Annotated in this window: 69 protein-coding genes and 1 tRNA gene (2 of these 70 running past the window's edge); 39 read left to right on the forward strand and 31 right to left on the reverse strand. The window is 43.0% G+C overall.

Annotation, left to right across the window (positions count from 1 at the left end):
* From FLL45_RS01255 to FLL45_RS01265, 3 genes are all read left to right on the forward strand, one after another.
* Positions 1-628, forward strand: partial view of an enoyl-CoA hydratase-related protein gene (locus FLL45_RS01255; protein ID WP_142887974.1) — the 3' portion only. Its footprint begins 116 nt before the window's first position; 628 of the gene's 744 nt are visible here — the last part of the coding sequence; its start codon lies off the left edge, out of view; it ends in the stop codon at positions 626-628.
* A gap of 188 nt (positions 629-816) precedes the next feature.
* Positions 817-2,583: a M64 family metallopeptidase gene (locus FLL45_RS01260; protein ID WP_142887975.1), complete on the forward strand. Its 1,767-nt coding sequence runs from the start codon at positions 817-819 to the stop codon at positions 2,581-2,583.
* Between the two features lie 2 nt (positions 2,584-2,585).
* Entirely contained in the window at positions 2,586-3,005 is a 420-nt protein-coding gene (locus FLL45_RS01265) for a hypothetical protein (protein WP_142887976.1), read from the forward strand.
* A gap of 77 nt (positions 3,006-3,082) precedes the next feature.
* On the opposite strand, the gene FLL45_RS01270 is transcribed toward FLL45_RS01265, so the two are convergent.
* Positions 3,083-4,456 (reverse strand): SLC13 family permease, encoded by a 1,374-nt coding sequence (locus FLL45_RS01270; protein WP_142887977.1) that lies wholly within the window; start codon positions 4,454-4,456, stop codon positions 3,083-3,085.
* Positions 4,457-4,537: 81 nt separating this feature from the next.
* Between FLL45_RS01270 and FLL45_RS01275 the strand changes: the two genes are divergently transcribed.
* The gene (locus FLL45_RS01275; protein ID WP_142887978.1) at positions 4,538-5,191 is read left to right on the forward strand and encodes a flagellar brake protein; all 654 of its coding nucleotides are present in this window, start codon (positions 4,538-4,540) and stop codon (positions 5,189-5,191) included.
* A 157-nt stretch (positions 5,192-5,348) separates the two neighbouring features.
* On the opposite strand, the gene trxB is transcribed toward FLL45_RS01275, so the two are convergent.
* The 4 genes from trxB to ald all read right to left on the reverse strand — a co-directional run bounded on the left by trxB (position 5,349) and on the right by ald (position 10,237).
* On the reverse strand, positions 5,349-6,302 hold the full coding sequence (gene trxB / locus FLL45_RS01280) for a thioredoxin-disulfide reductase (protein WP_142887979.1): 954 nt from the start codon (positions 6,300-6,302) through the stop codon (positions 5,349-5,351).
* Between the two features lie 153 nt (positions 6,303-6,455).
* Positions 6,456-6,992 (reverse strand): DUF2058 domain-containing protein, encoded by a 537-nt coding sequence (locus tag FLL45_RS01285; protein WP_185964282.1) that lies wholly within the window; start codon positions 6,990-6,992, stop codon positions 6,456-6,458.
* Between the two features lie 189 nt (positions 6,993-7,181).
* Positions 7,182-8,567, reverse strand: a complete 1,386-nt coding sequence (locus FLL45_RS01290; RefSeq protein ID WP_142887981.1) for a Type 1 glutamine amidotransferase-like domain-containing protein — start codon at positions 8,565-8,567, stop codon at positions 7,182-7,184.
* 551 nt (positions 8,568-9,118) lie between these two features.
* Entirely contained in the window at positions 9,119-10,237 is a 1,119-nt protein-coding gene (gene ald / locus FLL45_RS01295; RefSeq protein ID WP_142887982.1) for an alanine dehydrogenase, read from the reverse strand.
* A gap of 181 nt (positions 10,238-10,418) precedes the next feature.
* Between ald and lrp the strand changes: the two genes are divergently transcribed.
* The 6 genes from lrp (at position 10,419) to serS (ending at position 17,361) form a co-directional block, all read left to right on the forward strand.
* The gene (gene lrp / locus FLL45_RS01300; protein WP_142887983.1) at positions 10,419-10,901 is read left to right on the forward strand and encodes a leucine-responsive transcriptional regulator Lrp; all 483 of its coding nucleotides are present in this window, start codon (positions 10,419-10,421) and stop codon (positions 10,899-10,901) included.
* Between the two features lie 48 nt (positions 10,902-10,949).
* Positions 10,950-13,256, forward strand: a complete 2,307-nt coding sequence (locus FLL45_RS01305; protein WP_142887984.1) for a DNA translocase FtsK — start codon at positions 10,950-10,952, stop codon at positions 13,254-13,256.
* 175 nt (positions 13,257-13,431) lie between these two features.
* Positions 13,432-14,091, forward strand: coding sequence for an outer membrane lipoprotein periplasmic chaperone LolA (gene lolA, locus FLL45_RS01310; protein ID WP_142887985.1), 660 nt, complete (start codon positions 13,432-13,434; stop codon positions 14,089-14,091).
* Between the two features lie 42 nt (positions 14,092-14,133).
* A complete protein-coding gene (locus FLL45_RS01315) occupies positions 14,134-15,474 on the forward strand; it encodes a replication-associated recombination protein A (protein WP_142887986.1) in 1,341 nt (446 codons plus the stop codon).
* Between the two features lie 126 nt (positions 15,475-15,600).
* The gene (gene crcB, locus FLL45_RS01320; RefSeq protein ID WP_142887987.1) at positions 15,601-16,008 is read left to right on the forward strand and encodes a fluoride efflux transporter CrcB; all 408 of its coding nucleotides are present in this window, start codon (positions 15,601-15,603) and stop codon (positions 16,006-16,008) included.
* 69 nt (positions 16,009-16,077) lie between these two features.
* Positions 16,078-17,361 (forward strand): serine--tRNA ligase, encoded by a 1,284-nt coding sequence (gene serS / locus FLL45_RS01325; RefSeq protein WP_142887988.1) that lies wholly within the window; start codon positions 16,078-16,080, stop codon positions 17,359-17,361.
* 60 nt (positions 17,362-17,421) lie between these two features.
* On the opposite strand, the gene FLL45_RS01330 is transcribed toward serS, so the two are convergent.
* The 5 genes from FLL45_RS01330 to tusD form a co-directional block, all read right to left on the reverse strand.
* A complete protein-coding gene (locus tag FLL45_RS01330; protein ID WP_185964283.1) occupies positions 17,422-18,027 on the reverse strand; it encodes an MlaC/ttg2D family ABC transporter substrate-binding protein in 606 nt (201 codons plus the stop codon).
* Positions 18,028-18,271: 244 nt separating this feature from the next.
* Entirely contained in the window at positions 18,272-18,601 is a 330-nt protein-coding gene (locus tag FLL45_RS01335) for a TusE/DsrC/DsvC family sulfur relay protein (protein ID WP_142887990.1), read from the reverse strand.
* Positions 18,602-18,606: 5 nt separating this feature from the next.
* The gene (gene tusB, locus FLL45_RS01340) at positions 18,607-18,900 is read right to left on the reverse strand and encodes a sulfurtransferase complex subunit TusB (RefSeq protein ID WP_142887991.1); all 294 of its coding nucleotides are present in this window, start codon (positions 18,898-18,900) and stop codon (positions 18,607-18,609) included.
* Positions 18,900-19,262: a sulfurtransferase complex subunit TusC gene (tusC, locus tag FLL45_RS01345; RefSeq protein ID WP_142887992.1), complete on the reverse strand. Its 363-nt coding sequence runs from the start codon at positions 19,260-19,262 to the stop codon at positions 18,900-18,902. Before tusC ends, tusB begins: the two co-directional genes overlap by 1 nt.
* A gap of 14 nt (positions 19,263-19,276) precedes the next feature.
* Positions 19,277-19,672 carry a sulfurtransferase complex subunit TusD gene (tusD, locus tag FLL45_RS01350; protein ID WP_142887993.1) on the reverse strand — a complete coding sequence of 132 codons (396 nt, stop codon included), beginning with the start codon at positions 19,670-19,672 and terminating at the stop codon, positions 19,277-19,279.
* Between the two features lie 257 nt (positions 19,673-19,929).
* On the opposite strand from tusD, the gene gdhA reads away from it, so the two are divergent.
* Positions 19,930-21,276 carry an NADP-specific glutamate dehydrogenase gene (gene gdhA / locus FLL45_RS01355; RefSeq protein ID WP_142887994.1) on the forward strand — a complete coding sequence of 449 codons (1,347 nt, stop codon included), beginning with the start codon at positions 19,930-19,932 and terminating at the stop codon, positions 21,274-21,276.
* 73 nt (positions 21,277-21,349) lie between these two features.
* On the opposite strand, the gene FLL45_RS01360 is transcribed toward gdhA, so the two are convergent.
* Positions 21,350-21,529 carry a hypothetical protein gene (locus FLL45_RS01360; protein ID WP_142887995.1) on the reverse strand — a complete coding sequence of 60 codons (180 nt, stop codon included), beginning with the start codon at positions 21,527-21,529 and terminating at the stop codon, positions 21,350-21,352.
* 70 nt (positions 21,530-21,599) lie between these two features.
* On the reverse strand, positions 21,600-22,271 hold the full coding sequence (locus tag FLL45_RS01365; RefSeq protein WP_142887996.1) for a Bax inhibitor-1/YccA family protein: 672 nt from the start codon (positions 22,269-22,271) through the stop codon (positions 21,600-21,602).
* A gap of 222 nt (positions 22,272-22,493) precedes the next feature.
* On the opposite strand from FLL45_RS01365, the gene FLL45_RS01370 reads away from it, so the two are divergent.
* Positions 22,494-22,584, forward strand: a tRNA-Ser gene (locus FLL45_RS01370).
* Positions 22,585-22,694: 110 nt separating this feature from the next.
* Here the strand turns inward: FLL45_RS01370 and FLL45_RS01375 are convergent.
* From FLL45_RS01375 to FLL45_RS01450, 16 genes are all read right to left on the reverse strand, one after another.
* Positions 22,695-22,904, reverse strand: a complete 210-nt coding sequence (locus FLL45_RS01375) for a hypothetical protein (RefSeq protein ID WP_142887997.1) — start codon at positions 22,902-22,904, stop codon at positions 22,695-22,697.
* Positions 22,874-24,121 carry a tyrosine-type recombinase/integrase gene (locus tag FLL45_RS01380; protein ID WP_142887998.1) on the reverse strand — a complete coding sequence of 416 codons (1,248 nt, stop codon included), beginning with the start codon at positions 24,119-24,121 and terminating at the stop codon, positions 22,874-22,876. Before FLL45_RS01380 ends, FLL45_RS01375 begins: the two co-directional genes overlap by 31 nt.
* A complete protein-coding gene (locus tag FLL45_RS01385; protein WP_142887999.1) occupies positions 24,118-24,309 on the reverse strand; it encodes a hypothetical protein in 192 nt (63 codons plus the stop codon). Before FLL45_RS01385 ends, FLL45_RS01380 begins: the two co-directional genes overlap by 4 nt.
* Before the next feature lie 249 nt (positions 24,310-24,558).
* Complete coding sequence (xisR, locus tag FLL45_RS01395; protein WP_142888001.1) at positions 24,559-24,762, reverse strand: excisionase family protein; 204 nt, start codon at positions 24,760-24,762, stop codon at positions 24,559-24,561.
* Positions 24,763-24,764: 2 nt separating this feature from the next.
* Entirely contained in the window at positions 24,765-25,355 is a 591-nt protein-coding gene (locus FLL45_RS01400; RefSeq protein ID WP_142888002.1) for a hypothetical protein, read from the reverse strand.
* A gap of 12 nt (positions 25,356-25,367) precedes the next feature.
* Complete coding sequence (locus FLL45_RS22690) at positions 25,368-25,532, reverse strand: hypothetical protein (RefSeq protein ID WP_185964284.1); 165 nt, start codon at positions 25,530-25,532, stop codon at positions 25,368-25,370.
* 36 nt (positions 25,533-25,568) lie between these two features.
* Positions 25,569-26,144 (reverse strand): DNA N-6-adenine-methyltransferase, encoded by a 576-nt coding sequence (locus FLL45_RS01405; protein WP_142888003.1) that lies wholly within the window; start codon positions 26,142-26,144, stop codon positions 25,569-25,571.
* A gap of 223 nt (positions 26,145-26,367) precedes the next feature.
* Positions 26,368-26,607, reverse strand: coding sequence for a hypothetical protein (locus tag FLL45_RS01410; protein ID WP_142888004.1), 240 nt, complete (start codon positions 26,605-26,607; stop codon positions 26,368-26,370).
* The gene (locus tag FLL45_RS01415) at positions 26,604-26,894 is read right to left on the reverse strand and encodes a hypothetical protein (RefSeq protein ID WP_142888005.1); all 291 of its coding nucleotides are present in this window, start codon (positions 26,892-26,894) and stop codon (positions 26,604-26,606) included. The genes FLL45_RS01410 and FLL45_RS01415 overlap by 4 nt, the downstream gene beginning before the upstream one ends.
* A 3-nt stretch (positions 26,895-26,897) precedes the next feature.
* Positions 26,898-28,151 (reverse strand): PDDEXK family nuclease, encoded by a 1,254-nt coding sequence (locus tag FLL45_RS01420; protein WP_142888006.1) that lies wholly within the window; start codon positions 28,149-28,151, stop codon positions 26,898-26,900.
* A gap of 3 nt (positions 28,152-28,154) precedes the next feature.
* Positions 28,155-29,864 (reverse strand): DEAD/DEAH box helicase, encoded by a 1,710-nt coding sequence (locus FLL45_RS01425; RefSeq protein WP_142888007.1) that lies wholly within the window; start codon positions 29,862-29,864, stop codon positions 28,155-28,157.
* A gap of 36 nt (positions 29,865-29,900) precedes the next feature.
* Positions 29,901-30,431: a DUF669 domain-containing protein gene (locus FLL45_RS01430; protein WP_142888008.1), complete on the reverse strand. Its 531-nt coding sequence runs from the start codon at positions 30,429-30,431 to the stop codon at positions 29,901-29,903.
* Between the two features lie 11 nt (positions 30,432-30,442).
* On the reverse strand, positions 30,443-30,664 hold the full coding sequence (locus FLL45_RS01435; RefSeq protein WP_142888009.1) for a hypothetical protein: 222 nt from the start codon (positions 30,662-30,664) through the stop codon (positions 30,443-30,445).
* A 3-nt stretch (positions 30,665-30,667) separates the two neighbouring features.
* On the reverse strand, positions 30,668-31,435 hold the full coding sequence (locus tag FLL45_RS01440) for an ATP-binding protein (protein WP_142888010.1): 768 nt from the start codon (positions 31,433-31,435) through the stop codon (positions 30,668-30,670).
* Positions 31,432-31,830, reverse strand: a complete 399-nt coding sequence (locus FLL45_RS01445; protein WP_142888011.1) for a hypothetical protein — start codon at positions 31,828-31,830, stop codon at positions 31,432-31,434. Before FLL45_RS01445 ends, FLL45_RS01440 begins: the two co-directional genes overlap by 4 nt.
* A 233-nt stretch (positions 31,831-32,063) precedes the next feature.
* Positions 32,064-32,300, reverse strand: coding sequence for a helix-turn-helix domain-containing protein (locus FLL45_RS01450; RefSeq protein ID WP_142888012.1), 237 nt, complete (start codon positions 32,298-32,300; stop codon positions 32,064-32,066).
* Positions 32,301-32,483: 183 nt separating this feature from the next.
* Between FLL45_RS01450 and FLL45_RS23190 the strand changes: the two genes are divergently transcribed.
* From FLL45_RS23190 to FLL45_RS01485, 7 genes are all read left to right on the forward strand, one after another.
* A complete protein-coding gene (locus FLL45_RS23190) occupies positions 32,484-32,690 on the forward strand; it encodes a TraR/DksA C4-type zinc finger protein (protein ID WP_142888013.1) in 207 nt (68 codons plus the stop codon).
* 112 nt (positions 32,691-32,802) lie between these two features.
* Positions 32,803-33,153: a hypothetical protein gene (locus tag FLL45_RS01460; protein WP_142888014.1), complete on the forward strand. Its 351-nt coding sequence runs from the start codon at positions 32,803-32,805 to the stop codon at positions 33,151-33,153.
* Positions 33,154-33,156: 3 nt separating this feature from the next.
* Entirely contained in the window at positions 33,157-33,399 is a 243-nt protein-coding gene (locus FLL45_RS01465) for a hypothetical protein (protein ID WP_142888015.1), read from the forward strand.
* A gap of 209 nt (positions 33,400-33,608) precedes the next feature.
* Positions 33,609-33,893 carry a hypothetical protein gene (locus tag FLL45_RS01470; protein ID WP_142888016.1) on the forward strand — a complete coding sequence of 95 codons (285 nt, stop codon included), beginning with the start codon at positions 33,609-33,611 and terminating at the stop codon, positions 33,891-33,893.
* Positions 33,894-33,910: 17 nt separating this feature from the next.
* On the forward strand, positions 33,911-34,210 hold the full coding sequence (locus FLL45_RS01475; protein ID WP_142888017.1) for a hypothetical protein: 300 nt from the start codon (positions 33,911-33,913) through the stop codon (positions 34,208-34,210).
* Between the two features lie 143 nt (positions 34,211-34,353).
* Positions 34,354-36,456, forward strand: a complete 2,103-nt coding sequence (locus FLL45_RS01480) for a bifunctional DNA primase/polymerase (protein ID WP_142888018.1) — start codon at positions 34,354-34,356, stop codon at positions 36,454-36,456.
* A gap of 226 nt (positions 36,457-36,682) precedes the next feature.
* Complete coding sequence (locus FLL45_RS01485; protein WP_142888019.1) at positions 36,683-37,057, forward strand: RusA family crossover junction endodeoxyribonuclease; 375 nt, start codon at positions 36,683-36,685, stop codon at positions 37,055-37,057.
* On the opposite strand, the gene FLL45_RS01490 is transcribed toward FLL45_RS01485, so the two are convergent.
* Positions 37,002-37,580, reverse strand: coding sequence for a hypothetical protein (locus tag FLL45_RS01490; RefSeq protein WP_142888020.1), 579 nt, complete (start codon positions 37,578-37,580; stop codon positions 37,002-37,004). The two genes, FLL45_RS01485 and FLL45_RS01490, sit on opposite strands and share 56 nt — an antisense overlap.
* 181 nt (positions 37,581-37,761) lie before the next feature.
* Here FLL45_RS01490 and FLL45_RS01495 point away from each other — a divergent pair, with 181 nt between their 5' ends.
* The 19 genes from FLL45_RS01495 to FLL45_RS01580 all read left to right on the forward strand — a co-directional run bounded on the left by FLL45_RS01495 (position 37,762) and on the right by FLL45_RS01580 (position 53,481).
* Positions 37,762-37,986, forward strand: coding sequence for a hypothetical protein (locus tag FLL45_RS01495; protein ID WP_142888021.1), 225 nt, complete (start codon positions 37,762-37,764; stop codon positions 37,984-37,986).
* A 9-nt stretch (positions 37,987-37,995) separates the two neighbouring features.
* Positions 37,996-38,370 (forward strand): HNH endonuclease, encoded by a 375-nt coding sequence (locus FLL45_RS01500; RefSeq protein WP_142888022.1) that lies wholly within the window; start codon positions 37,996-37,998, stop codon positions 38,368-38,370.
* 132 nt (positions 38,371-38,502) lie between these two features.
* Positions 38,503-39,027 (forward strand): phage terminase small subunit P27 family, encoded by a 525-nt coding sequence (locus FLL45_RS01505; RefSeq protein ID WP_142888023.1) that lies wholly within the window; start codon positions 38,503-38,505, stop codon positions 39,025-39,027.
* On the forward strand, positions 39,020-40,753 hold the full coding sequence (locus FLL45_RS01510; RefSeq protein WP_142888024.1) for a terminase large subunit: 1,734 nt from the start codon (positions 39,020-39,022) through the stop codon (positions 40,751-40,753). Before FLL45_RS01505 ends, FLL45_RS01510 begins: the two co-directional genes overlap by 8 nt.
* Positions 40,754-40,823: 70 nt before the next feature.
* Entirely contained in the window at positions 40,824-42,152 is a 1,329-nt protein-coding gene (locus tag FLL45_RS01515; protein WP_142888025.1) for a phage portal protein, read from the forward strand.
* On the forward strand, positions 42,082-42,975 hold the full coding sequence (locus FLL45_RS01520; protein WP_142888026.1) for a head maturation protease, ClpP-related: 894 nt from the start codon (positions 42,082-42,084) through the stop codon (positions 42,973-42,975). The genes FLL45_RS01515 and FLL45_RS01520 overlap by 71 nt, the downstream gene beginning before the upstream one ends.
* 57 nt (positions 42,976-43,032) lie before the next feature.
* Positions 43,033-44,280: a phage major capsid protein gene (locus tag FLL45_RS01525; protein WP_142888027.1), complete on the forward strand. Its 1,248-nt coding sequence runs from the start codon at positions 43,033-43,035 to the stop codon at positions 44,278-44,280.
* A gap of 65 nt (positions 44,281-44,345) precedes the next feature.
* Positions 44,346-44,555 carry a hypothetical protein gene (locus tag FLL45_RS01530; RefSeq protein WP_142888028.1) on the forward strand — a complete coding sequence of 70 codons (210 nt, stop codon included), beginning with the start codon at positions 44,346-44,348 and terminating at the stop codon, positions 44,553-44,555.
* Positions 44,556-44,582: 27 nt separating this feature from the next.
* Positions 44,583-45,155: a head-tail connector protein gene (locus tag FLL45_RS01535; protein WP_142888029.1), complete on the forward strand. Its 573-nt coding sequence runs from the start codon at positions 44,583-44,585 to the stop codon at positions 45,153-45,155.
* A complete protein-coding gene (locus tag FLL45_RS01540; protein ID WP_142888030.1) occupies positions 45,152-45,481 on the forward strand; it encodes a phage head closure protein in 330 nt (109 codons plus the stop codon). The genes FLL45_RS01535 and FLL45_RS01540 overlap by 4 nt, the downstream gene beginning before the upstream one ends.
* On the forward strand, positions 45,481-45,915 hold the full coding sequence (locus FLL45_RS01545; protein ID WP_142888031.1) for an HK97-gp10 family putative phage morphogenesis protein: 435 nt from the start codon (positions 45,481-45,483) through the stop codon (positions 45,913-45,915). The genes FLL45_RS01540 and FLL45_RS01545 overlap by 1 nt, the downstream gene beginning before the upstream one ends.
* Positions 45,893-46,282 carry a tail completion protein gp17 gene (gp17, locus tag FLL45_RS01550; RefSeq protein WP_142888032.1) on the forward strand — a complete coding sequence of 130 codons (390 nt, stop codon included), beginning with the start codon at positions 45,893-45,895 and terminating at the stop codon, positions 46,280-46,282. Before FLL45_RS01545 ends, gp17 begins: the two co-directional genes overlap by 23 nt.
* Before the next feature lie 2 nt (positions 46,283-46,284).
* Positions 46,285-46,707 carry a phage tail tube protein gene (locus FLL45_RS01555; protein WP_142888033.1) on the forward strand — a complete coding sequence of 141 codons (423 nt, stop codon included), beginning with the start codon at positions 46,285-46,287 and terminating at the stop codon, positions 46,705-46,707.
* A gap of 6 nt (positions 46,708-46,713) precedes the next feature.
* On the forward strand, positions 46,714-47,061 hold the full coding sequence (locus tag FLL45_RS01560; RefSeq protein WP_142888034.1) for a hypothetical protein: 348 nt from the start codon (positions 46,714-46,716) through the stop codon (positions 47,059-47,061).
* 11 nt (positions 47,062-47,072) lie between these two features.
* A complete protein-coding gene (locus FLL45_RS23195; protein WP_425456668.1) occupies positions 47,073-47,378 on the forward strand; it encodes a phage tail assembly protein T in 306 nt (101 codons plus the stop codon).
* Positions 47,365-49,308, forward strand: a complete 1,944-nt coding sequence (locus FLL45_RS01565) for a hypothetical protein (protein WP_142888035.1) — start codon at positions 47,365-47,367, stop codon at positions 49,306-49,308. Before FLL45_RS23195 ends, FLL45_RS01565 begins: the two co-directional genes overlap by 14 nt.
* Positions 49,308-49,706: a hypothetical protein gene (locus tag FLL45_RS01570; protein WP_142888036.1), complete on the forward strand. Its 399-nt coding sequence runs from the start codon at positions 49,308-49,310 to the stop codon at positions 49,704-49,706. Before FLL45_RS01565 ends, FLL45_RS01570 begins: the two co-directional genes overlap by 1 nt.
* A gap of 2 nt (positions 49,707-49,708) precedes the next feature.
* The gene (locus tag FLL45_RS01575; protein ID WP_142888037.1) at positions 49,709-53,299 is read left to right on the forward strand and encodes a collagen-like protein; all 3,591 of its coding nucleotides are present in this window, start codon (positions 49,709-49,711) and stop codon (positions 53,297-53,299) included.
* 2 nt (positions 53,300-53,301) lie between these two features.
* Positions 53,302-53,481: a hypothetical protein gene (locus FLL45_RS01580; RefSeq protein ID WP_142888038.1), complete on the forward strand. Its 180-nt coding sequence runs from the start codon at positions 53,302-53,304 to the stop codon at positions 53,479-53,481.
* Positions 53,482-53,484: 3 nt separating this feature from the next.
* Here FLL45_RS01580 and FLL45_RS01585 read toward each other — a convergent pair whose 3' ends face one another.
* Both FLL45_RS01585 and FLL45_RS01590 read right to left on the reverse strand, forming a co-directional pair.
* Entirely contained in the window at positions 53,485-53,730 is a 246-nt protein-coding gene (locus tag FLL45_RS01585) for a hypothetical protein (RefSeq protein WP_142888039.1), read from the reverse strand.
* Between the two features lie 12 nt (positions 53,731-53,742).
* Positions 53,743-54,006, reverse strand: coding sequence for a hypothetical protein (locus tag FLL45_RS01590; RefSeq protein ID WP_142888040.1), 264 nt, complete (start codon positions 54,004-54,006; stop codon positions 53,743-53,745).
* A 520-nt stretch (positions 54,007-54,526) separates the two neighbouring features.
* On the opposite strand from FLL45_RS01590, the gene FLL45_RS01595 reads away from it, so the two are divergent.
* Positions 54,527-55,528, forward strand: partial view of a PKD domain-containing protein gene (locus FLL45_RS01595; RefSeq protein WP_142888041.1) — the 5' portion only. Its footprint extends 975 nt past the window's final position; 1,002 of the gene's 1,977 nt are visible here — the first part of the coding sequence; the start codon lies at positions 54,527-54,529; its stop codon lies off the right edge, out of view.

Below are 55,528 nucleotides of genomic sequence, written 5' to 3' on the forward strand. Positions count from 1 at the left end.
CCTCAAGCAAGCGGAACAAGATTCTCAAATTAAAGTTATTTTATTGCGCAGTAGCGGTCCTCACTTTAGCAGTGGTAATGACCTTAAAGATTTTCTGGAAACGGAATTCAATTTGCAAAGTAATGTGATTCAGTTTTTGAAAGTCATGGCAAGTTTAACTAAACCTATCATCGCAGCGGTCAATGGTGCTGCGGTGGGAATAGGGACAACCATGCTATTACATTGCGATCTTGTTTACGCTGCAAAAGATATAAAGAGCTCGGTACCGTTTATCAAATTGAGTTTGACGCCGGAAGGTGCTTCAAGCCAACTGTTGGCAAAACGGTGTGGTGAGCTTAAAGCAAATGAGTGGTTAATGACCGGGCGTAATGTGCTCGCTGATGAAGCACTTGCAAGTGGACTCGTTAATGCGGTTTTTGATGACGCTGAATCCCTTTGGGCCGAGTCCAGAAAGGTTGCAGAAAAACTAGCGAAGTCCTCTGACGCCGTGTTGTTGGAGACTAAACAGCTATTGAAAGGCGCTCAGATTCAAGACGTTTTAGATTTGATTGACAAAGAAGCATTGGTTTTTGCGCAACGTTTATCATCTGAAGAAGCCAAGGCTGCGTTTAAAGCCTTTTTGCAGTAAACTGACACTTAATGGTCAATAAATAGGCAATCTAGCCTTGTTGTGCTCGCTACTTTTATTTAGCTTTTTATATTTAGCTGTTTAGAAAAACAGCAAGTGGGCGAACGAGTGAATGAACGAATGTGCGACATAGCATAATCGGTTTGCCTTTAGCTATCAGTGCTCTCAATTATTTACAAAGTGGAGGTGTGTCTGAACTGAAGTTGATTCATTTCAGATGCGTAGAAGATATCAATCGTCGCAAGCTTTTAGTTCAATCTTCATTCAAGGTTATCCTGCTATTTTTAATGGTAGCTCAATTGATTTTGATGACGGCTTGCGGTGGTTCCAGTAGTAGTGGTGTTGAAAGTCCTCAAATCATCAGCATCTCTGGCACGCCTGTTTCAACAGCGACTGAAGGAGAGCCATACGCCTTTAGCACCCTAACAATTAATCACTCGGGCTCTAAGACTTATAGTATTACCAATGCGCCGAGTTGGCTGCAAGTGTCTTCCACGGGTAACATTTTTGGTACGCCGCAAACCAATGCCGATACCGGTTTTTTCCCGGGGATTACCGTTTCAGTTTCTGATTCGACTGGCGCGACCGCAGCTTTACCCGCATTTGATTTAAATGTCATTGCGGTTAATGACCCGCCGGTTGTTGCCCTGACCAATGACGCTGAGTACCTCGATGCTGGTCAAAGCTTTCAGATCAATTTGTCGGTTTTTGACGAAGAAAATGATTCATTATCTTTCCAACTCGCGGGAGTAACAGATGCGCTTGATTGGACGATTGGGCAAGGCGTCATTAGTGGGAATGCGCCCGATGTACAAGCAGTCGCGTATTTCAATTTAGTAATAACTGTCAGTGATGGGACCGATGTGGCTTCCGTAGAATTACCTGTCTCGATACACCCAATTAACGCGAGTGGTTTAGGCAAGACTTTATTTGGGCGTAAAGAGGGAAAAGGCATTCATATGGTTATCTTGGGGGATGGCTATCAAGAATCTGAATTTACGTTGATGCAAGAAGATGCGATTAGAACAATTGGTCTGATGCAATTGGATGATGGGATCGCAGAACATATGGCTGGGTGGAATATTCATTTGCTTAAGATATTTTCCAACCAATCGGGTGCTGATGATGTCTTTGGTGTCGACCAAGTCGACACGGCTTTTGGTGCCGGTTACAACTGTAGCGGAATCGAAAGATTATTGTGCATTGATCTCACCGCGGTCTATGACGTGCTGTTAGACGAATACCCTAATTACCATCAGGCATTAGTGGTCGTTAATGATGAGCGCAATGGTGGCTCAGGAGGCGATATAGCGGTTTATAATCGAACTAATAGACCAGTAGCGCTTCATGAACTTGGTCATTCATTTGCACATTTAGCCGACGAGTATGTCGATCCAAACGTGTCGACTTCAGGCTATCAAGAAGGGCAATACGCGAACGTGTCTCAATTTGATGATCCGCTGTTAGTCCCGTGGAGTCATTGGATTGAAGATAAGGATAATTTTCCACCTGAATCTGGCTCGCAAGGTGTTGGAATTTTTGAGGGTGCTTTCTACAGAGGCGAGGGCTTTTATCGTCCACTTGCTGATTCAAGAATGAGAATCTCCGGCGTTCGTTTTGGCGTTGTAAACTCAGAGCAATGGTTAATTAGTCTTTATGAAAACTCTGGAGCAGTCGCTGAAGTCGTTCCGGTTTCGTCAAATTTGGAAGTTAATTTGGGTGACCCCTTAGACTTTCAAGTTGAAAAGTTATTTGATGGGCCAGTTCAAAGTATTGAATGGCGTGTAAACGGTGTAATTCAGGAAACCTTAAATGATCAAGAACAAGTTAATTTCGATTTGCAAGCGGGCAGCTATCAAATCGAAGTTAATGTTTCTGATACGACCGGTAAAATTAGAAAACTGAATACGTTCGCTGATTTTAATTTTACTTGGCAAGTCACGGTGAGTGAGTAAAGATGAAGCAATACTGGGTCGCTATTTTCGTGTTAATATTTTCGCCTCAGCTTCTTGCTGACGCTAAGGTCTTGGTGAAGTTTGTTGGCGATGATCATCAAATTATAAGAGTCGTTGAGTACCCAGGACCAAAGTTTGATAAGCAGAAAGCTAATCAGGCGTTAGTTCCTGCAAGTAACCGTGTGCAACTGAATTATAAAAGCGCTCAAAAACCCTCCAGCTTGACCATTGCTGATCCGAGAATAATTCGATTGCCGCTACTCGACAATCAAAGTGCCCATAGTCGGCCAATTATTCGAGATGAAGGGGTTTATGTGCTTACTTTGAAAGGTGACAACATCGACCTTAAATCATTATCGCTTAATCTTTCTGGACAACAAGTTCAGGTCAAATATTCGAAAAAAAATATCATACTAAAATAGTTGCGCAAAGTTTTTACGCAACGTAATTAGCGGATTATAACGGTTATATGTTCACTTAAATTAAGTTATATGTTCACTTAAATTAATAAGTAGCACACTAAAGTAATTAGTATGGTGCCCAACAAGTTGAGTGCAAAACCATTTCGAACCATTTCCTTAATCGGCACTTGGTCGCTTCCATAAACAATAGCGTTGGGTGCTGTTGCAACCGGTAACATAAAGGCGCAGCTTGCACTCATCGCCGCAGGCAACATGAGCAGTGCAGGATCTATTTTTGCGCTCAGCGCTGCAGAAGCAAGAATCGGCATAAGCAACGCGGTGGTTGCGGTGTTGCTGGTCATTTCGGTCATAAATGTCACCGTAAACGCAATCGCCATGATAACCAATATTATTGGTAAGCCAGTGATCCCGGCTAACTGATTACCGATAATTTCACTGAGACCACTCGCCCCAAAAGCTTTAGCGATACAAATCCCGCCAGCAAATAATAAAAGGACACCCCAGGGAATTTGGTTAGCGGTTTTCCAATCAAGCAGACGGCCTTTGTTACCGTCAGGAATAATAAACATCGCGATACAGGCAAGCATGGCCACCGACGCATCGTTTGCGGTGGTAAAGCCAGTTAACTCACGCCAGCCGCCAAATGGTTCTGACCGAGTAATCCAAAGTAGCGCGGTGATAGCAAATACCCACATGACTCGTTTTTCAATCGTCGACCATTTTCCGGTGTCGGGTACTTCTATTTTTTCCTCAGATTTAATATGCCGAGTAATCCACAACATCATCAGCGGAATAAATAGAATGATCAGAGGTAGCGACCACATCATCCAGCTTAAGAACCCGAGAGACTTACCGGTCGCTTCTTCATAGGTTGAGAGGAAAAGTGCGTTGGGTGGCGTGCCAATTGGCGTACCGATTCCACCGACACTTGCGGCATAGGCAATCCCTAATAGCAAAACAACGGTCAACTGTTTATCTTTCGAGTTTTCCAGCGTTGCCAATGCGACCGGCAATAACATCAAAGTGGTGGCGGTATTCGATATCCACATACTCAGCACCGCCGCTGCTGCCATAAACCCCATCACGAGCCGTCTTGGAGAAGAGCCCCCAAACAAGTTGACCATAATTAATGCGATTCGCCGATGAGCGCCAGAATAAGCCATCGATTGAGACAAAATAAAGCCACCCATTAATAGCAGAATCAGCGGGTGACCATAAGCCGAACCAACCTCCGTTGGCGTGAGTACCCCTGTCAAAGGAAACGCTGCGAGTGGAATCAACGACGTCACTGGGATAGGAATCGGTTCAAAAATCCACCAAATAGCACACAGAAAAGTAATGCTCGCAACAATGACGACCGGTAGCGTAAATTCGAGCGAGTAAAGCAGGATCCCAAGGCCTAAACTCAAAAGCGGCGTCAGCCAAAGTAGGGTGTTTTTTATATTATCCATTGATTAAGAAATTTAGTTTTTATATAAAATAAGTCTACACTTAAAAGAATTCTAAACAAACAGGAATATTGGCTTCTATTTATGCGAGTAGAAGAATTGGGGCTAGCGCCTGGGGATGCGCTACAGTTACAAATTGGTGATAATGCTGATGCGCGCTATCCGGTTAAGTTTATCGGTATTAATCCGCGTGGCAGCGTCATTGTATCTGCGCCTCAAAGCGGTAAAGATAAGATGATTTTTGTCAGGGAGTCTCAGCTGGTCACCTTACGATTTGTCGCCAAAAATACAGCATCTGGATTTACCACCCGGGTTCTCGCGACTCGTGGTCAGCCATACCCTTATCTTCACCTAGAAATTCCTAAAGATATCCAATCTGTTGAGGTGCGTAAGGAGGTGCGCGTAGCGACTGATATTGGGGTTACGATAATTAATAAGACGCACAAATCGCCTGCGCTGACCGGTCGACTGCTTAACATGAGCTGCTCTGGTGTAAGGATTGAAACCAATATGCGAATTGCACTGGAAGGCGACCTTCTCAATGTGACCATGAAATTATTGCTTGAAGATATCGAGCGAATTGTCACTGTCGATTGCTTAGTAACCTATGTTAAAGAGGATGATGATGCTGGAGAATATGCCTACGGCATGAACTTTGACAATATTGATGACGAAGAAATGGTGTCCTTAAGAGGGTATGTCTATCAAGAAATACTGCGCGGGTTACATATGATTTAAGCGCCAAGAGCGAATGGCTAAAACAGCAGCGCGAAAACAGTAGGGCTGAAACAGTAGGACTAAAATAGTCGTGCTAAAACCGAGAGAGATGATAAAGAGACGATAAAAAGGGCGCTAGATAGCGCCCTTTTTAATGCTAGATTTTAATGGGACGGGGCTAACCTTGCGCGTCTAAAAATTTCTCTGCGTCTAGAGCCGCCATACAGCCTGCAGCGGCTGATGTCACTGCTTGTTTATAGACTTGGTCTGCCACGTCTCCTGCAGCATAAACCCCTTCGACGCTAGTTGCGGTGGCATTACCTTGGAGACCACTATTGACGACAATGTAGCCGTTTTTCATTTCCAATTGGCCTTCAAAAATTCCGGTGTTTGGCTTATGGCCGATCGCAATAAATACCCCTTCTAAATCAAGCTCCGTGATTGATTCATCTTGCGTACTCTTAATTTTGATTCCGGTGACCCCCATGTTGTCACCGACGACTTCTTCCAGGGTATTATTCCAATGGATTGTGATATTGCCGTTTTCGGCTTTCTCAAACAAATGGTCCTGCAATATCTTTTCCGAGCGCAAGGCATCACGGCGGTGAACCAGGTGAACTTCTGAAGCGATATTTGAAAGATACAAGGCTTCTTCCACCGCAGTGTTGCCACCACCAATAACAGCGACCTTTTTGTTGCGGTAAAAGAATCCATCACAAGTCGCACAAGCGGAAACGCCTTTTCCTTTAAAAGCCTCTTCCGACTCTAAGCCTAAATACATTGCAGAGGCGCCGGTCGCAATAACTAAAGCATCAGCGGTGTAGGTGCCTTGGTCACCCGTAAGAGTGAACGGGCGTTTGCTCAAGTCTGTGGTGTGAATATGGTCAAAAATAATTTCTGTACCAAAGCGTACCGCATGCTTTTCCATGCGATCCATTAACTCGGGACCTTGCACGCCGTCATTGTCACCGGGCCAATTGTCAACATCAGTAGTGGTTGTTAATTGACCACCTTTCTCCATACCCGTGATGATGACTGGCTCTAAGTTAGCTCTTGCACCATAAACTGCTGCAGAATAACCTGCAGGGCCAGAGCCAAGGATAAGTAATTTACAATGACGAGATTGTGGCATGGGGATTACTCCAAAAGTGATTCTTTGCTATTTACATGTAAAAACGATAGCGAATTCTAGAAGGGATTGGCGCTAGACTCAACAACTGATTCTCATATTCAGTCTCAACTATTACATCGATAGTTATTGCCTAGCTAATCTCAGCTAAATTTGCTACCACATTAGGTCATCTGGTATTTGATAATCCGCATAAGGATCATCCTCAGAGACTTCTTCAGTCGGTTCGTTGATAAGGACGATGAAGTCGTCAGAACGTTGCATAATTTTTGCTGCTACCGGGGTCGGGATAAGCTTATAGGCACCATCGAGGCGAGTGATCGCCAAACGTCCATTGGACAAGTGACGGTGCACTTCATTGGATACATCAAGGCTTTTGATAGCACCATTATCTGAAAAGTTGAACGATACTGCGGGTTTACCGGTGTCTTGTTGATTGGAATCGATGATTTGCTTGATTTGCGCTAGGACTGCTTTTTCTTCGGCCTCCGCATTTTTAATCTGATTGAGTTCGCGTGCTTTGTCCGCTTTTTCTGCGATGAGCTGCTCAGCGGCCAGTTTACTTTCGTCAACAATATCTTGTTTTTGCTTACGGGCTATTTTCTTTTTTTTGCGTTGTGCTGACTTGGCTTTGTTCGCTTTGTCTTTGGTCGTTAAGCCAGCCTTAAGTAATTGATCTTGTAGCGAGGACACGCTCAATCCCTGTTTTTATCGATTTTTAACTTAACCATTATTGTGGGGGGCTGAGAGCTGTTTTTCAAGGTCAAAAGATGGTTTGGAGAAATTAATACCGGACGGAGTAAATACGATTGACTGGAGAAACAGCGACTGGTTCAATAAACAAGCGGGCAAACTTGTACCCGCTAGTGCAGTTTTATCAAATTAGTAAGGCGTGGATGGGGTATAAAAATTATTATCACGGCCGTCAATCGAGAGATAGATATAAGGCTGCGATGAATTGCCCGTATTGAAGTTAAAGGTATCCCCAGCGGTCAACTTGAAACGACGAATATTCTCGTAGATTACGGGGGCACTACAACTAAACCGAGTTAATTGGCTGTTGCTATCTTCTTGGAGAACGTAGACGGCATTATCTCCATCGACAACAGAAGTGCCATCAGCGCGAATAAAAATCGAGGTGTCTTCGTCGACGCCAACGCCGGTAATTGGAGAGCCAATATCCGCCATAAAAACCGCGAGTCGTCCCATTCTATCTCTCTCAGCAAAATGAGTATCGGTAACGATGTTTTTCATAAAATGAGTCGACAGAAAAGTGGAAATATTTAAATAGGGATGACAAGCATCAGAAACTGCTTCAGCACTATAAATTCCTGGTACACCATCGGGGTCGTAAACGAACTGACCCTGAATCGCATTTCCAGCGGAAGTTCCGCCTAATATGCCTCCTTTTTGAATTACATGGTTTAATGCACTCTCAACGAGTGTGCCTTTCCACTGGTTGAGATAGTCCGACTGATCGCCGCCTGCAATCCAGATAAACTCGGCACTTTTTATCGCCCACTCAACATAGTCGCTATTCGCTTTGTTACGCGAATCAACAATTAATGTTTCGACTGAGTTTGCATTGGTACGTTCCAGCAAGACATCGTTGTATCCATCAGAACCACTGGTTCTTAATACGACAACATCACCGCCTTCCATTAAGGGTTTAACTCGAAGTGAAAAAGCTTCATCAACGTCAAAGTTACCGCCCATTAAAAGTACTGCTGGCTCATTTAAAGAAATACAAATATCTTGATCGCTTTGACCCGGTGCCACGGATAACCAGTTTTTTAAACTGCCGGGTTTTGCGGGTCTAGGACCATAGCCGCAATCATTTCCGCCACCGGAATCATTCGCATTGTAGTCGACCAAAAGATCGTACCAGCCGCTGCCTCGATATCGGGTTACTTGCAAATAGTATCGGCTGCTATTGGTTATAGTGTAAGAACCGGTTTCAGGAACATTGCTTGAAGTGGCAGCTGTGAGTTGAGTTCCCTGATTGTTGAACAATGCCCAATCAAAGTCATCTCGGCTATGGTGGTTTAAACTAATTGAAATGTTTCCGTCTAAGGCGTCAAAGTAATACCAATCGACGTCACGTCGATTATTGATACTGGCAGATAAGTTTTGGTTATCACACAGTGGCCCCTCGGCCGAAGAGAGCGTATTGTTGTTAGTGGACTCACTGGTTATACATGCTTTTACACTTGATGGTTTTACACAAACCATCAATACCAACAAAAGACTTGAAGAAATTATTTTCATCGTTATATCTCCAAAATATTTTTGGTTTTCTCTGGCGTACAAAGCGCCTCAATTATTTTTATCAAATAAAAAATAATTAATGCATTAAGACGCTGAACGTGAGATTGAATTTATCGGCTAGTTAAAACTAGAAAGGTGATATCTATTCGTCAAACCACTCTGAGAGATAGTGGTCCTCGAAAAAGTAAACGATGAAGTAGTTTGAGTTTTTAATCATATGTTTTCGTTTTTCTTGCCATGAAAACATGGCGTATATTTTTTATACGCCTTGGTCAAAAAAAAGTCAACCAATAATCTGAGATTAGAATGTGATAGCGTTATCATTACGCTTAAAGCCAATAAAAATAATGACTCAATAAAAAGTGATAAGTGAAAAGTGAAAAGTGAAAAGTGAAAAGTGAGAAGGCTTTTAAAACCTATTCAAGTTTACTATTGAGTAATCCATCTTTTTTTTAAATATCACTATTAAATAAAAAAATAGTGGTAGCAACCAACGATCGCGGATAAAAAAGCCCCGATGCCGGGGCTTTGTTAAATTGGCAAAATTTTGTTTAGACGTTTAGCGCATCGGCTGGGTCAACAAACTCAAAACCTAGATTGTCAGCAACACTTTTGTGAGTAACCATGCCTTTATGAACATTGAGTCCATTCAGTAAATGTTTGTCTGCTTCAAGCGCAGCTTTATAACCATTGTTAGCAATGCTGATGATGTATGGCAGTGTTGCATTATTTAATGCAAAAGTTGAAGTTCTTGGCACCGCTCCAGGCATGTTCGCAACGCAGTAGTGAACAACATCGTCAACAATGTAAGTTGGCTCTGCGTGTGTGGTTGGTTTAGAAGTCGCAAAACAACCGCCTTGGTCGATTGCCACATCAACAACTGCCGAACCCGGTTTCATGCGAGAAATCATTTCTTCTGTAACGAGTTTGGGTGCAGCAGCGCCAGGAATCAAAACACCGCCAATGACTAAGTCTGCTGAGAGAACATGTGACTCAAGCGCATCTTTACTCGAAAACACGGTTTCTAATTGTGCGCCGAACTGAGCATCCAAGCGGCGAAGGACATCGATATTGCGGTCAAGAATGACAACTTTTGCGCCCATACCAATAGCCATTTGCGCAGCGTTGGTGCCAACCACGCCACCACCGATGATGACCACTTTTGCGGGAGATACACCTGGCACGCCGCCCAGTAACATGCCGCGGCCCTGTTTAGATTTTTCCAAACACTGAGCGCCTGCTTGGATAGACATTCGACCAGCGACTTCAGACATAGGCGCTAGCAGTGGTAAGCTACCTTGATCACTAGTTACCGTCTCATAGGCAATACAAATTGATTTACTTTTAATCAAATCTTGAGTTTGTGGCAAGTCAGGTGCTAAGTGAAGATAAGTAAAAAGAATCTGATCTTCGCGAAGTCTTGCGCGCTCCTCGGCGAGTGGCTCTTTAACTTTGACGATCATTTCTGCTTCGGCAAAAACTTCTTCTGCAGTCTGGCGAATTTCAGCACCAACAGCGATGTAGTCTTCGTCGCTAAAACCGATTCCGCTACCTGCATTAGTCTCAACAATTACCTGATGACCGTGATGAATAAGTTCACTGGCACTTGCTGGAACCATACCAACACGGTATTCGTGGTTTTTTATTTCTTTAGGTACACCGATTAACATCGCAATCCTCCTGGGTATTTCATATAGGTACTAGATTTGTCGCAAAATTAAGGGCTCGATTTAAAATTGCCCCAAAAAATTTTGCGCTAGTATACGCCGGTTAAAGCAGAATAACTTGCTTAAATACGCCTATAACTAGTAGAATAATCTTCTAAGGGCGTTTTAAAAAGATAAAATCACTATGGCGCGTTTGGTGTCTACCGACCTAGATAGAATCGATAAGGCAATACTCAGAGAGCTGCAAAGAGATGGCAGAATCGCTAATGTTGAGCTTTCTCGGCGGGTTGGTTTAAGTGCAACTCCTTGTTTGGAAAGGGTTAAACGGCTTGAGAAAAATGGTTATATCAAAGGCTATTCAGCAAAAGTAGCGCCAGAAAAGCTTGACGCTGCACTGCTAGTCTTTGTCGAAATTCGATTAACGCGGACATCTCCCGACGTTTTTGATGATTTTAAAAAATCTGTTATCGACCTACCGCAAGTGTTAGAGTGCCACCTAGTGTCCGGTGATTTTGATTATCTGGTTAAAGCACGCGTAGCCGATATGGCGGCTTATCGAAATCTCCTCGGTGAAACCTTGCTGACGCTCCCAGGGGTGAGCGGCTCGAGAACATACGTGGTGATGGAAGAAGTCAAAGAAAGCAGCGAGATTCAGATACTCGGATAGAGGCCGTTCCGGGGCAGACACCGTAAGATTGTGAATAAAAATAAACCTATGAATACGAAAGTTGAAAACCAACAAGTTGCCAATTTAATGATGGTTCGCCTCAAAGAGGGCGGCTTTATCGTTTTGATTGCTGTGGCGATTTTTTTATTTATTTCTCTCTGGAGTTACTCACCCGATGATCCTGGTTGGACTGTCGCTCGAGATGTCTCAGAAATTCAAAATGCAACTGGCCGAGCTGGCGCTTGGTTTTCGAGCTTTTTCTTGCACTTGATTGGTTATCTCGCGTTTTTGTTTCCGTTTATGGTGGTTTACTCCGGCTATTTACTGTTTCGGGAGCGAAAAAATACCCTTCCCAATAGTTGGGTGTTTTGGACATTCCGTCTGTTTGGACTAATTTTTACTTTGATGTTAGGCGCTGCTATTTCGGCCCAACATTTTGCTGATCCGGCAATGGCTAACGCTTATTTTTCAGGTGGGATTTTGGGCAAAATGCTCTCTGATCTATTGGTCAGCTGGTTTAACCCTGTGGGAGCAACGTTACTTCTACTCGCAGCATTTTTCGCTTCAATGACATTGTTTACCGGAATCTCCTGGTTTCAACTAATGGATTGGACGGGAAAAGTGACGTTGGACGGTATTGCCTGGTTACAGACAAAACTTATCGATTTAGTTGATCAGATCAAAGATAAAAAAGCCCAAAAAGAAATTAAACAAGCAAGAGAAGCGGTTTTTAAACAAGAAAAAGTAAAAATAGAAAAACGTGAGCCCGTTAAGATAGCCAAAGAAGTTCGCAAGATAGAACCCAGTGCTCGCCAACAAAAAGAGAAGCAAGTTAGCCTATTTGATGACTCGCCGGTTGAGGGCGAGTTACCGCCGGTACGACTACTTGACGAGCCAGAAGAGCAAACCCAACGAATGTCCGATGAAGCCCTTGAAGCAATGTCCCGGTTAGTTGAGTTGAAGTTAGCTGATTTTAAAGTGGATGCGCAAGTCGTAGCGGTCCATCCAGGACCTGTCATCACCCGTTTTGAGCTATCGCTGGCGGCGGGGGTCAAAGTTGCTCGAATTACCAATTTGGCTAAAGATCTCGCTCGCTCAATGTCGACAACGAGTGTCCGGGTAGTAGAAGTCATTCCTGGTAAACCTTATATCGGCATCGAAGTCCCCAATGAGTCGCGAGAAATGGTTCGCTTAAAAGAAGTCGTCGGCAGTAAAGCGTTTGATGATTCTAAGTCTTCTTTGACCATGGGCCTGGGTAAAGATATATCCGGCGCACCTATTGTGATCGACTTGATGAAGATGCCCCACTTATTGGTCGCGGGTACTACTGGTTCGGGTAAGTCAGTCGGTATCAACGCCATGATTGTTAGTATATTGTACAAATCTTCTCCGGAAGAAGTGCGGATGATAATGATCGATCCAAAGATGCTGGAATTGTCCGTATACGAAGGGATTCCACATTTGTTAACCCCGGTTGTAACCGATATGAAAGAAGCGGCGAACTCGCTGCGATGGGCTGTTGCTGAAATGGAACGCCGCTACCGCCTAATGTCGGCGATGGGGGTTAGAAATCTCGCCGGATTTAACCGTAAAGTGCGTGATGCGATCAAAGCGGGCGAGCCACTCAAAGATCCCTTGTGGCAGCCGACCGATGACATGGAAGACGAGGCGCCAGACCTAGAGACTTTGCCTAAAATTGTCATTGTTATTGACGAGCTGGCCGACATGATGATGATCGTGGGTAAGAAAGTTGAAGAACTTATCGCGCGTATCGCACAAAAGGCTCGTGCCGCGGGAATACACCTGTTACTGGCAACTCAAAGACCGTCGGTGGATGTAATTACGGGGTTGATTAAAGCGAATATTCCATCGCGAATCGCGTTTCAGGTTTCGTCAAAAATTGACTCACGAACCATCCTCGACCAAGTGGGGGCGGAGCAATTACTCGGCCAAGGGGATATGCTTTATTTACCAGGCGGCACCAGCATTCCCACTCGAGTTCATGGCGCGTTTGTCGCTGACGATGAAGTTCATCGTGTTGTAGGAGACTGGAAAAAACGCGGTGAGCCAGTGTATGAAGAATCAATTGTCACCGGCGCCTCTGATGCCGATCTTCCTGGTATTCCCGCAGCTGAAGGGGATGAGAGCGCTGAGAAAGATGAGCTTTACGACCAAGCGGTAGCCATTGTTACCGAAACCCGAAAAGCCTCTATTTCCGGTGTGCAGCGGCGCTTAAAAATTGGCTATAACCGAGCCGCTAGAATGATAGAAGAAATGGAAGCTGCAGGAATTGTCAGTCAAATGCAGTCAAATGGGCAGCGAGAAGTTATCGCGCCACCACCTCCACCGGTATAAACATTGACTTTCTTAAATTGTTTAGATCAAGGCCATTCATCTTTGATTCAGGCCTATTTGATACAGTATGATCGAGGACTAGCGCTTAACTTGCTCAATTTCGTTGACCCTGAGATAGGGTTGATGACGTTTTTAACGTGAGTTAATGCATGTTAAATTATTTTAAGGATTGTCCATGTTGAAAAGATGTTTTAGTGGATTGATGGCGAGCTGTTTACTGATGTTGGCGCCTGTTATAAATTCTCAAGAAATTTCTCCCGCGACTCAATCGATGGCGGCGTTAATCAAAAATCTAAAAACCTATCAAGCCGATTTTGATCAACGTGTTATGAATGAATACGGTAAGGAAATGGATTACAGTACTGGTACTTTTACCATTCAAAAACCAAACCATTTTCGCTGGGAAGTCAAAGAACAATTTCCTCAGTTGATAGTCGCCGACGGCGAACACCTATGGACCCATGATATGGATCTTGAACAGGTGACTATCCAAAACCAGAACGAAGTTGTCGCTGGTTCTCCGTTATTGTTTTTGACGAGTGGAGCAAAACAATTAGCGGCGTCTTTTGATATCACTCAGTTGGAAGTGAAAGAGGCTGTTCATCAGTTATTTTCGTTAAAGCCCAAAAGTGAAGAAAGTGTTTTTGATTCGGTAACCATCTTATTCGAAGAGGGTAAACTCACCGAGTTGTACCTTGCAGATACTTTAGGCCAAAACACCATTGTTAAGTTTTATCATGTAAAACAAAACGAGAAAATTGATCCTGCGCTGTTTAGCTTCCAAATGCCAGAAGGAGTTGATATCGTTGATTCGAGAGCGACAGTGACTGAATAACGCTTTTTACATCAGGTCTCATTTTTACATCAGGTTCTACTTATGGCTGATCTTTTCTCTGAAGAAGACAACCAAGCGAATGATTTTTCTTCTCAGCCGCTAGCAGCGAGAATGCGTCCTGCTTCGCTCTCTGAATATGCCGGTCAAACGCATTTATTTGAGGAGGGTAAACCGCTTTACGAAGCGATAAGCCAAGGCAAATTACATTCAATGCTTTTCTGGGGGCCTCCGGGGACTGGAAAAACAACGCTTGCACGATTAATTGCCGCCCAATGTGATTGCCATTTTATCGCAATATCCGCGGTATTGGGCAGTGTCAAAGATATCAGAAAAGCGGTTGAGCAGGCACAGTTAAAACGTCAGATGGGCCAGCGAACTCTGCTATTTGTTGATGAAGTTCACCGCTTTAATAAGTCTCAGCAAGATGCGTTTTTGCCGTATGTTGAAGATGGCACCTTTGTCTTTATTGGGGCTACAACCGAGAACCCCTCCTTTGAAGTGAATAATGCATTATTGTCTCGCGCTCGTGTCTATGTACTGAAGTCATTAGACGAATCGGCATTGAGCAAAGTCTTGGCGCGGGCTTTATCGGATAACGAAAAAGGTTTGGGAAGCTTGTCTATTTCGGTATCAGAATCGGCAAAGAAGATTCTTATTTCTATTGCAGACGGTGACGCACGGCGACTTTTAAATTTACTTGAAATGGCCAGCGATATTTGCACGGTAGATCAAGATGGTAAGCGGATTCTCAATGAAAAGATAATTTGCGAAATTGTTGGCGAAAATTTGCGGCGATTCGATAAAGGGGGCGAAGCGTTTTACGATCAGATATCGGCTCTTCATAAATCGGTGAGAGGTTCTAATCCAGACGCGGCGCTTTACTGGTTTTGCCGAATGCTAGATGGTGGATGCGATCCGCTTTATATCGCCCGGCGGGTAGTAAGGATGGCGAGTGAAGATATCGGTAATGCCGATCCGCGAGCATTGCAAATTGCAACCAATGCCTGGGATGTCCAGCAGCGACTAGGCAGTCCTGAGGGCGAGCTAGCGGTTGCTCAAGCGGTTGTTTACATGGCGGTAGCCGCCAAAAGTAATGCAGTGTACAAAGCATTTAACGAATGTATGTCTCATGTAAAGCAGTCGGAAAGTTACGAGGTACCTTTACATTTAAGAAACGCGCCTACCAAACTGATGAAAGAATTAGATTATGGTACAGCCTATCGCTATGACCATGATGAGCCCAATGCTTTTTCTGCTGGACAAACTCACTTCCCGGATGAGCTGGGTGAGCTGACTTTTTATCATCCCGTCGATCGAGGAATGGAAAAGCAAATAAGAGACAAGTTACAGTTTTTGAAACAGCTTTCAAATAATTCTAAGTGAGTAGTTCAATAAATGAGTAGTTCAATAAATGAGCAGTTCACTAAATGATAGTCGTTTAATAACAAGAGCACTCATTTCAATTAGCACTGAAAATCAAAAGAACTGGAGTGAATTAAGAGAATAATAATGGAATCGATTTGGGGAAAATTACTGCCAACTCTCATGGTCGCGTTGGGTGGTGCCATCGGAGCCGCTTGCCGGTTTTGGGTAAGAGAGTTTTTACCGCGAATTACGGATACTCAATTTCCGCTACACACCTTAGCGGTAAACTTAGTTGGATGTTTTTTAGCTGGACTGTTTTTCATTTGGATTGAACAAGGGCCCGCAAATTGGACAATGAACCGAGTTCTTTTCTTCTTTGTTGGCTTTCTAGGAGCCTTTACAACTTTTTCGGCATTTGCCTTGGACAGCCTTTTATTATTCAATCACGGCGAAAACTTTAAATTAATCGTTAATATTCTCGCAAATTGCCTTTTATGCTTAGTTTGCGTGTTTGTTGGTGCTTGGGTTGGTGGTAGAATAGCCGCCCAGTAGCATTAAACTCGATTGAACTGAGTTTTTATAACATCAAATTTTTTATTAACCAGTAATTTGGATTAACCAATGATAGACCCAAAGCTTTTTAGAACTGATCTGGATGGCGTGATTGCCAATTTAGCCAGACGTGGAATGGATTTTGATAAATCGGCTTATCTCGATATGGAAGAGAGTCGAAAGTCGCTACAAGTTAAAATGCAAGACTTGCAAAACCAACGCAAAGTCAGTTCTAAATCCATTGGCCAAGCTAAAGCGAAGGGTGAGGATATTCAGCCGTTGCTTGATGAGGTTGCAAATTTAGGTAAAGAGCTTGATGAAACTGAAGCCGCCTTTAAAGACGTGCAAGCGAAGTTAGATGATTTATTTTTAGGTTTGCCCAACTTGTTATCAGAAGCGGTTCCTGAAGGAAAAGGCGAAGAAGACAACGTTGAGGTGAGACGCTGGGGTAATGTTCCTGAGTTTGATTTCGAGCCCAAAGATCACACAGATATTGGTGAAGGTGTGGCAGGGATCGATTTTGCGGCTTCGGCGAAGCTGAGCGGTTCGCGCTTTGTTGTGATGAAAGCAGGAGTTGCTAAATTGCATCGTGCACTGATTCAATTAATGTTGGATACGCATACCCAAGCGCACGGTTATAGTGAGACTTATGTTCCCTACTTAGTCAATCCTGAATGCTTGTATGGTACTTCTCAGTTACCCAAATTTGCAGAGGATCTTTTTACCGTGCAAGGTACTACCCAAGATGGTAAACCGCTTTACATGATTCCTACGGCCGAAGTACCGTTAACGAACTTGGTACGCGATGAAATTGTCAATGAGAGTGAGTTGCCTATGAAGCTCACCGGACACACGCCGTGTTTTCGCAGTGAAGCAGGCTCTTATGGTAAGGATGTGAAAGGTCTGATTCGCCAACATCAATTTGAAAAAGTTGAATTGGTACAGATTGTTAAACCGCAGGACTCAATGCAAGCGCTTGATGAGTTGACTGGGCATGCAGAGAAAATATTACAAATGCTTGAGTTACCTTATCGTACCGTCATTTTGTGTAGTGGCGATATTGGTTTTGGTGCGACTAAAACATTCGATATTGAAGTTTGGTTACCCGCACAAAATACCTATCGAGAAATTTCTTCTTGCAGCAACATGGGAGATTTCCAAGCGCGTCGGATGCAGGCGAGATGGCGTAACCCTGAAACTGGCAAACCCGAATTACTTCATACACTTAATGGTTCTGGTTTAGCAGTAGGACGAACGTTAGTGGCAATACTTGAAAATTATCAAACAGCTGATGGAAAAGTTAGAGTGCCAGAAGCGCTTAAGCCATATATGGGCGTAGATATAATCGGCTAATCATTGAAATAAAAAAACCGCCATAAAGGCGGTTTTTTTATTTTTAAAGCGGGTCTCAGTTTAGTTAGCTGAAAGTTGTGGAGTTTTCAGCTCTGCAATAAATTGTTCGATTCCCACTTCATTGATTCGTGGTCGGAATTGCTGTTGATAACTCTTTCGCATGTCAGTTCCTTCGACAATAATGTTAGTAATTAACCAACTACCACTTTTCTTTGACATGATGTAATTAATGCTAAAAGGCTGCTCACCCGGTTGCTTCATCTCGCTTTTTACGCGCGCGCTGGTGGGGTTCTTTTTACTGAATTCTGGCGCTTCAAATTCAAACGATTGGCCGTCATAAAGCGCTAGTCCCTTGGCGTATTTATCAATGACCTGGCTAATATATCCTTCGGTGAAAGAAGCCTTTTGGTTATCGTCGAGTGTTTTCCAAATCTTTGAGCCAAGTGTTCTTGACGCGAAATATTCGGTGTCGATTTTAGGCAATAGATGTTTACGGACTAATTCGTCTGCCAGTGAATCGTCAGTCTTAAGTGCCTCTTTATTTTTATCGAGGACTGAAATCATATTGTCTGCGATCTCTTTGAGCACAACCGATGGGTCGTCACTCGCTTGAGCGATTCCGCTAAAGCTTAAAATTATCATCATCGCGCCAAGTAATTTTCTCATTTTATTCTCCATTGCTTGAGATTATGGGTCGCTGCTAAAAGCATTATTCTATCAAAAATACGATAAAGGCGATGCTGCCTTTTAGCTATATTATTAACAATTTATGAACTTAAACTGAATTATTGCTAATTAGAATATCGAAACCCTGAAAAGTTACATAAGGGATACGAATAATACGAATAAATGGCTAATCGGTCACAAAATTAAGTTAAACGGGTGGGGGCTGTAGGCGCGATGCTAATAGTTAAGTACACCGGGCGGGTTTAGGTAAACCGGCTATTTTTGTAGCTTGTTTAGCGGGTCCTTCAGGGAATAATATTTGTAAATACAAGCTATTACCTTTCTCTGGCGGGAGTACTTTACCCAAATATTTAACCAGCGGTCGAATTGACGGACTGGTATTAAATTCTTCATAGAATTGACGCACGTAGCGCACGACTTGCCAGTGGTCGTCGCTTAGCGCAATATCTTCCTGCTGGGCAATGATTTCGGCGATGGACTCGTCCCAAAGCGAAGCATCTTTCATATACCCCTCTTTGTCTGTCTCAATGTGTTCAGGAAGGCTGCTCGACATTTTGTTTACCAGCTAATTGTTTTCTGATGACTTAAAGTTAGATCGACCATTTCTAAATCGTTAATGACTCGCGCAAATTGAAAAGACTCCCGGGTTAGTCCGCGTGCTCTGATATCGGCTTCGAGACCCAATATTGGTGAAGAAAGCGCACCCAGATAAGTATTTAACTGGTTATTCACTAAATTAAGAACGCCATCGCCTATAAACAGCAGCGAATCGGAACTGGCCACAAGTCGGTCAAAGTTACTTTGCAACTCTGCTTGACTCATTGAGCGATTTATCAGGTGTAACTGGGACATCAAAACCTCACCGTATGCGTACTCTGCAGCACCATTTTATGAATCTCAGCCCGAGTATTGATGGATGTGTTGTCGATCAATTGCTGTTGAGTTAGGCCAAATTGCGCGAGGCTCTCTTTCTCGACATGCACGCGTTCGATATCGTAAAATTCCAACGCTTTGAGCTGCGCGTCATGGAATTTATCGTCGAAAAACGCTTCTTCTTGGGTTGTCAGCAAGTGAAAAACGCCTTCATCAACAAAAACAAGTTGGACATTTTGTTCAAAAGCCGCACAAACCAGCGCTAGATCTACGCCTTCTTTGCCGTTAATTTTTCCGAATGGTGGACTCGCGATAATGATTGTGGTGTTTGTTGTTTCCATCACAAGACCTTCAATTACTTAAAGTGAATTAGACGACTTGATGAGTTGGACATGGCTGCAGCCAATTGACCGAGCCCAAGAACCGCAAAAGCGCTATCGATGGAATCTCCCACTTTGCCATTCATCTTTGCTTCTTCTTCGTTAATCACACCGCGCCGATTACTGGCTGCGACACACACTTGAAGTTCAAAGTTATGCGCTTCGGCAAGCTTAACCCACTGATCGGTTAGTTGGGTTTCATCCTGGGGGATACAAAGATAGCGATTAGCGATAGTGACAGCTTCTTGATAAAAGAAAACACTCGAAATCTCATTGCCCGATTCGATAACCGCGCGAATAAAACGGATTGCTGAATGATGGGCTTGCGACTGACTGTGACTGCCGGTGACAAGAAGAGTAAATTTGGCCATATTTGCCAAGCATGTGCTACTAACTAACTGAAGTTCAGGTAATTTTCGGGTAAGGGTGAGGCGAAATCAAGTAGTTGAGGTAAATATTGTCACAAAAAGACTGGTCTAATGTCTTTGTCATTAATAGACAGAGATAATCGCAGCCAAACTTAAAACATATCCCCAATTGAAATAATTTTAAGTTTAAGCGACACATTGTCTAAAGACCTGGCTAGTGAGTCTCAGGTTTTTAGGCGCTTAACCCAAGAGAATGACAAATGACGAATAAAAATTTAGACCTTGAGTCTTTCATGGACGATGTCCGCGAGCGTAATCCTGGTGAGACGGAATTTCATCAAGCTGTTCAAGAAGTAGCAGAAGATATCATTCCATTTATCAATGACCACCCACACTATAATCAAGCCGCCATCCTTGAACGGATGATTGAACCCGATCGAATTGTTTCTTTTAGGGTAAGTTGGGAAGATGACCAAGGGCAGATACGCGTCAATCGTGGCTATCGCGTTCAATACAATAGCGCTATCGGCCCTTACAAAGGTGGATTAAGGTTTCATCCTTCAGTGAATCAGAGCATCTTAAAGTTTTTAGGATTTGAGCAAGTCTTTAAGAATAGTTTGACGACTTTGCCGATGGGCGGCGGAAAAGGCGGATCTGATTTTGATCCTAAAGGTAAATCTGACAAAGAGGTTATGCGTTTTTGTCAGTCATTTATGACTGAGCTTCACAAGCACATTGGGCCTAATCGGGATGTACCAGCGGGTGATATTGGTGTTGGCGCGAGAGAAATCGGCTATTTGTTTGGCCAGTATAAGCGTTTGGAGAACGAATTCACCGGAACCTTAACGGGTAAGTCTTTAGAGTTTGGCGGTAGCTTGATTCGCACAGAAGCCACCGGTTACGGTGCGGTTTATTTTATGGACTTGATGCTTAAACACCAAGGCGATTCACTTGACGGTAAGACGGTGGTGATTTCTGGCTCCGGAAATGTTGCCCAATATGCTGCTGAAAAAGTGATTCAGCTGGGCGGGCGAGTGGTCACTATGTCTGATTCTAGCGGTTTTATTCATGATCCTGATGGAATCGATGAAGAAAAGTTAGCTTATATTATCGAGCTTAAAACGGTAAAACGCGGCAGAATCAAAGAGTACGCTGAAAAATACGGCGTGGAATATTACGAGGGACAGAAGCCTTGGGGAATTGCTTGTGATATCGCATTACCTTGTGCAACCCAGAATGAAATTGGAGTTGAAGACGCAAAACAGTTGGTTGCTAATGGCGTTAAAGCGATAGCAGAAGGTGCTAATATGCCAACCTATATCGATGCGATTCATGTTTTTCATGACAATAAAGTGCTCTACGCGCCGGGTAAGGCGTCGAATGCTGGCGGAGTCGCAGTCTCTGGCCTCGAAATGTCGCAAAATAGTTTGCGAATGTCCTGGACACGTCGTGAGTTAGACGTCAAATTACAAGGCATTATGAGCGATATCCATGATCAGTGTCTGAAATATGGAGATGAGGGCGATTACGTGGATTACGTCAAAGGCGCTAATCTAGCCGGGTTTGTTAAGGTTGCTAATGCTATGCTGGCGTATGGGGTAGTGTAATTTCCCGCGTTATTCAGCAAACCACAAAAAAGCCCGCTTAATAGCGGGCTTTTTATTGTGTATTTTTACGGTGTTATACCGATTTCATCAACAACCAGACAAAAAGCGCTACCCCACCAAGTAAGGCGAGTGCACCTAGCCACTCTTGTTGAGTACCTTTTTTACCGTGTTTCAGTTCGTGTTTTACACGCGGAAATATCATGACCAAGAACATGATCATTAGTATTGCCGAGCCTATTTTCATCCAATCCATTTTATCTCCTTAAAAAAATAGGGCTCTAAAAAGAGCCCTGTATCTTTCATCTGACTGGCGATTCGACCAATTAATCGTCGTTCGCAAATCCAAGAAGATGCAACAAGTTGATGAAGATATTGAACATGCTTAAGAACAATGAAACGGTCATCAAAATGTAGTTCGCAGACTCAGGTCGGTGAATCATTTGGCTGGTATCATACAAGATGAAGCCGCTCATGATCAGGATAATTACCGCTGAGATTGCTAGCGACAGACCTGAAATTTGCAAGAAGATGTTGGCCAACGAGGCAACGATTGCGATCATTAAGCCGACTAACAAGAATCCACCCATGAAGCTGAAGTCTTTTTTAGTCATCAACGCATAGCCTGAAAGTGCGAAGAAAATAATACCCGTGCCACCCAAAGCTGTACCAATGATTTGAGAGCCATTAGAGAGCGCTAGGTAAGCGTTTAAAAGCGGCCCAATCGCAAAGCCCATCAAGCCTGTGATGGCAAATACAGTGATAAGCCCGCTACTTGAGTTAGCTGTTTTTGGTAAGACAAACCAGATCATCAAAAATGCGATACCAATACAAATGAGGTAAGTCATTGGTGGCATATACATCAGCGTTGAAATGGTAGCCATTATTGCTGAGAAGATGAAAGTCGCAGAAAGAAGCAAGTAGGTATTCTTGAGAACTTTGTTGATCTCAACGGTACGTCCCGTGGTTCTTTCAATAACCGGTTGGTTAGGTTGCATTTGTAAACTCCTAATTTACGAAGAATATATTCAGTAGACCTTGTATTATAATAAGGGTTCAAAATAAAGAACCCAACCATTTAGGTCAAGTATTTTAGACGTTTTTGTAACAAGATTTGGGCGAGATCTGGGCAAAGATCCACCAACCCAAAAAAAATTGCCTATTTTTGTCATTTTTGGCTTTTCTGCGAGGAAATATTCGGGTAGTATGCGCCCTCAGTTGGAGAGATGGCAGAGCGGTTGAATGCACTGGTCTTGAAAACCAGCAAGGGTTAATAGCCCTTCCAGGGTTCGAATCCCTGTCTCTCCGCCAGATATAAACGAATAAGCCTCTGTTTTCAGAGGCTTTTTTGTTTCTAGTCTAAAATTGGTGGCCATTTGGTGGCCATTTCTCCCGAAACTCAGTCCGAATTAGTCCGTCGTTCAAGTCTTCAAATTTGCGGATTGAAAATATTCATCGACTTTGTTCTTTATTAATTCCCACTCGCCTTGCGCAAATATTTGTGAGCCTCCTTCGCTCGATATTTCTACCGTTTTACACTGGACGTCTAGTTTAATTTTTGTCTCATTGAAATCGTGATCTTGTGGGTATTCACATCTTATTATTGATTCTGTTTCAAAAACTTCAGACATTGCTCATTCTCCTGGGCTTGTTTTAATTGTTCGCTGACGAATGCCGCCATATTTGGCGAATCGTCTTTAATCCACTTCCCATAATGTTTTTTCAGCATCGCAGTGTCTTTGTGTCCCATTTGATGAGCAATCCATTCTTGCGGAATAAAAGCGCTCAGCAGTTGGCTAGCAAAAGTGTGTCGACATTGATTTGGCCCCCTGTGCCTAAGCTTCGCTGCTTTCATTACAAAAGTAAATCTTTTTTGCCAGGTAGGCTTAGTCCAATGACTATTGGTTTGCGGGTTTACGAAAACAAAAGAGACATCCTCTGACTTCTTCGTTAGATTGTCGCGTTGTCTCACTAGTATGTTTTTTGGCTTGAGCATAAAGCTTATTGTTCGCTGAGCCTCTAGCCACGGTTTAGCGTTATCTACTAGGTCTATTGTGCGTTCTCTTGAGCGCTCCTTTGGAACTTTGAATTCAGGACAGACTCGCGCTCGGTTTACTTTAACTTTTCCAGCACCAAGATCGATGTCCTCCCACGCCAAGCCAAAAGCTTCTGAAAGCGATAAGCCAGTCCAGCAACTAAATAAGATCATGTTGATTTCATATGGATACTTTTTGGACAGTTTTTCCAGACGAAGAAGTTCGCTCACTTCAAATGGATCAGCTTCGGTATTTTCAGCAAGTTCAATGTTTTTTATGCGTTCTAACGGGTTGACTCGTATTACTTCATCGATGAAAGCATCGCCCCAAACTCCGCGAATGATGGTAAAGATATCATTGACAGTTTTTGGAGCTAACCTCTTATTGATTAACTCGATCTGAAATCGTTCTAATCGGCTCTTAGAAATGTTAGATATTCTCTCATTTCCAAATTCGTTGATGACGTGCTTGGATTTAGAGACGTAGTTTGAATAAGTCGAAGGCGCTGTTTTTACTTCCTTAATGGCTAGCCAGTTCTTAACACCCTGGGCAACAGTCCGCTTCGAGTCCAAGCTGCTATCTACAAGGGACGCGTTTTTTGAGTTTGGAAAATGCGCCATAAAGTCGAATCGATTTTCCTTTATCTCGACGAGTATCGAGTTTCTTTTGCGCTCAGCGTGGTTAATATTTGCCTGAGTTATCTTGTGGAGATTGTCAGGCTTTTCTCGATACCTTCTACCTTTAAAACGAAATTCAACATATATTTTGTCTCGATGGATGAAAACACCGGCTGGGATCTTTAATTTACTCATAGCGTTTTGTTCATCTTGATTGCGTGAATTTTAGCTTCTTCTTTTCGAAGAGAGTTGAAGACAGTGGTTTTCCAGATTGGTATCCAGAATAGATAGGTGACGCGTCTTACGTGCCAGGTGGGGGTGATTTCTTCTTCATACCAAAAGTCATTGCGACTAAAGGCCTCATACTTTTTTCCTAGTAGCATTGTGAACTTTCCTTTTTCCAATTTTTATCAAAAACAGTTCCCAAGCTGCGCCACTGATTTGACGATCTCCAGACTCCCATCTTTGCCAAGATCGTAAATTCACGTGAACTAATTCAGCGCACTGGGATTGTGAAAAGCCCGCTTTAATACGGGTCTGTTTTATCATTTCGGAATCGGGTATATCTATTGTCATGTCCCGATAAGTCTCACTTTGCTAACGAATAACTATACGACCATTGGTCGTTAGTGTCAATAACCTTGCCGAATCCAGATTTCAATCTCTCTCCAATTATAGAAATAGTTGTTATCTGGTGCTTTTACCCAGTGTACACCTTCAAGCCATTCGCCGCGAGCGCGCTTTTTCCTGGCCGCTTCGGGAGAATAACCGTTTATTGAGGTTAGCAATTTTGCTTTTACCCAATCACCTGGGATTGCGTTGATTTGTTCTGTCATGCTCATGCCTCCAATAGTTTGTTAACGGCCTTAACCTCATCCATGCTAATTAGCGATGTGTTATTAGTCATTTGCTCAGGAAGGTACTGCTTGAATCCAGGGAATTCGGTTAGTAATTTTTTAGTAGTACTTGTTCTGCGAAGAGCCATGAAAATTGTTTGAACTTCATTTTCGATTTTCGAACACTCTCGCTTAAACGCTTTTAAGGCTGCGAGTATTTTTTTGTTCTTGTTGTAGTCCATATAGGTATTCCATTCGTTGATCTCAACACAGAATGGAACAGACGAGACTTTGATACTGTGAACATTCCTAAATACTTTTGAATAGGAGAAAGTCTGGCAAGAAAGGTCGAAGATAGATATATTCTCTGATCTTATGTGAATTATAAATTGATTTCGTTTCCGCAAGTAACCTGTGTTAGCTAGTTCCTTGTTCTCGTTGTAAATATTGATAGACTTTTTAAACTGTTTTTCGAATTCTTGATTTAAGATTGCTTTCAATTTATCTAGGTGCTCTTCGTATTTTGCCTTTCGCTTCTCTTTATACCAGCTTTCTAGAATGTGAAGTTTTAAGTTATTGGTCATTCTACTCATAATTTCATCTCCTTAGATGATTTCATAATCCAAATTGATGGGCAAGTCGCTTTCATCTTCGACAATTAGTACTGGCGTACCCTCGTCTAAAAAAATATCGATGTTTTCCTTGTCGCAATCAAAAGAAACAATCTCGGTTCCAATCCATTTTTGACTCATGTAAGTTAATCTAATCATTTATAAATACCTCGCTTTAGGAATGTTTGATTGATGTTATGAATAAGCTTTAATTAGCTCATTCCGATTTACAGATAGCAAAGTTGCACGGCCTTCTCGCGATAACGGTATCGGTGCAAATTCATAGATAGCTGTGCCGCGGGCACCACCAGATACCGGTGTACCTGCTTTGACTAATCTGTCTGACTTACCTGGTTTGCCTTTGACCCAGTAATCAGCTGGAGCTAGGAAAGCAATTCGACCGATGATAAAAGTGATTGAGGACGCGCGACGCAATATTGGAGAGTTATAAATATCTCCGTTAAGTGTCGGCATAACTAACACCGTCGTAAAGCCGTGGTTTTGCTCTTTGATGATTTGCTTGATCCATGGTGTTGGCGCAGAGTAGGGCGGGTTTAAAAAGCCCACATCCCAGTACTTCGACCACTCAACAGATAATGAATCTTGCTCAGTGCTGAGAAAGTCTTTACAAAAAGAGTTCTCTTCATCCGCGGCTAGATCAACGTCAAAGTCATACATAGAGTTAAGCCAGTTAAACATCCATTTAGGTGTTCGCCAGCAATCTCTTTGCTCTTTTGTTAAGCCGTATCTTCTTATCGTTTTTGTTTGCATTTTTTAGCCTCTTCCAACTGGTCTAACGATGTTGATAAGTTAGCGATTAGAATTAAGATATTGATTAAAGGTATAAAGCTCATAAAGAGAACGAGGAACAGCGCAAGCCATTGGTCAATTGTATAGCCACCGTTTTTTGTGTAGGCGTAAATAGCATTTAGTAGGGTGCTTATTACGCTAAATAAAACTGTGGCTAAATAAAAATCAAACATCTCTATTTCTCCTATTGAATGTTGATCTTCACACCTTGATAGCTATCAAAATTTAATTGATTAATTCGTCTATCAATGGCGATTCTTGAGTAACCTTTGCTTTGCATTTCGCTGACTGCCCGCTTAATTATCGGCTTCATGTAAATGTCAGCTTGCTTCTTGGTTACTGTAATTCTCTCGGCTTTTCTTCCGTTTCTTATCGATGCTTTTATAAACTCATCGAAGTAGTGAATTAATTGCTTTCTGGTCATGAGTCCTCCTCAAAAAATTCAAGTAAGATTTGAATTAGTTCTTCTTCATCCATGTCATAGCGATGTGCAATTTCAAGCCAGTCTTTCCCGTTGGCATGATCTATCCATGCTCGATCTCTTTGTAACCTGGTTAACTTTTTGAGTCGCACATTTGCATAGTTTTTACGGTCTCTTTTGTTTCTACAGTTTCGGCAGACATTACCGCGTCCGCCGTTGCTTATTTCGCTCGGCTTTACTCTTTTTGTACATATCGAGCAACGCGCTCGATTACGAGAGTTCAGCTTCATTGATTAACTTTTACCTCGACTACTGGTTAGTCTTGCCCCCATGTACCCGCGCAAACTCAAAAACTGTTCGTTCTCCAGAAGTTCGTCTGGATCTTTTTCAGATAAGGCGATTAATTCTTCGGAAGTGAATGCTTCGTCGTGCTCAAAGCCCTCGTCATTCGGAACGTTGTAAACTGGTTTGCCTTTAGGGGTTTTATATTCAACAACGTCGATAGAGTGCTCCTGGATAAAAGTGAGAGGTACGAGGTCAAATATCCAGCTATGCTGCTTGCAACCTTTCCATTGATCCGCAGTACTTTTTAAAGCTGACTCATGGCGTTTACAAAACCAGGTGGCGTCTTGACCTTCAAGTATCGGCTGAGAGTGTCGACAGTTTCTGCAGTGAGCGCGCTCGGGCAACATGTCGCCCCAATAGACAGCCTGGTAATCTTCAGATTTGTAGTTTTTGATTTCAAAATAGTTGCGATTAGGGTAACTACTTTCTGGTGGAATAATGGCTTCGAGGATTCTTTCAGCCTTATCTTTCAGTCCAGCCCACGCGAACTTTTCAAACTTAATTACTTCGCAATAAAGTTCAGATGTATCTTTGTTGTAAACAATCTCTAAGGCTCGATCTAAATTCGTCTTAGCCATATAGCATTGAACTTGCCCCCAGTATTCTGGGCTAGTTGCTTTGATGCCATGGTCTTTGAAGTTTTTGAAACGATCGTCTTTAGCTGATTTAAGCTCTAACACAGCCCATTTATCTGTGTTTGGTAGTCCTTGGATAACACCGTCACAGCTACCTGCGAAATGTCCACCAAGCATCTTGAAATTGATTTGATGACCAGTATCCGGGTCTACTTCAATAACATTAAAACGCTTTTCTTTGCGAGCCTCTTCATCTCCCCAAACATCTAGGCCAAGAGTCTTTGCATCTTCTTGTGTTACTTCTTTTAGAAGCCTTATGATTTCATCTTCAAGCAAGTTTCCTAGACTAAAAATCCGAAGTGTGCGAGCAGGGTGATTCCGTGGCAAACACCAATGAAAATCTAACCATAGCGTACGCTCATCCTCTTTACCGATTTGACTCATTCCAAGGTGGCCGCGAGGAACTTCAGAGCGATTGATTCTCTCCATGCTAGCGTCAAGTAAATCGATTACACTGACTGCAGAGATCTCAAAATCCTCGACTGGCATATCGCCAACGGGTGTTGATTCAGTGGTTGGCTTTTCTTGTTTCTCTTTAGCTAATTGCAGAACTGTTTTTGATAGCATTCGCTAAGCTCCTTTATGGAATAAAATTTCAGTCACTTCTTTTTGTTTATCGTTTTCGTTTACCTTCACTTTCCAAATGCGCCGAAAGAAATTACCGCTTCTAAGAATTTGCTCAGCCTCGATCGCATTCCGTGGGATTGGTGCGCCGTTTTTCATAAGTTGTACCCAATCCATTTTTGCAGCTTCACCGGCTATGCCAGGAGCACCGATAAGGAGTGTTTTATAGGCGTAGTTCATTAAGCCGCCAGAGAAGGTGATTCGGATTACTGGTTGACCATTGCTGATATTTTTATGAAGAGAGCCGCTAACTTTCTTAACCCGAATCTCAACAGGTTTGTAGCCAGCTTCACTCGATAGAATTGCGCCGGTTCCTGCTTTCCCTTTATGGCTAACAAACACATGGTCGCAAGCGACACATTTCGCGGCGGTAGGGGCGTTCTCTTGGCCGCATTCAGGGCAAAGCTTAAAAGGTGGAGGTGTAAATTGTTCGCCGCATACGTTGCACTTACGGGCGTAGAAACCGATTATCGCGCTACACTTCGGACAATCCTTCGTGCGTTTATCTTTCGCTTTTTCTGCTGGGGGTTGAGCAATATCAATTGGCCCGAATCGGTCGATACAGCCACCAAAATCGAGCATCAAACAATCTTGCTTGCCTGTCTCTGGAGAAGGGCGAAGACCTCGACCAACCATCTGAACATATAAGCCCAGCGACTTAGTAGGGCGTAGCATAGCAATGCAATCGATTGGTGGGATATCTGTGCCTTCAGTTAAAACCCCTACATTAGCGATACCATGGATCCGCAGGTTTTCTGCGTCTTCAATAATCTTTTCCCGTTTAGTCTTGGGTGTTATCTTTTTATCGCCTGTAAGTACAGGAACTATATAGCCTCGCTCGGCGAGCATATCACTGACCATCATTGCATGATGAACAGATACGCAGAAAAATATAGTTAGCTTACGTCCTACGGAAAGGCGTTCCCATTCATCGAGAGCGGCATTTAGAACGCTTGTCTTTTCCGCCGCAATCTCTAGTTCCTTTTTTACGAAATCATTGTTGACAGTCCTTATCCCTGTGGTATCGATATTCGAAATTTCAGAGGTTCGTGGCGCTACAACTACACAGAGATATCCTCTATCGATTAGCAGCTTAATTTTGACTTCGTAAGCTACGCCATCGAAAAGCTTTGATTTGTCAAAACGCCCTCCTGTTTTATAAATTAATCCGCCAGTAGTCCGATAAGGAGTAGCAGTAAAGCCAACCACCATAAGTCGAGGGTTTTCACCTCGAAGATGGTTAATAATTTTTTGATATCCGGACTCTTCTTTTGGGCTGATATTGTGAGCCTCATCAATAATAATGAGGTCAAAGATCCCACAGTAATCGAGCGCATTCACTAATGAGTCTCGGCTAGCGACTGTTATTGAACGAATTTCTTTGCGACCAATCGAAGCAGCAAATACACCTATAGGTGCCTCGGCCCATATCTTTTTGGTCTTATCTTCAGCTTGAGTGATTAGCTCAGCTCGGTGAGCTAATACAAGAATTCGAATTGATTCAACCTCTCGCTTTAATCGTTTGATCAACGAGCCAAAAATAATTGTTTTACCACCACCGGTAGGGATGACGACTAAGGGAAATTCGCCTGGTCGTTCTTCCCAGAACTTGTAGAGGTTATCAATAGTTTTTTGTTGGTAATCGCGAAGTTGCATTCGAATTCCTGTGCGCCCCGAAGGGCGCTTAATTAATTACTGAGCTTGTTTTTTTAGGAATGCCGGAACCTTATCTGGCTGCGATGTTTGGGCTTGCTGTGGGGTTTTCTGAAGGCCTTGGCTTTGTTGCGGCTCTGAAGGTGCTACATATCCATTAGCCGATTTAAAGGCTTTAATCGTATTTTTGTCGTCGTATCCTTCTTGCTTTTGTATTCCTACTTTGCCAACAAAAACCTGGCCTTCTAAAGCGGTCACGGACGAAAACAAAAGTTGACCACTGGGTTCGTACCCGCAAGCTTTTATCCAGCTTTTCAATTCACCTACACCGATCTGAACGGCTTTAGCAGATTTATTCTTTATGTTGAACATTTGGAATATCTTTCGGCCTGCTTGCTCACCGTCGACGATTTCAAATTGCACGTTGATGTACTTGCCAGTGCCATCGTTAGTCGTTTTCAGGGTGACGTCTACAGCTTGCATTGGGTATTCATTTGGTGGAACTACGTCAAAGTCTGTTTCTGGTATTTCATCCAGGTCATTACAAATTATTAAATCTTCTTGTTGCATGGTTAAATTCCTTATTCAGTTAAAAAATCGATTAATGCTTGCTGTGTGTAAACAACATTTTTTGGTGATACTTGCTTATGCTTTGGTGCTAACTCAGTACCTTGATGCTTTCTCAGGTTTTCAGCGCTGCAGCGAACGAGAACGGCAGCTTCTCTTCGGGTGTATGTTTTGTGTGGTGATGTATTTGGATCTTCGAAAACCTGAAAAAGCAATTTGCGTTCTTGTTCAGTCATGATTTACCCCTTTTTGGTGTCAGCGAAAAAAGCGTCGTAATGCTCAAGGAATGCACTGAACTCAAGCGGAAGTTTTTTCGGTAGGTTGTAACGGTTCTTAGCGTCATGAGCTGCATTGTGTTGCGTATGTAATTCACGACGGCCATAGGACTTGGCGACTGTTCGTTTGTTGAGCCCTTCGCCAACTTCTTTTTTGGATTTATCAAAGTCGGCGAACAGCAGGGCATCAGGCCACTGTTTGAGAAGCGGTGTAACTTGCTTTTCGCTGGTCGCTAATGTGTAGTGGTCGTAGCTTTCACCGGTTGGATCGTTAAAAGCTTTTACAACAGAGTGAGCAATAATGATGACATTCATATCGCGCTCACTTCTTAAAAAAGAGAGACAATCCAAGACTTCTTTGAACTTCTCGCCAACCATCTTGTAGCCTTTGCCGTAGCCTGCATCTTCAATTGAGTCCCAGCCATGCTGTTGGCAAAGAGATTTGCTAATGATTTGTTCAAGCCAATCTGCTGAATCTACAATCACTGTCTCAAAGTGATGCTCTTCTTCGGCGAGAGTGATGATTGCCGCTCGAATGTCTTCTAAGTTCTGAGGAGCAGGGAAGCGGGTTACATCTAAACCGTCTGAGCCGTCTTCAGCACCAATGAAAATTGGATTAGGAGCACCAGCGGCGAAAGTGGTCTTGCCGACGCCTTCTAGGCCGTACAGCGTGATACGAAAGGGCGTTTTTCGTTTACCAACGATTAAATTGTCTAATGACATTTGGTTCATTGCTTTTTCTCCGGAGTGAGTGAAACAGATGGGTTGGCGGGTTTCTTTGTTAAGAACGGGAGTAACCTGGCCCAAACTTCTGGCTTACTCTCGGCGAGTGCCTTTGAGTCTTTGAGCTTTTCCTTAAAAACAATGTCGAATGGAAATTCGTCAATTGGGGGGCGCTCTTCATTAACGAAGTCAAGCAATGCGACTTGGTCCCAAATTCGATTTTCCTTTCGGTCGACCCTAAGGCGATCGAAATTTCGGACGCCAAATGTCTGTCTTTTTAGCGATTCGATTACCTGCAGGTTATCTAAAATCAATTTTTTGCATGCGCTTAACTCGCCATTTGCATCATCAGCAATCTTCTTAAGAGCCTCAAAATCGGCCTGTAATTGGGCTAACGTTTTCATTTCATTTATTACCTTTGTTAATTAAAAAGCATTAATGATAGCGAAACGTAACCAATTTATTTCAGTATGTCAATAAATAAATGATCGCGAAACGCAATCAAAAATGATAGCGTAAAGAGATCAAAATATTGCTTGACAGAAAACTATGGATAGGCGTAGGTTAAAAAAAGGACAACAAAAAAGGCCGCAATTGAGCGGCCCTTTTAAGGTAAGAAAATGATTAGATTATTGATTTACTGCTTTCTGAATCCGCAAAGTATTGCAGGGCTAACCTTTAATATCTCTGCTAGTTGGATGATATCGAATATATCAGGTGTTCTGCGGCCTGCCTCCCAGTATGCAATTCGGGTCCTTGAGCAGTTCATATACTCTGCTAAGTCTGTTTGCGATCTAAACCCAGCTTTCTTTCTGTATTCAGATAAGCGCTTACCAATATCTACTGCGATTTCTTTTCTTTGCATTTCATCCATGAAATTAGCTCCAGATTGACTTTAAATTCACTGAATTACCTCTGAGGAAATTCAAAACTCAAATGACAAACTATCACAAAACGTGACGAAAAGCGACAAAAAGTGACGAAAAGTGATAACAATTTGTTTGCATTAAGGAAAACGAATTGTTGTCAATATCGATAACCATACGGATACAGGACTATGACGGACATATTTGACCATGCCTCTGAATTAGAGGAATTACACCGACAACGGGCGCTAGAGAGCCATAAGAGCAGGGAGTCATCACCTTCTGATGATTGCGTGTCTTGTGGCGCAATTATCCCTCAAGCAAGGAAAAAGGCACTTCCGGAATGCAATCTCTGTATCGGATGCGCAACGATCAAAGAGCTACGGAGAAAGCCATGAAACACCGTTCAAACAAAGGCCAAAGCACTAAGCGCGGCTCATATTCTCGCAAAGTAAAGGCGAGAACCCATCCAAAAATCAAACACTCTGATTATCCACCGAGGACAACACGATGATAACTGTATGCATATTAGGCCCATACGCCTCTGAATCAGTCTATGAGCGAGACCTCAATGTCGAAGCTGTTCGCTATATCGGACTCAAGGTGGCAAGGCTTGGCTTAGTGCCTGTCATGCCTACTGTTGAAACTCATAGGTTTGACCATGCCCAAGATAAAGCTTTTTTCGTTGATGCAGCGAAAGAGAAGATCCGCCGAAGCTCAGCAGTGTATCTGGTTGATGGTTCTGAGTATTCGCTTAATACCATGCGTTTAGCTGAGTACGCCAAGGAAATGAATATCCCGATATTCCACAGTCTTGAGTGCTTGAGGATCAATTACAACCTGGATCCAATAGGAGTCTAAACAATGAAGTCATTTGTAAGCGCGGCAGCACCAGAGAAAGCCATTCCATTGGAAGAAATCGAATATCAAAAGCTCTACGAAGTGATTGGCGAGGGTCACATTGTCCTCAGAGTGAATCTGAAATTTGCGATAGCACTGAATAGTGGAGGTGCAGTAAGCGCCCTCTATAACTTCGAGCTTTGCTCAGGAGTGTTTCTAGCTCGACCACTTCAATCTGGTGAGCATATCACTATTGTTCAAGACTAAAGGGGATCCAAAGTGACTAACGAAAGAAAAGTTAAGTGTTCTGTATCAAACGAAATGATTTCAATTAAAGACATGCAAATTTGTGAGTGCTGCAGCCAACCATATCACAGAGAAAAGTGCGGTCAGAAAATTCCCTTTAAAGATGATTTTCTTGAGATCTGCAATAACTGTAAAGCTAATGGAGCGTTCTTTCAAACGGATGAAAATTCATGATCTACGCGAAAAACAGAACCAACTCATATGAATACCTTGTTCGTTTAGATGGCATCAAGAATAAGTTTCAGGGTTGGCGCAACCAAATCGAAAAGAATCGAAAGCGCTTTAGTCGACCTGAGCGTCGGCGCAAATATGCTGAAGTAATAGAGAAGGAAAAGGCTGAGATAGCTGAGCTTGATGAAAATTTCACATCACTGGTCTGTTACAAGTGCGGCGCTCGAACCAAGATTCTTTTTGATGATCGAGCTTGTAAGACGTGTACAAGTTTGGATGAATAAATTTAAAGGAAAGTTTTATGGGTATCTGTAACCACCAAGATATATCTCATTTATGGGACCATGTAAAATGCAAGCATTGCGGCTCAGTTAGAACCGATAGTGGGTGGGGGTTAGCCAAAAATCAATGGTTTGACTCTCTGGAGCATGCAAAGTTTTATCAGGAGAATGGCAGACTACCGGAAAATCCTAAAAGCGATACTGAAATAATCCGCAGAATCATTGAGCGAGGCATGAAGCGAGCACAAGAAAGAAGTGATTCAGAATTCATCGATATTTTTCAACATCTTAAAGATGAATTAGAACGAGTTAAAAATTAAAGGAAAGTTTTATGCGAGAGAGCTGTTGTCATCTGCGCGTTTGCGGGTGTTAAGTTGCAACCAATGGCAAGGTAAGCGCTGGTCAAGTGTAGTAGGTTCGAGTCCTACCTCTCGCGCCAAATTTATAAAATGGGATCAGCAAATTGATCGACAACGCATTAGAACTAATCAGCCAAGGTTTCGCAATCTTCCCGCTCCACAATATTGAGAGCGGGTTTTGTTCTTGCGGTAAAGAATGTCCTAGTCCAGGTAAACATCCTCGAACGATTAACGGGGTCAAAGCAGCATCGAAAGATGAAGAGCAGATCCGCGAGTGGTGGACTAAGTGGCCGAATGCCAATATAGGTATTGCAACGGGTAGGGCGTCGGACTTAGTAGTCTTAGATTTCGATCCGAAAGCAGGCGGCTTAGAGTACCGAGAAGAATTGCTCGAAGAAATACCAGAACTTGCGGAAACTCTAATTGTCTCAACGGGCGGTGGCGGCTTTCATCATTACTTTAGGATGCTCAGTGACATTGGTTGCTCAACTAAAGTTAATGGCTTTGGTCTCGATATCCGTGGCAATGGCGGCTATGTTGTTGCTCCGCCATCAAATCATGTGTCAGGGAATCAATACCATTGGCTCGACTGTGATGACGACGAGCTCAATGAATGTATTATTGATTGTCCTTCAGAAGTATTAGAGTTATCTCGCATCAATCTATCAAAGAACCTGGAGTATAAACCGCTGCAGGGGGCCACTGTTCCACCACTTGATGAAGCGGAAATAGATTATCTAGTTAGTGCACTCAAACACATCAGGCCTTTAGGTGATAACTGGCTGCATGTTGGAATGGCATTACACGAGAAGACTGGCGGTACCATGCAAGGGTTTAACCTGTGGGACACCTGGGCTAAAACTGAAATTGCTTATATCAAAGCTGATCCAAGCGAACACTTAAAAAGGTGGCGGTCATTCAAAGATAACAAGATCGATGGTATTACCATTGCCACTTTATATGGCAAAGCAACTGCTAACGGTTGGATAGAGGAACCTCTAGTTGAACCGATTGTGATGGATATTCCCGGGCTAGAAAAACAAGAAGCCGAAAGGAAGTTAAAACCGCTGCCACTTGTACCAGTTCAACCATTGTTTCAGCCAATATCTGCAAAAGATATTATGAATAAGCCAAAAAGCGAACGAACGGCTAAGCCAATTTGGGGTAATCATGTTTTGTTTCGTTCTGGTCTTATGTTAATAGCTGGTGAACCAAAAATCGGTAAGTCAGCACTATGGCAATCATTCGCAGCGCATGCGTGTACTGGTCGACCATTCTTTGATCTAGAGTTTGAAAAGCCTTGTCGGGTGCTCTGGTTTCAAGATGAAATTCATGAAGACTTTCTTCAAGACCGCCTTAGGCCGATGCTGGATAACTTCGGACAGACTGAGACAGAAAACAATATCGCGCTTCGTGCAATGATTGAAAACAATTTCTTTTTCGTTAATAAGCCAAAGATACGATTATCCAGCAAAGTTAATACAGGTCATCTTGCATTAATGCGTCAGGCAGTTGAGCAGATTAATCCAGATATTATTTGTTTCGATCCAATGGTTAACTTTCTTAGCGGTAATGAGAATGATAATGCAGAGATGAATGAATTTATCGATAGTCTTCAAACACTCACTGAAGCAACCGAGAATCGCTGTGCTTTAGTTTTGATTCATCATATGAATAAATCATCAAAGGTATTAGAAAACGCCTTTGACGGGATTAGAGGAGCGTCTGCTATCCGTGGTAGTTATGACACAGGAATAGTTTTACGTAGGAATAGTAACAATGAAATTGAATGTCATTATGAAACGCGTAACGGACCTTCGCCGGAGCCTCATTTAGTCGAATGGAATACCGAGACTTGGGAGTGGAAAACAAATGCACTCGAATTTAACAAATTGAGCGATGGAACAACGTTGGGTATCAAATTTGATATGCCCGAAGAGTATCTCGATTGCCTCACTCTTTTAAGAGGTGGCGGGCAATTTTACAACAACTGGGCAACACTCATTGCGCGCAAATTTAAAGTAACTGAACGAACAGCGAGAACTAAAATAAAATACATTCGTTCAGAGGGATCTGCATTCATTGAAGAAACATCAAAAAAAGGAAATGTAAACGGAATACTTTTTACGTTTTCAAAAGAAGGCAGAGAAGAGCTTGCGAGGCTAGGGAAAATAGATCCAATTGAGCAAAAACCGACCGCCGGATAGGGAAGCGGACTACATAGGAATGATGCGGAATATTCTGTCCGGAAATGAATTTGTTTCCGTAAGGAAATTCCGTTTTTTTATGCGTGTAAGTTATTGTTTTTAATGAGGAAAAGCTTAGGAAAGTAAGGAAAAAATCAAGTGCTCGCGTCCGTTCGCGTGAGGCGAAGCACGCTGTTGATTTTTCCATATTTCCAGCAAAAATTCAATACAATTAGGAAGAAAAATTATGAATAAAATTTATCACTACGTTTTACCTTTTCCGGTATCAGTAAATGCAATTTATCAGGTCGCTTATAAGCGAATAATTCTCACAACAAAAGCGAGAGAATATAAACAAAAATTAGAGCGTGCTATCGAGAATATACAGGTAGAAAATTTAGGTAAAGCAAGGCTATCAATTCAATATGTTTTGTTTGCCCCGGACAACAGAGATTATGACGTCGCTAATTATGAAAAACTCCTCACAGATTGCTTGCAAGGAGTTGTGTTTGATAATGACAGTCAGATAGATGATAACCGACAAACAAGAGGGCAAGTTGATCCTGCTAATCCTCGGGTTGAGGTTTTTGTTCAGCCTCTGGGTAAAGCTTGTCCGAAATAGAGCGAATTTGCTCTTTAGTTTGCTCGTAGTGTCTTGTAAACATTTTCTTAGCTGGACCTTCTTGCAACACTTTAAGGCTTCTCTGAACCTGAATATCTCTCGAATTAACCGCTAGTGATGCATAAGCAGCCACGAGTGGCAGAACCCATTCGGCTTGATAGGCTTCTATAAGTCTTTTTTGTGTCGCCAATTGCTTTTCATAATCTTGTTTACTTAGTTCCGCATCTTCAACAGCTTTAGTTAATTCACTAATTTTATCCGCGAATTCTAAAGCAAACTCTCTTTTTAAAATTTCTTCGAATTTACTAGGGTCGAACTTGTCTGCATAGATCATTGCACTATCAGCAACTGATGCTTGATCTTTTATCAATTGTGATTGTGTGTTAATAGCGCTCTCTATGACTTCTGCCTTTTTCTTCATTGTCCATATAATGATTCCTTGAGCGATCAATACTCCTCCCATAAGAATTGAGTCTATCCAAAATTTTAACGATGAAGCGCTATTTGCAATCGTTTCTTCCATTTCACAATCTCCGTTCCCAAAAGCTCCATTCTGCCAATTGCGTCCGTTACATGCAATATAGCGACTCGGATGTATCTCAAAGCAATAAACAGTAAATTTTAAGCGTCCTCAATTGGACTTCAAATGCAGACTGGGATATTGCCCGCCTAATTGGGCGGGACTTTTTTATAAGGGTTTAATCATGGCACCAAGTCAAGGTGAGAGATTAGCAAGTTTAGAAACGAGAGTTGATAGAACAGAGCAGGACATAGACTCGCTTCATGGAGCTATAAAGCGGCTAACTAATGAAATCCATAGCCTAGTAATCCTCTTGAGTAAAACCAAAGGCCTAGTAACAGGTGTGTTCTTTGCTACATCAGCATTATGGACTGTATTACTGGCTGGCTGGAAATTGCTTGTTGGTTAAGAGGATGAGATGCCTAAACGACTTCCTACTTATTGCCGTAAGCGTGGTTGTAACGTCATTGTTGACAAGCCTGGTTACTGTAAAGCTCATCAAGGAGATGCAACTAACTGGGGCAAATATCAACGAAAGCAAGGAAACACAACTGACCGTGGTTATGGTGCTGCCTGGCGTAAGACCAGAGTTCGCATTAAGGCCAGGGCAAAAGGACTTTGTGAGCCATGTAAAGAACAAGGATTTATTCATCTCGGCTCCATATGTGACCACATCATACCAAAGGCCGAGGGAGGCACAGACGACGAGTCTAATCTGCAATGGGTATGCGATGCCTACCATAAAAAGAAGACCGCTCAGGAAGGAGCACGAGGGCGCAAACGAGGTGATTAGAGCAAGTTATTCGTTTTAGAAAAAGAGGGGGGCGTCGAAAAGTTTAGAGCTTTTCATAGCGGTGAACGCTCGCCTAGTCAGAAACACACACCCGCGAAATAAGAATTTTCCTAATTGGTAGATTTTGGAGAGATGAAGACACCAACAAAGAAAAGAGCGCGCGGCGGTGGGAGAAAGAAGAAACCTTCAGCGGTTAAAAAGCTGAATGGCAATCCTGGTAAGCGGAAGGTCAATCAGAAAGAACCGCAGTATGGTGAAATAACCCACGTCGATCCGCCAACCTACATGAAGACGGACGGGAAAAAAGTCTGGCACTCGTTGATCGGTTTATTAATCTCCGAGGGTGTTCTGCAAGTTACCGATCTGCACGTCCTTGAAGTTTTTTGTAATTCCTATGCCGTGTATCGAGCAGCAAACAGAAAACTCAATCAGATGGGATTATTAATCACTACGCCTAAAGGTGATTTGAAAAAGAATCCTGCAGCTACGCTCATAAACGAAACTACTCGTCAAATGGCAACCTATGGCGCGATGCTTGGACTCGATCCAGCAAGTCGCCAAGCACTAACTGGAACCGGTGGAGAGGAAGAGGATGCACTTGATGCACTCTTAAAAACGAAACTCAAAAAGCTTGAAGAACGGGGACAGGGTGGTTGAGCAATCGGCGGCGGTCGCGGTTGACTACGCAAACAAGATCGTTAGCGGTGAAAAAAAAGCTTGCCGATACGCGAAGCTTGCTTGTCAGCGACACTTAGCTGATTTAGACAAAGCAGCTAACGATCCAGATTGTCCTTATTACTTTGATGAAGAAGAAGCCCAAATGGTTATCGACTTTATCAATGTCCTGAAGCATTCTAAAGGTTCATTTGCTGGTAAACCTTTTTATCTAGCTGACTGGCAGATCTTCATAGTCTCAGTATTCTTTGGTTGGAAGAAAAAAGAAAACGGTTTTAGAAAGTACCGTACCCTCTACATTGAAGTGCCGAGAAAGAATGGTAAGTCGACTTTGCTTGCGGCTATTGGGCTTTATTTGTTGGTGATGGATGGTGAAGCAGGAGCAGAAGTCTATTCGGCTGCCACCAAGAAAGATCAGGCTATGGCAGTTTGGGAAGAAGCCAAGCGAATGGTCAAAGCGTGCAAGGCTCTTAGAAAGAGAATAAAAATTTATCGATCGAACCTTTCTTTTGAAGCGACTTACTCTAAGTTCGATCCACTCTCAGCTGATGCGGATACATTAGACGGATTAAACGTTTCCGGAGGAATAGTCGACGAGCTTCACGCTCATAAGACTTCAGCGGTTTGGGATGTCCTTGATTCTGGTACTGGATCGAGAGATCAACCTGCAATAATTGCGATTACAACAGCTGGAGGCAATCAACACGGAATTTGTTATCAACTTCGATCAGATTTAATAAAGATTCTCGAAGGAATTTTTGAAGATGACTCAATATTCGGAATTATTTATACCATTGATGGCGATGGAACTGGCTCAATAGATAAAAAGACCGGCCAAAAAAACGATGATGCATTCGATCCGGAGGTATGGGAGAAGGCAAACCCATGTTGGGGTGAGTCAGTAAAAACAGAAGATATCGAGCGGTTAGCTGCAAAAGCTAAGCGTCTTCCTTCTCAATACAATAATTTCCTTACCAAGCGATTAAATGTATGGGTCAACGCGGTTGAGGCTTGGGTCAACGTACCCAAATGGCTTGAGTGTTTTGATGAAATCGACAAAGAAAAGCTCAAAGGTCGTGTCGCCTACGGCGGCCTCGATCTAGCGAGTGTGTCTGATTTAGCGAGTTTCCGGCTTCTATTTCCTATGAGTGATGGAACTTACAAGACATTTGGTCGCGCTTATTGTCCGGAAGATGCGATCGATGATCGATCAAAGCTTGATGGTGTGCCATATCAACAATGGGTTGATGATGGGTATTTGATAGCGACACCTGGCGCAACAATCGATTATGACTTTATCAAGAAAGATATCATGGATTTTTGCGAGATCTACGATATAAGAATGATTGGCGTCGATCGATGGAATTCAACTCAGATAGTTAATGACCTTCTTGAAGAAGAGATCCCGATCGTTGGTTTTGGTCAGGGCTTTGCCTCGATGAATGCTCCTATGAAAGAGCTGGAACGGTTGTACCTTGATAAAGATATTGAGCATGATGGCGATCCAATCATGAATTGGGCTATGTCTAACGTCGTTGCAAAGCTTGATGAAGCCGAGAATATTAAGCCAGATAAAAAGAAGAGTACGGAGAAGATAGATCCAGTTGTAGCCTTAGTCATTGCTTTAGGTGTTTATCTGAATGACGACACTGAAGACGGTGACGATCCTGGAATCATCGATTTAGAGGCCATGTTCGGCGATTCATAAAATCGACTCGGATGTCAATTTCCACAGATTATTTAGCATAAGCCTATCATTGTTAACTTAGGCTTTTAGCGTGTTTGATTTTTTTAAAAACAAACAACTTGAAGAAACTGTCGAAAAGCTACAAAACCAACTTGATTCGATTAAGAACGAGTCAATCAGTTTATCTGATATAGCACCTGGGACAGATCTATGGGACATCTTTGCGGGTGGTCCTTCGACCGCTGGTGTATCGGTCACGCCTAATACTTCAATGAAAGTATCAGCGGTATTTGCTTGTGTTCGTCTCATAGCAAACTCTATCGCAAGTCTCCCGATTCCGGTTTTTAAAGCCGGTTCAGACAAAAGAGAAAAGACTCAACCTTCAATCACTAAGTTACTCAACAAAGAGGCTTGCCCTGCGTTCACTGCTTTTACGTTCTGGCAATACATCGTTATGAGTGTGTTGCTTAGAGGTGATGGCTTAGCCTGGGTCTATCGAGGTTCAAACTATAATCCAACACCTATAGAACTGCGCCCGTTAAAACGTGATCACGTAACGATTAAATCGAAAGATGGGCGGCTTCGCTATGAATTCTACGATGAAAACCAAGATCTCATCGTTCTCGATCAAGATGACGTTCTCCACTTTACCGGCTTTGGTTTCGATGGCGTTTCTTCGATGTCCGTTATTTCATGGGCGGCAATCCAATCAATCGGAACCGCAATAGCAGCTGAAGAATATTCCGGAGAGTTTTTCGCTAATGGCGCGAGACCTGACATTGTTTTAGAGCAGCCGGAAGGTGCGAAAAAACTAACAAGTGAACAAGCTGAGTTAATTCAAAAAACCTGGATGAAAAAATATTCAGGTAAAGCCAAGCGACATTTACCTGCGGTTATGGTTGGCGGGCTCAAAGCGAACCCCATCACTATGAATGCGCATGATTCCCAGCTTATCGAGACCAGAAAGTTCCAGGTTGTCGATATCGCTCGGGCTTTCGGTGTGCCACCTCACATGATTGGCGAGGTGGAAAAGACTTCAAGCTGGGGAACGGGTGTTGAACAGCAAACAATCGGGTTTATTAAATTTTCACTCACTGGTTATTACATGCCTTGGGAACAAGAAATCAATAGAAAGCTATTTCGCAGTGGCAGAGCTGAAGCTGAGTTCAATCTTGAAGGTTTGCTCCGCGGCGATTCAAAAACTCGTGCTGATTTCTATAAATCTGCATTGGGTGGTTCTGCTTCGCCAGGTTGGATGACTCCTAACGAGGTGAGAAGAAAAGAAAACCTTGAGCCACTCAATGACCCAGAAGCAGACAAATTAACAACTTGGACGAAAGGAAACAAAGATGAATCTACAGATGAAGAATCAGAAACTGATGATGATTCAGGCGTTGTACAACCGCCAGAACCCGAGTAATCCACTCGCATCACAAAAGACCGCTTTGAAGGTTCGCAATGAAGGCGAAACAGCAACGGTTTACTTATACGACGTTATCGATCCGTTCTGGGGGATTGGGGCGCAGGAATTTGCAAACACTCTTTCTGAAATCGACGGTGTTAAACAAGTCAATTTACGAATCAATAGCCCTGGCGGTGATGTGTTCGATGCAAGAACAATGACTTCTGCTATTCACGACTTAAAAGGACGCGGTATTAAAGTCGTTGCTCAAATCGATGGTCTCGCCGCTTCAGCTGCAACTTATGTGGCGCTCGCTGCAGATGAAGTTAGAGCGAATAAAGGTTCGTTTTTCATGATTCATAACGCTTGGACCATTGCAATGGGTAACGCTAATGACTTAATGGAAACTGCAGCACTTCTCGAGCAAATCGACTCGACCATTGTTCATGACTACATGAAGAAAACGGATATCGATGAAAGTGAGATCCGCGATTACATGAATGCAGAAACTTGGTTTGAAGCGAGCGACGCGATGGAGCTTGGTTTTATCGATGCAGTTGATAACGAGGATTCTTCTGCGCCATCAGACTTAATTAAAGCGATGGGGTACAAAAATATTCCCAAAAAGGTCTTTAAGCAAACCGTCTCGATCAACTTCGGAGCTGGGGATGAAGACGATACATCTGATTTAGTCAAGAGGCTAAAAAATGCCATTGAATCTGGTGAAATCAAACTTCCTCAGTCTCGCGCAATAGATGACTTAGAGAATGAAAATGACAATCAAAAAGAACCTAATTCAAAGTGGTTAGCTGCTAAACGAAAGTTAGCCACTATTGAGTGAAGTTGATAGCGGCTCCCGTTATCAAAAATTTAAACGTTAACAAAAGGAAACAAAGCAATGAGCAAAACAATTCAAGAATTGCGGGAGCAACGCCAGGCACTCGCTAAAGAGGTTCGACAGCTAGTCGACAACAACGAAGGTTCTCGTTGGGAAGAAAATAACTGTCAAGCGTCTTATGACGATAAAGTCACACAAATTGACCGAATTGAAGCTGAAATCGATCGCAAGCAAAAGGCACTCGATATTGATGCAAAAGCACAAGAGCGAGTTCGTCAGTTTGCAGACCAAAACAATCTTAGTGAAGACGAAGCGGCAGCAATTAAAGCTAAAAATGCCGAGAGCTTTGTTGCATTCGCTAAACATGGTTGGGATGGCTTGGACGAAGACCAAGTCAGAGCCGCTAAGGAGAGAAACGAAAGCATTAAAAATACGATGTCGACTGGCACCGGGTCAGAAGGTGGTTTCACTGTCGCTCCAGAGTTTGCCGCAACTTTATTGGAGACTCTCAAAGAATACGGTGGAATGCGCCAAGCTGCTACGGTGATTAGCACTTCAACCGGAACAGATTTGCCTTGGCCAACTACTAATGCAACCGCGGAAGAAGGTGAAATCGTTGGAGAAAATGCGGACGTGTCAGACGAAGATGCAGACTTCTCAACCATTAGCATTGGTTCGCAGAAGTACAGCTCTAAAGTAATAACTGTTCCTTTTGAGTTGCTCCAGGATACCGCAATCAATATCGAAGCTCACATTGCCCAGCGCTTGCAGACTCGCTTAGGTCGAATCACCAATCGTATGTATACAACCGGTACTGGTATAGGCCAGCCTAATGGTTTGTTTACTGCTGCTGGTGTGGGAAGAATTGGCCAAGCAGGCCAAACCACAAGCCTAACTTATGATGACCTTATCGACTTAGAGCACTCTGTCGATCCAGCTTACCGTCGAATGGGGGCTTCTTGGATGTTTCATGACACTACGCTCCGCGATATGAAAAAAATCAAAGATAACGATGGTCGTCCGATCTGGCTCCCTGGTTATGATGTGGGCGAAGGAAATTCAATTCTTGGCTATCAATACACTATCAATCAAGACGCGCCACAAATGGCAGCTTCTGCGAAATCAGTCGCGTTTGGTGATTTAAATAAGTACGTCATTCGAGATGTAATGCAGTTCTTATTCTTCAGAATGGCTGATTCTGCATTTACTCGCAAAGGTCAAGTTGGTTTCTTAGCGTTCATGCGCTCTGGCGGTAACTTAATCGATGTTGGTGGCGCGGTTAAGTGCTACCAGAACTCTGCGACTTAATATTCGCTTAATGAGCGATTTCGGTCGCTCATATCTTTTCATTCAATTTACCTGGAGATATGAAGATGTCTGATAAAAAACTTAAAAAGGTTCTTATTCTTCGCGATTTCGAAGATTACAAATGTGGCGAAGTTGCAGAGCTTCCCGCTGACGAAGTTGAGCAGCTTAAAAAAGATGGAATTGGTGACCCTTCTGAGAAAGCTGTTGAAGGTCGTCCATTGTATGCCGACCGCAAGAAAGCTGAAGCGGAAGCTGAAAAAGAAGCTAAAAAGTAATCCTGTTTTCAAGGTAGGGGTTTGATCATGCACTTAGTAAAGATTAAAGATCCGCAAAGCACTAAAGCTATCGCGGCTAGACTGGAGACAATCAAAGAGCAATTGAAGATCGATCATGATGATGAAGATCTTTTAATTCAGCGTTTGATTAAAACCGCAGCGGAAAAGGTTTCGAATATCATTCAGAAGCCGTTAATCAATACTGAATATGATCTCGTTTTGGACTGTTTTCCAACGGGTGAATTAACTCTCCAGGTTTGCCCGTTGGTGTCCATTGCTTCTATTTCCTACTACGACGTTAATGGTGTCTTGCAGACTTTTGATTCAGCGAACTATGAGCTTCAGGGGCATGGTTTAGATCCATGTATCTATTTAGTTGAAGGAGCGAGTTGGCCTTCAACCAAAAGCGGCCGCAATCGGGTAATCATTCGTTTAACTGCAGGTCACGGAGATAAGCCTGAAGATCTACCAGAAGAGATCCAACACGCTATCAGTCTATTGGTTGGCCACTGGTATGAAAACCGCGAGGCTTCAAACGACGTTGATATCGATGACGCTCTTAATGCTTTACTCGATGTTCATCAAAGAATTGTTCTATGAAAGCCGGGAGCCTTAATAAGCGCATAAGAATTCAGAAGCCAGTGAGCTCCCTAGATGAGTATGGCGATCAAACTGGTTCCTATGAGTTCTTTGCAAAAGTTTGGGCGAGCATTATGCCGAAGAGCGGTAGAAATACTTTCATCGCTGGCAAGCATACAACCGATACAACCCATGAAATTGAAATCAGATATTCAGAAAAGACTAAACAAATCAAAAGTAATTTTCGCATTACTTATGGAACACGCGTTTTCGAGATCGAGAATCCGCCACTTAACCCCATGGAAGCTAATGAAAGATTAATTTTGATTTGTAAGGAGCTTGAGTGATGACTGAGTTAGTTGAAGGTCTAGCCGAGTTAGATAAGGCACTGAATAAACTTGATGACGCCATAGGTTTTAAAACCCTAAGAGAATCACTAAGGGATGAAGCAAAACCGATAGCTAACGACATTAAGCAACGAATGACTGTCGATACTGGGGCTGGTAGGGACTCTGTTCGCGTCACATCGAATAAAGCTAGCAAGAAGGGCAAGGGATATGTTGCGCAATCGCGGATTCTAGTTGGTGGTGCTGCGACGAAGCGTCGTAGGAAAGCTACTCATATTCCTGTTCAAGAGTTAGGCGGAAAGAAGAGACCAGCTAAGCCCACGATGGTTCCAGCATTCAACGCCGGAGCTGATGGGTTTATTGAACGATTCAAAAAAACACTTGGTAGAAAAATCCTAAAGGCGTCTCAAAGTGGAAAAAGAACTAAGAGATAGATTAGAAAATGATCCAGTCTTGTCGGGAATGATCGACGAAAGGCTTTATCCAATGGCTGCACCAGAAACAGCTCGAGGATCTGTAATAGTCTATGAGGTTTATTCTTCCGAAGTAGATCGACTTTACGATGGACGGGACGGAGAAGAACGAGTTTCGGTCCGCTTTACCGCTTGGGATGCACGTTACAACAAAGCAAAAGCGATAGCGAAAGAGATCAATCGATTGCTCGATGAATTTCAAGGGACAATAGGAAATATTGAATTCCTAGAGATTTATCGAACTGCAAAGTTTTCAAATTATGACTCGGGTGAGAAGAGTTACGGACAAGTTTTAGAATATCAACTGACTTATAAAGAGGTGATCTAATCATGAAAGGTATCGGAACAGAGTTTCGGATCGGGGACGGCGGCACTCCAACTGAAGCTTTCACTGCTGTCGCAAAAGTTTTGGAAATCGGTGAACGCACAACTTCACGTGATTCGACTGAAGACACCACTTTTGATTCAACTGGTGGATACAAAGAGTTCACTCCTTCAGGATTGAAGGATGCTGGTGAGCTATCTCTTGTTTTGAAATATCAACCAGGTGACACCGAGCACGAGCAATTAATCTCATTGATTGACGATGACGCAGTCAGAAATTTTCAGCTGCATTGGCCGAACCCTGGCAGCACACCTATTACTGAAACTTTCGCTGGATTTGTTACTAGTGTCGGTACTGCAACACCTCTTGATGGTGATGTTACTGTGCCGGTAACAATTAAGTTAAGCGGAAAACCACAACGGAGCTAACAAAACATGAACAGTATAGCGGAGAGAATACTGAGCACCGACGACTTTAAGTCTGAGGAAATTGAAATTGAAGAGTGGGGCGGAAAGTTTTTACTGAAAGAACTTTCAGCCCGTGATCGAGAGCACTTCGAAGATCTTTTTATAAAGGTTTCGAATGGCAAAGGCACAGTTAGAGATGTCAGAGCTAGGTTTATTATTAAAGCTCTTCATGACTTAGATGGAAATCGAATCTTTAAGAGCACCGATGCTCAGAAGCTTTCTGAGAAGTCAGGTTCGGTTATCAATGAAGTCTTTGAGAAAGCTCAAAAGATTTGTGGAATCAACGTTGATATCGACGAAATCGAGGGAAACTAGAAAGGCGGCCCCTGCGTCGCTTTCTTTTCTTCCTTGCAAGAACTGTTTTTCATTGTCCGGTTTCTGACTTTGAACATCGCTTAAGTAGTTCTGAACTTAATGAATGGATCGCTTACTACAATCTTGAGCGTTGGGGATTAGATCGAGAAGATTACCGTTCTGAACAATTATGCGCTGTTATTGCGAATACTGTTCGAACTAGAGAGATGAAACCTTTTCGACCACAAGACTTTGCTATTCGACGTGGAAAGAAGCAAACCCAAGAAGAGCAGCTTGCAATATTTGATAACTTAAGGGCGAAGCATGGCAAAGGGTAAGACGGGCGTACTAGCAACATTAGCGCTCAATCTGACAGCGAACTCTAAAGGTCTCTATAAAGGTCTTAGAAACTCGCGTCGTCGGACTGACACTTGGGCGAATCAAATGCGCCGCCAAATCAAGACCGTTTCAAAAGCATTCGCGGGAATTGCTCTCGCGGTTGCAGTCGCATTTTCTGCAATGTATGCAGAGCAGGCAAAGGCGATCGATCAACTTGGCAAAACTTCTGACAAGTTAGGTATAGCTACGCAAGAGCTGGCGGGGTTGAGGCTCGCCGCCGAATTAACCGGTGTGTCACAAAACAATCTCGATATGGGCTTGCAGCGAATGACGCGCAGGCTATCTGAAGCTGCAGCAGGAACAGGCGAAGCTAAAAACGCCATTAAAGAACTTGGTCTTGATGCTCAAACACTAGCCAAGCTTTCACCTGATAAAGCTTTCCGAGAAATATCCGTCGCAATGAACCAGATCCCGAATCAAGCGGATCGAGTTCGTCTTGCATTTAAACTATTTGATACTGAAGGTGTTAACTTGGTTAATACACTTCGGCTTGGTAAGAACGGTTTAGCCGGTGCTGCAGATGAAGCAGAAATCTTTGGTCTAGCTCTAACAAGAATCGATGTTGCTAAGGTAGAGCAGGCTAACGACCAGTTCACAAGGATTAGAGCAATCGGGCGCGGCCTTGCGCAGCAATTAACCGTTCAAGCCGCTCCAGCTGTTGGGTTGCTCGCTGAAAAGTTTGTCGGTGTAGCCAAAGAAGCTGGCGGCATGGGCAATATTGCTCAGATGGTAATCACTAAGATTGCTGGTGGAGTCGGAATGATCGGCGACTTCTTTAATGGTCTTAATGCCGTTTGGCAAGGTTTGAAAGTTGGCTTCGTTGGTTTCGGTACATTGGTTGTGACCGTCATCGAAGGAATGTTCGACGGGCTATCAGCATTTACTCAGTCATTTGCAGAGAGAATGTTGAGCCCGATTAGATTTGCTCTAGAGTTTGCTGCACAGTACAGCGATACGGCGAAAGAACAGTTAGCGTTAATCGATGGATTCGTCGATAAGATAGGTTTCGAAGCTCCAGAAGCAGTTAGAAACGCAGCTGCATTCATGAGAGATCAATTAGACTCTGTTAAAGGTTCTTTTAACGAAGTAGCTATGGGGCCTTACCCATCAGATACGATTGCCCAATTTTTCGACGAAGTGAAACTTATCAGTTCTGAAAGTGCTGAAGAGCTAATCAAGAATTCGCCTGTTTCGATATTAAATATCGATGAAGCTAAGCAAGAAGTTATTCTCGAAAACCAGAAGACGCTAAACGATAAGCTTAGAGCCGAACAGCAAAAGCATTTCAATAAGTATGGAAATGTCGTCAAACTTTTCAACGACTGGGAAGTTAAAACCACTGCACAAAAAGCCGGTGCAATCATTCAAATAACTAAAGGGCTCGCTGGTCCTTTAGTTAACGAATCGAAGAAAATGTTTAACCTGATGAAGATTGCACGCATTGGTGAAGCAATCATGAATACCTATGCGGGTATTAATCAGGCAATGGCTAGTCTCCCTTATCCTTTCAACATTGCAGCTGCGACCGTAGTCGGTGCGATGGGCTTTGCAAACGTCGCAGCCATTAAGAAACAAAAGTTTCGCTCGGCGGGCTCGGCTGTATCCGTAGTACCAATCGGTAGCGGTATAGGTGGGGGAAGCGCTTTCGGCGGAGGCGGTGCGTCGATACCAACAATTGAAGATCAACGTGAAGCAATCGGCGAGGAAGAAAAGTCGGCAACCGTAGTTAACAACATCAATATTGGTGAAGTCCATGGCAATGATGGACGTCGCGTATTTGAAGAAATACGAGAGTATGTAAGGCAAGGGCAAACGTTGATTGAATCAGGAACCCGTCAAGCTGAAGTGTTAGCAGAGGATGCCGCTTAATGTCTGTCTTCACTTACACTGCTAAAAGGCGAATTGCACCAGGTCATACTGCTGGCGTTCAGTACTCTATTGATATGGGTATTCGCAGTCACAACCCAACCGATATTTATGAAGGTAACCAAGCCTTTTCTGCTTCGCAGAGTAGTACTTCAATTTCAAAGGAAATGATTTACCACAAGATTACTACTAAGCGTTTGAACTATCAGCAAATGCAAGAGTTTAGAGAGTTTCTAAATTCAACTAATGGTAGCGAACCAATTACATTTGATTTGTTTGGCAGCGTAGCGAGTCCAGATAATCCAATTCAAGTTGAAAAGCTATTTGATAAGAAGATAGAGCCTCGTTACATCGAGAATGGTGCTTATCGGTTTACTTTTACTTTGATCGAGTACTTGTAAATATGCGGATCTTTAATGAACGGTTTGAAGCCGCTAATCAGAAAAACTCAAGAGGGCAGCGCGTAGTCATTGAAATTGATTTTAGTGACGATGAAACCGATCTTCATTACTTCCCAAGTCATCCGGATATCTTATTTGAAAATGGTGAGACTGTTACTCAAGGCGTTTTAAGCGATTGGAGTGGGAGCACTCAAAGACTGAACTATGAATCTTCTAATAGCTCAACGGGTACGCTTGATTTCTCGTTGTTAGATTCAGATCAATTAATAACCAACTTATTTCATAGTAAGCGGATTAGCAATAAAGTTCTTTATGATAAGCGTGTTCGATATTGGAGGGGGTATGAAGGCCTAAGCTTCAATGACTTCGAGCCGATCATGACTCAGTATATATCTGAGAATGTTAAGTTTAGAAAGCCAAGCTATTTGCTCAGCTGTAAGGATGCAAATGATAGACTCAATCGAGAAATATTCCTTCCGCTTGAAACGCGTTTAGCTTCGAATCTTCCAATAGGTGCTACCAGCGCACAAGTTTATAACAATGACGATTGGCAGATGATTGCTCGGGATGCTGATTTTAAAGACGCTCCGAACACGACTTGCACTTATATGAGAATCTATGACGACAAACAATTCGAAGTTTGTCGGATAACTGCTATCGATACAAATCTTAAAACGTTCGCAATCGATCGAGGTGTTTTAGGCACGACTGAAATTGATTGGACTTTGCCTAACGATCCAAATGAAGACAAAGGACCAAAAGTTCAGGAGTTCATTTTCTATGAAATGAATTCATTGAAGTTCGCCTATGCAATCATGACCGGAAAACTTATTGGTCAAGGTGCTGCTACTATTCCTAGCCATCATCAGCTCGGAATACCCGAATCAGTTTTTGATGTAAATCAGTTTATTGATGCTGATGCCTTTATTGCTGAAGGCAAAGGGCTCACCAAAACTAATGCCAAGAAATTCATTGAGTCTGAAATCTTCTTCTACTTAGGTCGTCTTTTTAAAGTTGATGGCTTTGGCAATGTGAACGTAAAAAAAGTGGAATCGATTCACAGAGAAGTTGATTCGGTTCGGGTAATTAGAAAAGAAGATATCGTCAAAACTGGTGACCTGGTGTTTGATAGCTCAGCTATGTATAACGCTTTTTCATTGTTCTGGAGTTTCGATTCACTTTTGAAAAAGCCGATTCACAGAAGACAAACCAACTTTAAATATTCAGATTCAATTAATTTCTATAAGAGAGAAAACCTAAAGTCGGTTAAGTCTCGATTGATTAATGGTAGTAGTTCAACGACAAATACCCTGCTAAATGCAGTGAACCTTTTTGCTGATAGATACGCCGGTGATGCAGCAAGATTACCGGTTACGCTTCAACCTTGGCTTAGCGGATTGGAAGTCGGCGACGTCATCACCCTTGAAGACGATCGGATCTTTGACTTGGATACAGGTCAATCGCTTAATCGTTCTATGCAGATCCAAAGCATTCGAGTAAGTAAAAATGAAGGCTTATCAGTTGAGCTATTCGGCTCGACATTTAAGCCGAATCCGATTTCCGATTCAGATGTACGTTCTTTAGCTGACAGCTTTTACCCTAGCGAGGGTACGCTTCTTCCCAACGTAACTGATGGTGTTCTGACAGTACCAACAACTTTAGTTGGTACAACTGACATGAACGCTCCAGCGAGTATCTATTATTACTTAGGTGATTTGACGCTCAATGCACCGCTCACGATTCAGGGCAACGTCCAGCTTCGAATAAGAGGCTTTTTGACCAAGGCAGAATTAATTTCATGCGAAGGCAATGGCTCGGTCATTCAAAACGGATTCCTTGGGACCACTCAGGGTAATCCAGGAACGAATTATTTTGAAGAGACTGGCGGCTATGTCGAGCAAGTCGCACCCGCGCCAATTTGGGAAGGTGAGTTTTCTAGTGCGCCACTTTTAAATTTAATCAACGAAGATGGCACATCGCTTCAAGGCATTCCGTCGAGTCTTCTTGGCACTGGCGGCGGACCTGGTGGAGATATTCAAGTGTTTCCGCAAGTAGGCACACCAGAGTTTGTTCCAGGCGCTAGCGCTGTAGCAGGGGGGGCTGGTTTGCTAGTTATCTGTCGAGGAGCTTCACTAACTGGTAACGGTGCGATAAATATGAGTGGTGCCGCTCCTACTCTCGGCCAGCAAGAATTTTTACCTGAAGTCGGCTTGATAGTTCAGTCGGCTGACAGTGCTCATGGCGCACCAGGTGCATGCATATTTTTGCTTGACGGTGGAACTTCATCTATCCCCAATTTCTCAGGTCGTGTGACTGCGATCGGTGACGGCGGAGATATTAGAGAGAATGCTTGTCGCGCTCAGTTTATTCCACCGCCAAGAGTTCCGATTGCTGATGAATATATCGATGAATCAACGGGTGGAAGTGCACCGCCAAATTATACTTGGATAAAGTATGCGGATGACGCTGCAGGGGCAGGGATTAGCGATAGCCCAGCTGGAAAGACGCATATTGGTTTATCGTTTAATAATTCAACTCAAACCGAAAGTAACAACCCAGTAGATTATCAATGGTCCCAAATCCAAGGCGATCAAGGTGTACCAGGAACACCTGGCGCTAATGGTGAAACACTTTATACCTGGATTAAATACGCTGATGATGTGGCGGGAACAGGTATCACCGACAATCCTTCTGGTAAAGCTTACATCGGTATTTCATACAACAACACGACGCAGACTGAAAGTAATAATCCAGGTGATTACGCTTGGTCAAAAGTTGAAGGCGATCAAGGCGTGCCAGGTCCACAAGGCGATCAAGGTCCGCCTGGACCACAAGGTATCCAGGGTCCACCTGGTGCCAATGGAGATCCAACTTATATTTGGATGAAGTATGCTGACGATGCATCCGGAACGGGAATTTCAGACAGCCCAGTGGGGAAAGCTTATATTGGATTGGCAGTTAACCAAACGTCACCAACTGAAAGTAACAACCCTAATGATTACAACTGGCAAAAAGTAGAAGGTGAACAAGGTATTCAAGGACCTCCAGGAGCGAATGGCGATCCAACTTATATGTGGGTTAAGTACGCAGATAGCATTACTGGTGCTGGACTCACTGATGACCCGACAGGCAAAAGTTACATTGGCCTAGCATTCAATAAAACAACTGCAGTCGAGAGCACTCTGCCAGCGGATTACACCTGGTTTAAAATTGTTGGCGATGACGGCTTAGGCGCAAATCCAATTTTAAACAATACTAGCGATCCAATTGGCGGCGTGACTCATGTTTCTGTTGGTAACGCGATAATAATTAAAGTTTCATATACACGGATTAGAAATGGATCTGTTTCCGGAGCGCCGGTTGCTCCCGTGTTGAATTTGCGAAGAGGTACAACGATTATAGCAAGCTGGCCAATGGAGCGAACGATCGACCCTGAAGTTGGTAGTCAGTTCTGGCAAATTTCGGCGACTGGTGAAGTTTCCGATACTCCTGGCGCTGGCTCAACAAATTACAATGTGACCGTGACTCAAAGTAGCGGCGGTACAGGTTGGAATGATGACTTCGGTTACATCAATACTCGCGAGGAACAATAGCCATGTATTTTATAATCATTGATTCAACAACAAAGAAAATAAAAAGCAATGGTGTACTTCACGATCAAGAAACATTCGACGCACAACCAATCCCCGATGGTTGTGAAATAATAGAATTCCAAGGCGGTATCCGTGGCAAGTATTTTGTCAATGGACAAATGCAGGACGCTCCGCCGAGTTAACTTTTAAATTATAACCTTTAGCGCTTCTATAAATATTTCCCAATACTCCATAAGCTCAGCTGGTGGTTGAACAGCCTGGAGTTCTTCTAAAGTATTCCAGGTTTTTTCGAACAAATCCTGTATCAAGTCCTTAATAGCTTTTTTCGCATCAACGGGAATTGTCTCTATTTTTTCCACAACTTCAGAGGCTTGTTTAACTGGATCTGCTCCTATAGGTACCGAACCAATTGTATGTCTTCCAATAACCACTGTTTTCTCCTATTACTTGTTGTTGTGCAAACTAATCGAATCGCTCGATCTTTCAAACCGCAACGAATCAGCGAGCATAAAATCTCGATCTTTGTATTCGATAATTGGATACACTTTAGTCAAATAAACTTCGCGCTTGCAGTGAGAGCAAGCGTGCAGCCATTGCTTCGGGTTTGTGTCTTCAACAGCAAGATCTAAGGCGAGCCGAAACACGCCTTTCTCGCAAGCTGAGCACTCCATTTCTTTGAGTGTTGCTTGGATTTGTTTTTCAATCATCGGTATCCAGAAAAATGTAGATTATAAAAACAACATTTCTAATATTTTTACCGATAAACTTGAAAAAACGTTTCACGTTTTCTAATATTGGATCAAAGTCTTTCATGCACAATTTTTCTCCTGTATGTTTGATTTTTAAAAGGGGCAGCCGGGCAAGGTTTCGCCCCTTTTTTATTGAATCTATAACCATGTTATTGGTTCCAAACTCGCGGATCAAGTTTCTTTGTAACTATAATCCGATATCACGCAGATATCATAAGTTACAGTGTGGTTGATCTAACGTTCTGATTATAAAGGTTTTTTAGCGAATTCAGAAAAGCATCCAAAAATAGTATATTTTTTCAAAAAATTATTTTTAGATTTATTTTTTCTCTATTCGAGAAAAAACAGCGTTCAAAATTAAATAATATTTTTAAAGAAACTCTGACAAATTAGCGCAATATAATTCTCGACTCGGATGTAAGCTTTTTTACCAGCCAATATCATTTAGATAGTTTTAGTTATGTCTGAATGATGAATCATGGCGAATCCAACAACCCAAGATTTTCGATCGGGTATTAGAAAGATACTTCCTAATTTTGATGGGACTTTTAATAACGCCTATTCAGGCGGTGATAAGCCTAACGCTAGTGCGGCTATCACGGCGGTATTGGCGACCTTAATCACTGCAGGTCCAGCGCCGCTCGGCGTCATGTTTGATGCAAGCGAAACAACGCAAGTTGGTAACCCTAATCCAAAAGAATTTTTGTCTTATCAGATTGACTATGGCGATCCTGGCTCTGTATTAGAAAACCGACCGGGCGTCGACGCTAATCAATCAAACGGGTTCATTGGTCGGCATGTATACAATACGCCAGGTCTGTACACCGCAACGGTGACAGTTACCGATCGATTTGGAAATACGGATTCAGCTACCGTTGATATTACGGTCGAAGATCCAGACGTTTATTACACCGATACCTACATCATGGCCGAGGACGGTAACTTTACTGGTGCTCCATCTCCTAGCGGCGCGGGGGTCGGGAATAACCTTACCACTACAGCTGAACTTGATTCTTTGTTTGCTGCAATGAGCGCAACCAGCCCGCCAACTAGAATATTAATGAAGGGCGGCGTCAGTTCAGTCGTGTTAGATGGGCAGCAACTCGATCCAAGAAATCGCGATAACTATCTGATGCTCGGCTCCTGGGGTACGGGTAAAGCCAGCCTAGTTATGGATTCGATCAAGGATGATTATCTTTTCTTTGGCGACATGCAAAAATTCGTCGTAGACAATGTAACTATCGTCGGTAATTACAACCCAACGGACGGGACCGGAAACTGGGTCGGAGCGTTCTTTGCGCTAGCGAACTCGAATCTAAATTTAACTCATCGATGTAATTTATCGGGCCTCGGTCTCAATCAGTATTACGCTGGAACCGATCCGCTTACTGACTACCACAACATGACTTACGATTGCTCGATCTCTGATTGGGCTGATTATGGCCGACTTGATGCTGGTGGTGAATTCGGTTGCGTCGCT

Source organism: Aliikangiella marina (assembly GCF_007004765.1).
Taxonomy (GTDB): domain Bacteria; phylum Pseudomonadota; class Gammaproteobacteria; order Enterobacterales; family Kangiellaceae; genus Aliikangiella; species Aliikangiella marina.

Bases quoted from the DNA above. Each gene is read 5' to 3' on its own strand.
- FLL45_RS01270 (WP_142887977.1), bottom strand. From the start codon at position 4,456: ATGGATAATATAAAAAACACCCTACTTTGGCTGACGCCGCTTTTGAGT.
- tusD (WP_142887993.1), bottom strand. From the start codon at position 19,672: ATGGCCAAATTTACTCTTCTTGTCACCGGCAGTCACAGTCAGTCGCAA.
- FLL45_RS01505 (WP_142888023.1), top strand. From the start codon at position 38,503: ATGAAGACACCAACAAAGAAAAGAGCGCGCGGCGGTGGGAGAAAGAAG.
- FLL45_RS01450 (WP_142888012.1), bottom strand. From the start codon at position 32,300: ATGGATGAAATGCAAAGAAAAGAAATCGCAGTAGATATTGGTAAGCGC.
- FLL45_RS01330 (WP_185964283.1), bottom strand. From the start codon at position 18,027: ATGAGAAAATTACTTGGCGCGATGATGATAATTTTAAGCTTTAGCGGA.
- FLL45_RS01415 (WP_142888005.1), bottom strand. From the start codon at position 26,894: ATGAAGCTGAACTCTCGTAATCGAGCGCGTTGCTCGATATGTACAAAA.
- gdhA (WP_142887994.1), top strand. From the start codon at position 19,930: ATGACGAATAAAAATTTAGACCTTGAGTCTTTCATGGACGATGTCCGC.
- FLL45_RS01560 (WP_142888034.1), top strand. From the start codon at position 46,714: ATGAACAGTATAGCGGAGAGAATACTGAGCACCGACGACTTTAAGTCT.
- FLL45_RS23190 (WP_142888013.1), top strand. From the start codon at position 32,484: ATGACGGACATATTTGACCATGCCTCTGAATTAGAGGAATTACACCGA.
- ald (WP_142887982.1), bottom strand. From the start codon at position 10,237: ATGTTAATCGGTGTACCTAAAGAAATAAAAAACCACGAATACCGTGTT.
- FLL45_RS01405 (WP_142888003.1), bottom strand. From the start codon at position 26,144: ATGCAAACAAAAACGATAAGAAGATACGGCTTAACAAAAGAGCAAAGA.
- FLL45_RS01290 (WP_142887981.1), bottom strand. From the start codon at position 8,567: ATGAAAATAATTTCTTCAAGTCTTTTGTTGGTATTGATGGTTTGTGTA.
- FLL45_RS01275 (WP_142887978.1), top strand. From the start codon at position 4,538: ATGCGAGTAGAAGAATTGGGGCTAGCGCCTGGGGATGCGCTACAGTTA.
- FLL45_RS01580 (WP_142888038.1), top strand. From the start codon at position 53,302: ATGTATTTTATAATCATTGATTCAACAACAAAGAAAATAAAAAGCAAT.
- FLL45_RS01360 (WP_142887995.1), bottom strand. From the start codon at position 21,529: ATGGATTGGATGAAAATAGGCTCGGCAATACTAATGATCATGTTCTTG.
- FLL45_RS01545 (WP_142888031.1), top strand. From the start codon at position 45,481: ATGACTGAGTTAGTTGAAGGTCTAGCCGAGTTAGATAAGGCACTGAAT.
- FLL45_RS01485 (WP_142888019.1), top strand. From the start codon at position 36,683: ATGAATAAAATTTATCACTACGTTTTACCTTTTCCGGTATCAGTAAAT.
- FLL45_RS01470 (WP_142888016.1), top strand. From the start codon at position 33,609: ATGATCTACGCGAAAAACAGAACCAACTCATATGAATACCTTGTTCGT.
- crcB (WP_142887987.1), top strand. From the start codon at position 15,601: ATGGAATCGATTTGGGGAAAATTACTGCCAACTCTCATGGTCGCGTTG.
- FLL45_RS01385 (WP_142887999.1), bottom strand. From the start codon at position 24,309: ATGCTACTAGGAAAAAAGTATGAGGCCTTTAGTCGCAATGACTTTTGG.
- FLL45_RS01565 (WP_142888035.1), top strand. From the start codon at position 47,365: ATGGCAAAGGGTAAGACGGGCGTACTAGCAACATTAGCGCTCAATCTG.
- FLL45_RS01535 (WP_142888029.1), top strand. From the start codon at position 44,583: ATGCACTTAGTAAAGATTAAAGATCCGCAAAGCACTAAAGCTATCGCG.
- FLL45_RS01540 (WP_142888030.1), top strand. From the start codon at position 45,152: ATGAAAGCCGGGAGCCTTAATAAGCGCATAAGAATTCAGAAGCCAGTG.
- FLL45_RS01525 (WP_142888027.1), top strand. From the start codon at position 43,033: ATGAGCAAAACAATTCAAGAATTGCGGGAGCAACGCCAGGCACTCGCT.
- FLL45_RS01500 (WP_142888022.1), top strand. From the start codon at position 37,996: ATGCCTAAACGACTTCCTACTTATTGCCGTAAGCGTGGTTGTAACGTC.
- FLL45_RS01445 (WP_142888011.1), bottom strand. From the start codon at position 31,830: ATGAAAACGTTAGCCCAATTACAGGCCGATTTTGAGGCTCTTAAGAAG.
- FLL45_RS01460 (WP_142888014.1), top strand. From the start codon at position 32,803: ATGATAACTGTATGCATATTAGGCCCATACGCCTCTGAATCAGTCTAT.
- FLL45_RS01410 (WP_142888004.1), bottom strand. From the start codon at position 26,607: ATGACCAGAAAGCAATTAATTCACTACTTCGATGAGTTTATAAAAGCA.
- FLL45_RS01305 (WP_142887984.1), top strand. From the start codon at position 10,950: ATGAATACGAAAGTTGAAAACCAACAAGTTGCCAATTTAATGATGGTT.
- serS (WP_142887988.1), top strand. From the start codon at position 16,078: ATGATAGACCCAAAGCTTTTTAGAACTGATCTGGATGGCGTGATTGCC.
- FLL45_RS01335 (WP_142887990.1), bottom strand. From the start codon at position 18,601: ATGTCGAGCAGCCTTCCTGAACACATTGAGACAGACAAAGAGGGGTAT.
- FLL45_RS01430 (WP_142888008.1), bottom strand. From the start codon at position 30,431: ATGCAACAAGAAGATTTAATAATTTGTAATGACCTGGATGAAATACCA.
- trxB (WP_142887979.1), bottom strand. From the start codon at position 6,302: ATGCCACAATCTCGTCATTGTAAATTACTTATCCTTGGCTCTGGCCCT.
- lolA (WP_142887985.1), top strand. From the start codon at position 13,432: ATGTTGAAAAGATGTTTTAGTGGATTGATGGCGAGCTGTTTACTGATG.
- FLL45_RS01375 (WP_142887997.1), bottom strand. From the start codon at position 22,904: ATGTCTGAAGTTTTTGAAACAGAATCAATAATAAGATGTGAATACCCA.
- FLL45_RS01495 (WP_142888021.1), top strand. From the start codon at position 37,762: ATGGCACCAAGTCAAGGTGAGAGATTAGCAAGTTTAGAAACGAGAGTT.
- FLL45_RS22690 (WP_185964284.1), bottom strand. From the start codon at position 25,532: ATGATTAGATTAACTTACATGAGTCAAAAATGGATTGGAACCGAGATT.
- tusB (WP_142887991.1), bottom strand. From the start codon at position 18,900: ATGTCCCAGTTACACCTGATAAATCGCTCAATGAGTCAAGCAGAGTTG.
- FLL45_RS01590 (WP_142888040.1), bottom strand. From the start codon at position 54,006: ATGATTGAAAAACAAATCCAAGCAACACTCAAAGAAATGGAGTGCTCA.
- FLL45_RS01380 (WP_142887998.1), bottom strand. From the start codon at position 24,121: ATGAGTAAATTAAAGATCCCAGCCGGTGTTTTCATCCATCGAGACAAA.
- tusC (WP_142887992.1), bottom strand. From the start codon at position 19,262: ATGGAAACAACAAACACCACAATCATTATCGCGAGTCCACCATTCGGA.
- FLL45_RS01475 (WP_142888017.1), top strand. From the start codon at position 33,911: ATGGGTATCTGTAACCACCAAGATATATCTCATTTATGGGACCATGTA.
- FLL45_RS01420 (WP_142888006.1), bottom strand. From the start codon at position 28,151: ATGCTATCAAAAACAGTTCTGCAATTAGCTAAAGAGAAACAAGAAAAG.
- FLL45_RS01575 (WP_142888037.1), top strand. From the start codon at position 49,709: ATGCGGATCTTTAATGAACGGTTTGAAGCCGCTAATCAGAAAAACTCA.
- FLL45_RS01440 (WP_142888010.1), bottom strand. From the start codon at position 31,435: ATGAACCAAATGTCATTAGACAATTTAATCGTTGGTAAACGAAAAACG.
- FLL45_RS01530 (WP_142888028.1), top strand. From the start codon at position 44,346: ATGTCTGATAAAAAACTTAAAAAGGTTCTTATTCTTCGCGATTTCGAA.
- lrp (WP_142887983.1), top strand. From the start codon at position 10,419: ATGGCGCGTTTGGTGTCTACCGACCTAGATAGAATCGATAAGGCAATA.
- FLL45_RS01365 (WP_142887996.1), bottom strand. From the start codon at position 22,271: ATGCAACCTAACCAACCGGTTATTGAAAGAACCACGGGACGTACCGTT.
- FLL45_RS01570 (WP_142888036.1), top strand. From the start codon at position 49,308: ATGTCTGTCTTCACTTACACTGCTAAAAGGCGAATTGCACCAGGTCAT.
- FLL45_RS01265 (WP_142887976.1), top strand. From the start codon at position 2,586: ATGAAGCAATACTGGGTCGCTATTTTCGTGTTAATATTTTCGCCTCAG.
- FLL45_RS01555 (WP_142888033.1), top strand. From the start codon at position 46,285: ATGAAAGGTATCGGAACAGAGTTTCGGATCGGGGACGGCGGCACTCCA.
- FLL45_RS01315 (WP_142887986.1), top strand. From the start codon at position 14,134: ATGGCTGATCTTTTCTCTGAAGAAGACAACCAAGCGAATGATTTTTCT.
- FLL45_RS01400 (WP_142888002.1), bottom strand. From the start codon at position 25,355: ATGAGTAGAATGACCAATAACTTAAAACTTCACATTCTAGAAAGCTGG.
- FLL45_RS01425 (WP_142888007.1), bottom strand. From the start codon at position 29,864: ATGCAACTTCGCGATTACCAACAAAAAACTATTGATAACCTCTACAAG.
- FLL45_RS01465 (WP_142888015.1), top strand. From the start codon at position 33,157: ATGAAGTCATTTGTAAGCGCGGCAGCACCAGAGAAAGCCATTCCATTG.
- FLL45_RS01490 (WP_142888020.1), bottom strand. From the start codon at position 37,580: ATGGAAGAAACGATTGCAAATAGCGCTTCATCGTTAAAATTTTGGATA.
- xisR (WP_142888001.1), bottom strand. From the start codon at position 24,762: ATGACAGAACAAATCAACGCAATCCCAGGTGATTGGGTAAAAGCAAAA.
- FLL45_RS01435 (WP_142888009.1), bottom strand. From the start codon at position 30,664: ATGACTGAACAAGAACGCAAATTGCTTTTTCAGGTTTTCGAAGATCCA.
- FLL45_RS01520 (WP_142888026.1), top strand. From the start codon at position 42,082: ATGAATCTACAGATGAAGAATCAGAAACTGATGATGATTCAGGCGTTG.